This is a genomic window from Enterococcus sp. DIV0574, assembly GCF_051711125.1.
Lineage (GTDB): Bacteria > Bacillota > Bacilli > Lactobacillales > Enterococcaceae > Enterococcus_D > Enterococcus_D gallinarum.
The window spans coordinates 200,001-256,196 of sequence record NZ_JBIOMA010000001.1 but is presented as its reverse complement, the minus strand read 5'-3'; the positions used below and the strand labels follow the sequence as shown (position 1 = coordinate 256,196).

Genomic DNA, 56,196 nt, shown 5'->3' with positions numbered 1-56,196 from the left:
CTCAAGGAACTTACTATTGATTACGACCATCTTATCAATTGTTTGACCTTTCTATCGCCACTGACTAGTTTCAATAGCAAAATACCCGCTTCCTTATGGGAATATACGTTCTTATGATATACTAAAGAAAAAAGAAAGGAGCTTATTATGCAGCAACCACTTGCGTACCGCATGCGTCCCCGCAACCTTGATGAAGTCGTAGGTCAACAGCATTTAGTTGGACCCGGAAAGATCATTCGCCGGATGGTTGAGGCCAAGATGCTCTCTTCCATGATCCTGTATGGTCCACCAGGGACCGGAAAAACAAGTATCGCTAGTGCAATCGCCGGTTCGACACGTTACGCATTCCGCATGCTGAATGCTGCGACTGATACGAAAAAAGACCTTCAAATCGTCGCCGAAGAAGCCAAAATGAGCGGCACAGTCATTTTACTTTTGGATGAAGTCCATCGTCTGGATAAAACAAAGCAAGATTTCTTACTGCCTCATTTAGAAAGCGGAAAAATCATTATGATCGGGGCCACAACTGAAAATCCTTATATCACTATCAACCCAGCCATCCGTAGTCGTACACAGATTTTTGAAGTAAAACCATTGCAAGAATCAGATATTTTAGCCGCCATTGATGCGGCTTTAGCTGATAAAGAACGTGGCTTGGGAACAGAATCGATCCAGTTGACAGAAGAAGCTCGTCTCCATCTTTCACGAGCGACCAATGGGGATCTCCGCAGTGCACTCAATGGATTAGAACTCGCTGCTCGCTCCACGCCGCCAAGTTCTGATGGGAAAATCCATTTGACTTTGCCAATTATTGAAGAGTGTGTTCAGCGCAAAGCATTGACCCATGACAAAGATGGCGATGCCCATTATGATGTCATCTCTGCTTTTCAAAAATCGATCCGCGGCAGTGATGTTGATGCGGCACTCCATTATCTGGGTCGTCTGGTAGAAGCAGGAGACTTGGCAATCATCTGCCGGCGTTTGATGGTGATCGGTTATGAAGATATCGGGTTGGCCAATCCAGCGGCAGCTGCTCGAACAGTCAATGCTGTCTTAGCAGCGGAACGATTAGGCTTACCTGAGGCGAGGATCCCTTTAGCAGATACTGTGGTCGACCTTTGTCTATCCCCTAAGTCCAACTCGGCTTATATGGCACTAGACGCTGCCATCGCAGATATTCGTGCAGGCAATGCCGGGGATGTCCCTGATCATCTAAGAGACAGTCATTACAAAGGAGCTGAAGCCTTGAACCGAGGCGTCGGTTATCAATACCCGCACAACTTTGATGATGCGTGGGTCGATCAGCAATACTTACCCGATAAAATCAAGCAAGCTCACTATTATCAGCCAAAGGCTACCGGAAAATACGAGCAAGCTCTAGGTCAAAGATATCAACAATTGCAGCAACGAAAAAAACAGACCTAACCCTCAGCAGCCGCTTCATGGAAGCGAGAAAGGTTTTTGTCACCGTTTTCAATCTTCTTTATTGCTACTTTTGTTGTCCTATGCTACTATGAAGGTGGGAATTCTGTGATGTACGAGTTGTCCCATCTGTGTGTTGACCGAACATTTTTATTGATATATTGGGATCCGTCTTGTGTCAAAGCTGGTAACATGCCTTTTCATTTGGTAGTTCGATGCTTAGACCGTGGAACCCACCTGCTAGAATTTGCGGGATCAATACTACGGGAAAAAGAACGGCATCTACGGATATTACCCATTCTTTATTGAATGTGCCATCTGTTTTAGACAGGTGGCTTTTTTGTGCTTTTTGCTATTCCTTTAGCACTTCGCTATACTAAAACTATCTTATAAGAGAAGGACGGATTTCACGGATGATTTTTCTATTATTTTTGATTGCTGCTGTTTTGTTGTTTGGCGTCTGCTACTTACTGTTAACAAAACATGCCATTTTCTTTTCCCTTATTCCTGAAAATACTAAAAATCAAACTTTTTTGACCATTTATGGCTATCTTCATGGTATTTTAGGTATTCTTGCAATCATCGTGGCTTTTTTAGACAAAAAGTTGATTGCCCTCGTTTATTTAGCAGTGTTAATGATTACTTCTGCCTCATTCAGTTTGCTGTTTGCCCGTAAGATGAAAAAAACAGATAATTAGGTTTTTCTTTTTAGTCAAAAAGTTTTACAATAAAGATGAAGTTATCTGAGAGGAGTGTTTCATATGTTACAACAATATCAACGAATCATGGTTGCAGTAGATGGCTCAAGTGAGTCAGAATTAGCTTTTAAAAAAGCGGTCAATGTAGCCCAACGGAACAATTCTGAACTGGTACTAGCCCATGTAATCGATACCCGTGCCTTTCAAACTGTTTCTTCCTTTGATGGCATGTTGGCTGAGCAAGCGACTGAAATGGCTAAGCAAACATTGAAAGATTATGAAGACTATGCCCGTAAGAACCAAGTAACTGCAGTAAAGACTGTCATCGAATACGGTTCGCCAAAACCAATCATTGCGAAACAATTACCAGAAGATAATCAAATCGATTTAATCATGATCGGCGCTACTGGTCTCAATGCCGTCGAACGAATTTTTATTGGTTCAGTCTCTGAGTATGTAATCCGTCATGCCTCTTGTGACGTATTGGTCGTACGGACAGACCTTGACAATCATCTGCCAACAACCAACGAAAAAGAGGAAGCATAATCTCTGAATGAACCAACACATACTCAAATCAAAAACAAAAACACTCTGACAAAAAGGTTCTTGTCAGAGTGTTTTTTTCTATTTTTCACGATTTGTTAGTTTTAGCCATTAAAAAAACTGTACCATCCGTCTCAGCTCAAAATGACCTAGCTGTCTTTCTTGAAGAGGACACCTTCTGGTTCCTTCTGATCAGTATGACGTTTGGCACAGTCTCTTGCAACAAGCCTGTGGAGCAAGCTTGCCAGCAAAAAATGAAAGCAAAGTAATAGGTTATTTATTATCTAATCATGTTTCTGAATACTTGTAAAGTCTTTTTTCTGAATTTTCTGATTAAATCTATTTCTTTTTCAATGCGCTATTGATGGCGACTAGACTCAGTGAATCAACTGCCAAAATTTTCTTTGATAGTAGTTGTGCCATAGCACGCTACCAATCAACAGAACTAGCAAGACTGGACCATTCAAGAGCCAAAATGGAATCATCGTTGCTGCAAAACCGTAACCGACGAGTAACAGAATACTAAGGAGAAGTGCCACCATCATGCCGACGATCATTCCCACACTTCCGGCACCCCGGGTAAACAATTGACTGACATTGGTCCAATCAAGCAAAAGCAAGCGATAATCACGAGCAAAATATTTTAAGCATAGCAAGTAACAACCAAGTAACGTACCTAGAAAGAAAGTCGTTGCCAATAGGATCGGCATCTTAAAGAGCAAAATCGCCAATAAGGCAATCCCGCCAGTCAAAACCATTTGAAGCATTAAGCCAAATCGGAATTTTGCTTGTAAATATTTTTTCATAGACAACGGCAATGAACGAACAAACAGAAAATTTTGCTGATCCAATGAAATCAAGGTACTGATAAAAGAGGTTGGATTGACCATCATCACAGCTAATGCGATACCTGCCAAAAAGAACACTCCGCAAAAACGAGCATCCATTTGTCCTAGATCAAACGTACCGCTCAATGCAAATGTCACAATAAAAATGATCGGTGTCATCAGTGAAGTGGACAATACTTGCATAATCAAGTTGGGATCTCGAACCAGCTGGGAATTATAACTGAATAACATCTGCGACAATCCTTGCCCGGATTTCTGCTTCCGTCGCACGCTTCCATGGTCGGGCACAGCCATCGCCACCTGATCATAAAACTTCGGTAAAATAAAGAACCGAATCGCTCCTAGCAGCAACAAACAAACCACTAGAACAATAGCAAAGCTCCCGATTCCTGCAACTGCAAAGGGACTGTGCATGATATAGAAAAATGGCAGTAAAAAGGCAATGGCCCCGCGATCCATGATCTGTGTATCGTAGGAACTGGTTTGATTCATCATCAAGATCCCTACCACTACTACGATCATAGAAATTCCCAACAACAAGCTGGTCATCATTTTTTTATGTTCACGAAACAATTTTGTTCGAGCCAATCCAAAAACGATCAAACTACAAATACTAAAAACAATCACCAGAAATAATAAAAAGAGCACAATCGCTAACAAAAGCGTGAGCAGAATAAAGACCTGTGAACGCATTCCCGTTAAAAGAAATAAGACAAATAACGGAAAAACAAATGGTGCCACTGTTAAAAAGACAACAAGAATCTTGGCGGTGAAAATTTCTGCTTGCCGGAAAGGCAATGGCAAATATGCAGGCAAGTCTTGACTCTCAAAGAAGACATTAAAAATGGACGAGATTCCTTGAGAAAATCCTAGAACGCCAAAAAGAGCAACATAATAAGTGAAAAAACCTGGCAAACGGCTGAAATCCAGTGCGATCATTGTTAGGCCGTAAATCACTAAAAAAACGAAACCTGATAATACATATTGTTGGATCAAATAACGAGTCAATTGTGTCCCGCTTTTTCCTTTTTTACGGGCTTTGTCTGTGACTTGCGGATTGGCGTACCGAAGATTGACGCTTGTCAACGTCAATAACTGTCGCTTGTTCATCTGAACTCGCCTCCATTTTCTGTCAACGATGGCTCTTCCGCGCCTCTACCTGTCATTTTTAAATAGATCGCTTCCAAAGAAAGATCTGGATTTTGTGCAAGCAATTCATCGACAGAACCGTTATAAAGCAATTCGCCTTTTTTCAAAATAGCTAACTGATCACAAAGCTGTTGGGCAGTATCCAAGACATGCGTCGAGAAAATAACCGTTTTGCCTTTCGCAGCATGTGCTTTCATCATTTCTTTTAGATCAAACGCTGCCTGCGGGTCTAATCCCTGCAAAGGCTCATCTAAGATCCAAATATCCGGATCCGGCAGTAATGCTCCAATTAGAATGGTTTTTTGCCGCATACCATGGGAAAAACTGGCTAGCGTTTCTTCTGCATGCGTCGTCATATCAAATAACTGGCCCAGTTCATTTAAGCGTACCTTTTTTTGGGTTTCCGGTACTTCATAAGCAGCTGCGATCAAATCCCAATATTCTCCGGCGGTCAACTGCAAAAACATGTCCGGTGAATCCGGGACATAAGCAATCTGTTTTTTTATTTCTTCTCGGTATTGGGCTAATGCTTTGCCATCAAAAACGATTTCGCCACTCGTCGGCTGTAAAATACTAACTAGACTCTTGATGGTCGTTGATTTTCCCGCACCATTATGTCCTAAAAAACCAAAGATCTCACCTTGCTGAATCGTCAAAGAAAGGTCCTTCAATGCTTTTTTTGTTCCGTACGTTTTACTTACATGTTTCAATTCAATCATTTACTATCCCCCTTAGAAATAAGACTTAACGTAATTTTACGTGAATAAACAGAAAATTTAAAATGTTTATTTACATTTTAAATGAAAAAAGTTGACAGGAATCAGCAAAACAAAGATAATTATAGCAATTTAGGGGAGTAGCACATGGGTTTTTCCATGATCATAGATCAACAGCAAGCGGGAATCCGCTGGTCTATGATGTTTCTTGCAAGACCTAAGTGGCAAAGGGCCTCTTGGGTCTTTTTGCAGTTCAATTTGGAGGGAAAATCTATGAGTAAAATGAAAAAATTAACCGCGGGAGGCCTTTTGGTCGCCATGGGTGTGGTCTATGGAGATATCGGGACCAGCCCACTCTATGTGATGAAAGCAATCGTTGAAGACAACGGCGGGTTGAAAACACTCTCCCCGGACTTTGTATTGGGAAGTGTCTCCCTCGTTTTTTGGACTCTGACTCTGCTTACCACGATTAAGTACGTCTTAATCGCTTTGAACGCGGATAATCACGGTGAGGGCGGAATTTTTTCCTTATACACACTTGTTCGTAAGCAAAGCCGCTACTTGATCATTCCGGCAATCATTGGTGGCGCTGCGTTATTGGCAGATGGTGTACTAACCCCTGCCGTCACTGTCACGACAGCCATTGAAGGGTTGCGGGGCATTCCGATGTTTTATGATCATTTTGGGAATGATCAATCCATTATTGTTTGGATTACATTAACGATCCTTTTCGTTCTTTTTAGCCTGCAACGCTTTGGGACAGAATTCGTTGGGAAAGCATTTGGACCGATCATGCTTGGTTGGTTTACTTTTTTGGGGATCGTCGGTTTGATCAACTTTTCCGGTGATCTGTCTGTCATTCGTGCGTTGGATCCCCGTTATGCCATCGGGCTGCTGTTTAGCCCTGATAACACCTCAGGTCTGTTCATTCTCGGGAATATCTTTCTGGCAACCACTGGTGCTGAAGCACTATATTCCGATTTAGGACATGTGGGCAAAAAGAATATTTATGCCAGCTGGCCTTACATCAAAATCTGTTTGATGCTTAATTACTTAGGTCAAGCTGCTTGGTTATTAAAGGTTTATCAAGATCCTGCCTATCAACAGATTGAAAACCTAAACCCTTTTTTCCAGGCTTTGCCTCAAGGTTGGACCGTTTTTGGCGTCGGCTTTTCTGCGTTGGCTGCAATCATTGCCTCCCAAGCTTTACTTTCCGGATCTTTCACGTTAGTTTCGGAAGCAATCAAGTTGCGTTTGTTGCCGCGGATGCAGATCATGTATCCTGGTTCTTCCATCGGACAAATGTATATCCCCGCGCTTAACCTGATGCTGTGGATCGCTTGTTCCGGTGTCGTTCTCTTATTCCGGACATCCACGCGAATGGAGGCCGCTTATGGTTTAGCGATTACAGTAACTATGCTGATGACCACAGTCTTGTTATATTTCTTTTTGCGTCAATTCAAAAAAGCGCGATTTATCGCTCCATTTATTACCTTATTTTTTGCAGCTATCGAAGGCATCTTCTTCATCTCGAGTGCCGCAAAATTTTTCCACGGTGGGTTCGTTGCGGTTTTGATGGCCGCTTTGATTATCGCCATCATGCTCATTTGGGAATGGGGCAACCACATTCAAGAACAAGCTGCCGAAGAAGTTGACTTGACCGAATACATTCCCCAACTACAGGAATTGCGGAATGATGAGACATTGCCATTTTCTCAGACCAATGTCGTCTTTTTAGTTCCTAAACTGCAAGGAAATACGATTGGCCGTCAGTTTATTTATTCGATCCTTGATAAACGACCGAAACGCGCCAAAGTTTATTGGTTTGTGAATGTGGAAGTCACAGATGAACCTTATACAAAACAGTACGAAGTCTCGATGGCTGAGACAGATTTCATCGTAAAATTGAAACTCTACTTGGGCTTTCGGGTTTCTCAAGAAGTCAATGTCTACATCCGACAAATCATTCAAGAATTGATGAAGGATGGTCGCTTACCAAAACAGCCGCAAAAATACTCATTGACCCCGGGACGTCAAGTTGGCGACTTCCAGTTTGTTCTGATCGAAGAAGAGTTGTCGAATGTCACCTCATTAACCCGATGGGAGCGGCAAGTAATGTTAACCAAACTCTTTATCAAACGGCATACTACTTCTCCGGAACGTTGGTTTGGACTCACTTACAGTGACGTGGTCCATGAGACCGTTCCATTAGTGATTGGGCAACCGAAGGCAAGTAACCTTTCTGAAATTGTTCCAGTCAAGAAAAAACTAACTGACTAATTGCAAAGTAAGGTCACTTGCGGTACACTATTGGCAAATAAGCAAAAGGAGGAAACACCATGATGCGCATGACTAAAATAACATGTAACGTCAACTATCAGCGTTACCATATCGCATTTAGCCATGCAATTGGTTTTACAAAAACCGTTTTAGGGACGAGTCTGTCTAAAACAGTTGAATATTCGTAAAATCAATGGCCATCTCAAGGTGTTTATCTCGAACAACATCAGATAAAAATAACACAGGCCATGGATTTCCATGGCCTTTTTGAGTGGTCTCAAGGAGTGAGATCATGCTAATTCAAGCAAATAAAATCAGTAAAAATTTTGGCGGTACCCCGCTATTTGAACAATTAACTTTCCAAATTGATCCCGGTGAAAAGATTGGTTTAATCGGCATCAATGGCTCTGGTAAGACAACATTATTAGATTTATTACTCGGGACCGAGAAAAACGATACTGGAACGATCAGCCGACGTAAAAGTCTTTCTATTGGTCATTTGGCACAAGAATTTTCGCCCTCTTCAGAAACGGTGCTGACGTATTTACAAACCTCTTCCCCCCGACTGCAAGAGATAAGTCGCAAGATGCGACGTTGTGAACAACAGATGAGCGATCCTGACGCTGACTTATCGAAATTATTGGACCGCTATGGTCAATTACAGCTACAATTTGAAGAACTCGGTGGCTATCTGTTAGAAGACCGGATTCTTGCTAGCTTAAGAGGATTGGGAATAGCGCAGTTGCAAGAAACTTCTTTGCAGGCGTTAAGTGGTGGGGAGCGAGTCAAAGTAGAACTAGCAAGATTGCTGTTGACAGAGCATGACTTGCTTTTACTGGATGAGCCCACGAATCATCTTGATTTAGCTAGTCTTCATTGGCTGGAAAACTATCTTATCAATACGAAAAAAGCATATATCGTCATCTCTCATGACCGCGCTTTTCTGGACAAAGTGACGACTAGGATCTGTGAGATCGAAGATGGTCAATTGATTTCTTATCCGGGAAACTATAGCCAATATCGGTCATTGAAACAAGCTCGAATCGCAGAACTGACTAAGAACTATGAGCTGAAGCAAAAAGAATGCCAGCGGCTTAAAGCGATGATTCGCCGTTATCGCCAATGGGGGAATGAAGGGGACAATGAGGACTTTTTCCGTAAAGCCAAAGAAATTGAAAAGCGTTTAGCGAAGATCACTCTCGTCAAGCCCCCGCTGCCTCCTAAAAAAAGGATACGCACAGTCAATCAAAGTGATCGAACAGGCAGAGAAGTCTTTATCGCCCGAAATATCGGTAAAGTCATGGCTGATCGGCTACTCTTTGAAGACAGTAGTTTCTCGATTTACCGTGGTGATCGCTTAGCGATCATTGGTGAAAACGGCACCGGTAAGACGACCCTGATTCAGCTTTTGTTAGGTACTTTGGCGCTTGACGCGGGAACGATCAAATCCGGCAGTAATCTGCAGATCGGGTATCTGCCTCAAAAGCTCTCATTTTCTAATCCCGCTATGCGGGTCCTATCCTTTGCCTATCAGTTCATAGGCAATGAACAATCTGCACGACAACAACTGGCACAAATCGGTTTTTATCAGGATGATGTCTCAAAACGCATTCAGGATCTTTCTGGCGGTGAGAAGATTCGCCTTTATCTGCTGAAACTTTTTCATAAAAAAATCAACGTCCTGCTATTAGATGAGCCTACCAATCATTTGGATATCTATGCTCGTGAAGAAATTGAAGAATTGATTCAGCGCTTTGGTGGTACGTTAATTGCTGTGAGCCATGACCGCTATTTTCTAAAACAAACTTTCCAAGACATGCTGTTGATCCGCGACCAGCAGGTCATGCGGCAGCCCATCGACTGGCAGGCTCTTTAAGAAGATCACGTTCGTTTTTTTCACCATAAGGAATCGTATATCAGAAAAATCAAATAAAAATAGCCGCAGGATAAGAGAACTGGCAGACCTCGTGACAGGGTGACGAGGTGTTGTTCGTACACTGGAACACTCTCAGTCCCTGCGGCTATTTCATTTGTTTAAAAGACGCGAATTAAAAGAGTGTCAACTGCTGGTCTTCAAAACGATGGATATAGGCAAAGACTTCTTCTGGTCGATAAAGAATTTGATAGGTTTGGCAGAATGCACAAAAAATAGCCATTAGCTTTTGCTGATTCGGACTGTCGCAAACATACCGATCGCCAAAAGTTTGCTGATACTTTTCCTTCATACCAGGAAAATCACGGTCTAGTTGCTGATAAAAGTATGCGCGATTTCCTTCCCGCATCGTCACCCCAAATCCAAAACAGATGATGCCTTTCACTCCCGCTTGGCGACAGTAGTCCAAAACCCCCAACAGATTCTCCTCGCTGTCATTGATAAAAGGAAGAATAGGTGATAACCAAACAACAGTAGGAATCCCTGCTGCTTGAAACGTCTTAAGCGCCAAAAAACGATGATAAGTGGTAGCGACTTGTCGTTCTAATTTTTTACATAGTGCTTCATCATAAGTCGTTAGAGTCATTTGAACAACTGCTTTCGTTTGCTGGTTGATTTCTATCAGCAAATCCAAATCTTCCAACACACGCGTTGATTTGGTCAAAAGCGCGACACCAAAACCGTTATTTTTGATTACTTCCAGTGCTTGCCTCGTTTGTCTCAAACGCTGTTCTGCATGAACGTAAGGATCTGACATAGCACCGGTAACGATCATGCAAGGCTGTCGGCGCTTCTTTAATTGCTGGTCCAAAATCGTTATTGCTGCTTCTTTGATCTCGATATCCTCAAACCGATGCGCCATCTGATAGCAGCTGCTGCGACTATCACAATAAATACAGTCATGTGTACACCCTCGATAGAGATTCATTGTATTGTTTGGTGAAAGAATTGTTTTATAGCGTCGCGTGTGCATTTAACCCCTCCTACAGAACTTATGTTCCCATTTATTTTCTCATAACTTGACTAAAAGTGCAAAAAAAGACTTGATCTTTTTCAAGATCAAGTCCGTTGATTAGTGAATATTCCCAATCAGCTTACGAATCGGTTTTCTTGCCATGTAAAGAATAATCCCTACGACTACTGCAACACCACCGACAATGCCATAATAAGCCCCTTCTGTTTGCGGTGTATAGAAACGAGCAATCTGAGCATTGATCGCTTGCGAAGAAGCATCTGCTAATAGCCAAATAGCAAGAGTTTGGGCTTCGAAGGCTTTTGGTGCTAATTTGGTCGTTACAGACAATCCAACTGGTGACAGACACATTTCGCCAGCAATCATGATAAAGAAACTAAAGACTAGCCACAATGGGCTTACCCGTTGATTGACTCCGAACAGCATACTTGGGAACATCAACAAGACAAAAGACAAACCTGCTAAAATCAAACCAATTGCAAATTTCACTTCCGTTCTAGGTTGTTTATTGCCAAGTTTCGTCCACAACCAAACAAATACCGGTGTCAACAACACGACAAACAATGGATTTAGTGTTTGATACAGACTCGCCGGAATCGTGATCCCAAACAACGTATCTTGTGTCCGATCGGCCGCAAAAAGTGCCAATATTGATGACCCTTGTTCTTCTAGGGACCAAAAAACGATTGCAGATAAGAACAAAGGAATATACGCTAAAACTTTTTTCTTTTCATCCGGTGTCACATCACGAGAACGCAACATTTTAGTAAAGTAGTAGATCGGCAAAAATATTCCTAAGATACTGATGCAATTGATAAAGAAATCAACGGTCAGATAGCCCATCGCAGCTGCACCGCCGAAAACCACTGCTACAAGCACTAGTACGATGATAACGTTACGGAAAAAGATTTTTTTCTCTTGCGCAGATAATGGATTAGTTGGTGTCGTTGCAACATCTTTCAACGTTGTCTTCCCTTGAACATAATATTGCACCAAACCAATGAACATTCCGATAGCTGCTATTGAAAAACCTAAATGGTAATTGACGTTTTGTCCTAAAATACCCACAATGATCGGTGCTAAAAGTCCACCAATATTGATCCCCATATAAAAGATTGAAAATCCTGCATCTCGGCGCACATCTTCTTTCGAATATAAGTGGCCGACCATCCCTGACACATTGGACTTCAACAAACCTGTTCCAATAACGATCAACATCATAGAAACAAATAGTGCAGCAATACCAAGAGGCGCTGCCAGAACAATATGTCCAAACATAATAAGGATCCCGCCATAAAAAACGGATTTGTTCGATCCTAATAAGCGGTCAGAGATCCATCCGCCAACGATACTAGACATATAAACGAGTGAACCGTAGATTGACATGATCGCTACAGCCGTTGATTTAGGTAGGCCTAAGCCACCATTTGTTACAGCATCATACATAAAGTAAACTAAGATGGCCCGCATGCCATAGTAGCTGAATCGTTCCCACATCTCAGTGAAAAATAGTGTCGACAACCCTCGCGGCTGTCCTAGGAAAGTCTTTTCTTTTTCCATACTTACTGGCTCCTTATAAAAAACAAATTTAGAAATTTTTCTGAAAATTCACAAATGCCAGTTTATTCCCGTTTGGCTTCCTTTACAAGGTTATTTTGCTTAGATTATGTTTTGTAAAATGGCGATATGCTGAGTCGAAAATGAGAGTTTTTTACTAGATACTAGGAAATCACTGATCTAACAACCTAAAAAATTGTACGTTAATTAAATAACATTTTTTATCGATTAAAATTATTTTTACCGTTTTTTTATTCTAGATTCAAGAATTTGTTAATAAAAATAACCTGATTTATCACATTAATGTTTATTCATACACTTATATGCTGAATCAGACGATTTTTTATTCAATGTTCTTTGTTATTTAGCAGGACACAGCCTCTCTCAACATCTGGCAGAACATTTCCACCGACTGGGCATAAAGAGCAGCAATTGTGAGCTTTCCTCTTTTAGTCTAGGCTTGCTTACTGTCTCAGTCAAATCAAGTGCATTGGGCGCCTATGTATCAGCGGCATTCCCTAACGAAACAATCCTTAGTTTCATAACAGAGCCCAATAAATCTCGATTTTTTTTGCTCCCTTCTCAATTGATGTCTAACATTTCATGTCAATGATTCACACCATGATCGGTACCGAAGTCCTATTTATCTTTACTGAACACAATTCATCAAATCAGAGCCTATCTTGTTGAACTTGTTCTTAAGAGTGATAACAACGGCGAGCAACAGCTAATCACTGTCTTCGATGATTAGCTGCAAACTTAGATTCGAACGAAGAAGTTGCAGAGCAGCCCACAATAAAGCTCAGTTTAACAGGATCCAGTCTCCTGAGTACCATTCGCCACTAAGCGGGAAGCTTTTTTCAAGGTGTTACTTTTTTTTGCATCTTTGCTTAATGATACTTAGTAGTTGACAGTCCATCTACTAAGTATTATTATGTAGCAGTACTGAGTAATACTAGGTATTGAGACAAATGGTTTTTGAGAGGATGAGCGATGTGAAAGGAATGACTGAATTACTAAAAGGTGTGCTAGAAGGTGTCGTGCTTCAAGTCATCCATAACAGCAAAGAGACTTATGGCTATGAAATCACGAATACACTGATCGAATTAGGGTTTCAAGATATCGTCGAAGGCACCGTCTATACGGTCTTACTCCGTTTAGAAAAAAAAGAATTGGTAACTGTTGAAAAAAGGAAATCTGACCTTGGACCGGCAAGGAAGTTTTATCGTTTGAACGCAAATGGGGAAATTTACCTCCAAGATTTCTGGAGTAAATGGACGTTTCTTGTAGATCAGCTAGATAAAATCAAGCACGAGACACTTTTCAATCAGGAATGAGGGATAACTATGAAAGCCATCACTGTGGATCATCTTACAAAAACCTATGGTGATCTTGACGTATTAAAAGGAATTACTCTTGAAATCAAAAGAGGCGAAATCTTTACTTTACTTGGAGAAAATGGTGCTGGAAAGTCAACACTGATCAATATTCTAACTACACTCGCTAGCCCTACATCCGGCAATGCAACAATTTTAGGGTTAGACCTACGAAATGACTCCGATCAAGTGCGGGATGTCATCAGCTTGAATAGTCAATCGATCACACTAGATGATGAATTTACCGGTTTTGAAAATTTGAAACTAATTGGCACGCTGTTGGACATCCCTCATCTGCGCAGGAAAATAGATACCTTATCAGAACGACTTCATTTAGCAGATTTTCTCTATAAAAAAGTCGCTACCTATTCTGGAGGAATGAAGCGACGACTAGATATTGCAGTCTCTCTGCTCCCTGACAAAGAAATTTTGTTTCTTGATGAGCCAACTACTGGTGTGGATCCAAAAAACAGATTAGAGATTTGGCAACTAATCCTTCAGCTTAAAGCAGAAGGAAAGACGATCTTTCTGACAACTCAATACCTTGATGAAGCAGACCGTTTAGCTGATCGAATCGCTTTTATCAACGATGGGAAGATTTCATTGATTGGCACACCACAAGAATTGAAAAAGCAAGCAAGAGATCTGCACAAAGTCATCGTTCCAAAAAAAGTGATCGATCAAGCGACTTCTCTTCTAAACGAATCTGCGATTCACTATATGGTTGAAAATGACACCATTATTCTTGCTAGAAATGATTTAAAAGAGTCGATGATGAAACTCTTGCAAAATGATATTGACATTCTAACAACTGCTCCGATTGAACTTAGTTTGGAAGAAATATTCTTGGATGCTACTGGAAAGGAGGACTAAAAAATGAAGACAATCAAGCAACTTTTCACATTAACGAACCGCATCGTTAGACAAAATTTAACAAGTGTCGATACGATCATTACAAGTATCGTTATGCCTATTTTCATCTTACTTTTTTTCGTTTATGTCATTGGTGGCAATATTTTAGTCGGGGGCACTGCAGGAGAGCCTTCAGATTATCTTAGCTACGTTATGCCAGGATTTTTGCTGATGTCTATGGCAATGGGATCGGCTTACACTGCTTTGAGGATCAACAATGATAAAACAAAAGGATTCCTGACGCGATTATTATCTATGCCAATGAAACGTTGGGTGATTCTAGGATCGCACATTGTCGCCTCAACAATTTTTATGCTTGTTTCTGTACTTTCTGTACTGCTGATCGGACTAGTATTGGGTTATCGACCACAAGCAACGATTGGTGACTTCCTGCTTTTCACCCTTTTGATCGTACTTTTTGCCGTTAGTCTCACTGTGCTAGCTATCCCCTTCTCGTTAACAGCAAAAGATTATGCTGGAGCAGGAGCCTTTTCGTATATTTTGATCTTCCTGCTTTTTATCAGTCCAGCCTTTGTGCCGGTCGCTGGAATGGCAAAACCTGTGCGCCTATTTGCTGAGAACCAGCCAATGACGCCCATTATCGAAACGACAAAGAATTTGCTTGCTGGTACATTCTCTTTTGGTTCCCAAAGCAGCCTCTTGACCCTTTTATGGCTAGCCCTATTACTAAGTTTTTTCTCTTTTCTGTCAATGAAACGCTACAAACAACTATTTATTAATTAGGAGGCCCACCATGAACTTTTATGACAAAATAACAGGTAACGACATGAATAAGCAACAAAAAGAATTTCAACTTCGTATTGATAAGTTACCCGCTGGCTACCAAGATGCGTGGCGCGAACTCAATCAAAAGATCTGGAACTACAGTGATTTTTCTGGAAGAAATCTGTACCCTATCTTGGAAGGGATCGTCGGTCTTTTTGAAGAAAGTGCCGCAGAAAAACTGCCAATCAATAGCGTGATCGGTGAAAATATGACTACCTTCATCTCAGAAATCGCTGAAGCAGCTGGTGCCAAAAATGAGCGAGACAAATTGCGAGAACACTTGAATCAAGTGACCAAAAAACTAAAGTGAGGGATGAAGATGGGAATAAAAGAAGCATTAGAAGGTAAAAAAGAATGGCGTGCTCTGCAAAAACGGGCAAATCAGTTGCCGAATGATTATCGAATCGTCTATAAAGAAATCCAAAAGTACTTTATGAAAGTTGATCCAGTAAATCTTGCCAGCGATTTCCAACCACTCGTTGATCTGTTGGATTTGTTTGAAGACAGTGCGCAACAAGAAAAAAGTGTTCTTCAAGTAACTGGCGAAGACGTGGCCGCCTTTGCGGACGGATTGCTGGTAAACCAAGCAACCTCTGACAACGAAATGGAACCAAAGTCAAAAAAGCTATGAGAAAATGGCTAGATAAGTTTTGAGTTCCACCGTTGGATTTTCTGAAAATATAAAGAAAAATAAGAATAGCGCTAACTAAATTTGCAACTTTCAAGCATTATTCATTGGTATCCAGGTATCCAAGGTGTACAGCTGTTCAAAACAAAAAAGTGTTAAGCCGAGGCTTAACACTTTTTTTAATCAAATAATGAAACTCATTTGTTCCAATTGATCTCCGACAATTAACCGCGCAAACGTTCCACGTCGCGAGCAATCATTAATTCTTCATCTGTTGGAATCAACAAGACTTTCACTTTAGAATCTTCTGTAGAAATGACTAACTCTTCACCGCGTTTGGCATTTTGTTCTTCATCAAGTTCACAACCAAACCAAGTCATTCCTTTGATAACTTCACTGCGGACATGGGCATCGTTCTCACCGATACCAGCAGTAAAGACGATTGCATCAACACCGTTCATTGTTGTTACATAGCCACCGATATATTTACGAATGCGGTCAGTAAAGACATCATACGCAACTTTTACTTCTTCTTTGTCATAATTAGCTTCAAGATCCCGCATATCGCTAGAAATACCGGAAAGTCCTAACAAACCAGATTTTTTGTTTAAAACATCGATCATTTCATCGATTGATAGGTCTAATTTTTCCATTAAATAAGGCAATACAGCTGGGTCGATATCACCAGAACGAGTACCCATCGTCACTCCTGCAAGTGGTGTGAAGCCCATTGATGTATCAACAGATTTTCCACCATCAACTGCAGTGATCGATGCGCCATTTCCTAAATGACAAGTAATGATTTTCAAGTCTTCAATCGGTTTGCCTAACATTTCAGCCGCACGTTCTGACACATAACGGTGGCTTGTACCATGGAAACCATATTTACGAACTTTATAGTCGTTGTAGTAAGCCAATGGCAGACTGTACAAGTAGTTGTGTTTTGGCATGGTTGCGTGGAAAGAAGTATCGAAAACAGCAACACTAATAATATCTGGTAAGATCTTCTTGAAAGCAGTGATCCCCATCAAGTTGGCTGGATTATGCAATGGTGCAAACTCTGCCAATGCTTCAATGCGTTCCATCACTTCATCTGTGATCACAACAGAATCCGGGAAGTCTTCTCCTCCATGAACGACACGGTGACCAACACCAGTGATTTCATCATATGAACCTAAGATGTTCAATTCGATCAATTGATCCAAAAGCATTTTTACTGCGACTTCATGATCATTGATGTCGATGATTTGTTCGAATTTTTGATCTTCCCCATATTTGATGGTAAAAATCGAATCTTTTAATCCGATACGTTCAACGATCCCTTTAGCGACCACCGTTTCTTCTGGCATTTGATATAACTGCCATTTTAGACTTGAACTTCCAGCATTGATTGCAATTGTTTTAGACATAATTTTCTCCTTATCCGATTTATATTACAAATTTGATGCTTTCCAAGCTTCAAATTGTTCGAAAAATTTCTTGATGTTTTTTGGTTCCTTGAGAGATGCGAGTTTAGCAAGTAACACTGGTGCTTGCTTGCTCGTTGCACCATGATTTTGAATCAGCACAATACTTTTTCTTGATCGCTCATTTTTGAAAAGCTCGTCTGGCAATTGAATGATTCCTTGCAGATAAACTTTTTCATTGAGCCATTTCTTCAAATAATCGCTTTGTTCAGTTTCCATGAAATTAGCCGGAGCTAAGAATAGTCCATAGCCATCTTCTTTCACATAGTTCATTGCTTGTTCCATCAATAAATGGTGGGCAAAGCTATGTCCTTCGCCTTCGGGAGCTGAAGTAAGAAACGATGCTGCTTTTTCATCTTGTGGATAATAGCCGACTGGCAAATCACTGACAGCAATGTCCATTGGGTCGATTAACAATTCTTGCAACCCGTCTTGATGAAACAAATGCAGCGGGGCTTGAGTCCATTCGCTTGTAGCTGCAGCAACACTCAGTAATGTTTCATCAATGTCAACACCTGTTGCTTGCACATCTCTTTGCGCTAACTGCAAATTGAGCAAGAGCGTTAAGACAAGATTCCCCATTCCAACCGAAAGGTCCAGAATCTTGATTTGTTGCTTCGCTGGTGTCAATTGCTCGATCAAATACACAAACAAAAAACCGATACTATCTGGTGTCAGCTGATGATTAGGCTGCAGATGTTCGGTTTGTCCGCCCTTTAACAGAAGTAGTTGAGCAAGTTTACGCCGTTCTTCTGCTGTTAAGGGTATCTGCTCTAATTTTTTATAAATCGCTTCCAACCGTTGAGCATCCGCTTCACTAGGTACTCCGTCGATCACCCGTACGCGATACTGATCAATAAAATTCTCGATCGTCTCGATATATGCATCCAAATAAGATGTTTCTAATGCGTTTTGGAGCACTTGAATCGCTTCTAGCGATAAATGAAAAGACTCTTCCATTTTTTCTGGGGACATCTTGCACCTCTTTTCAAAACTATAACAACATACATACCTGTTTAATTTTAGCTGATTCAGCCAAAATAATCAATCGCTATCTTTCAGAATAATTTGTGAAGAGACAAACATACTTTTCAACTCTTTTATACAGAAAAAAGACACAGTATGTCTGTGCCTTTTTCTGTATTATAGTTACTCAAGATCTGTTGCTATTTTTTCTAAATCACCTGACAAAATTTCGGTAAAACGGAAAGTGCGCTGATTGACGACACATTGAATCAACAACAGCTCTTCTTTTTGTTCGTAAATGACCCTCCCTACATTGTAGTTGACACTGCCCTGCTCGGCATAGGTTAACCGCTGATAATCCACCAAAAAAAGTTCTTTCATGATTCGTGCCTCATACATGTGAAGAGTCTTAATATAGAAATCAGTAGTTGTCCGAGTATTTTCTAAAACCGTTAGCAACATAAGGCTCAGCAAATGAATCAGCATCATTGCTGACAAAAAGATACCGCCCTTATGCAGGAATCTGCCATTGACCAATTCTCACCTCTCCATTCTCGAAAGTCACTGTAAACTGGATCGAGGATGCCTTTTTTTCAAAGTAAATCAATGATACTTCCGTCAATAACGGATGGTAGCCATTATTGTCTCTTTTACGGACTTTCCCATTGATTCGATCGATCGTGACTACATTTTCTTTGCTGCTTTTTAAAAAAAGTGTATACGGACTCACTGAAACATACGTACACGTTTGAAGCTCCCTTTCTAACTGAATCAAAAATATCTGCCATTCTTGGTCTTTGCGAGCAAAAAGCTGTTGATTAACTTGAGGCATCTGGCGAATGATTCCGTTGATCAACAACACACTGAGTCCTAAGATCATTAAAGACAGCAAACATTCCAACAAAGTAAAACCCTTACTCTTCATAGTTGATCTCCATGATAAGAGGGCCTCTTACAATCCGTCCATAGCTTCGGTCACGCTTGAAACCGAAAGACAACTGATACGACTCTGTACGTTGTGTCGAATAAACGACTTCCTGTTCAAATGCTTGGCATTGGACTTCTTCATACAATACCCGAATAGCAGCCACCTTGGCCTGTAACTGTGCACTTTGCTGCAAAATATGGGTCTGGACAGTCAGAAAAAGGAAGACACTCGTCGTCAGCAAACCAAAGCCAATGATACTTTCTAGCATGATATATCCTTTATTCGATGATCTTATCATATCGTCCACTTCCAAAAAGAAATTTGTAGGTAATCTTTTTTTCTTGGTCCATCCATTCAAACCGTAATGTTTCCATCCGCGTATAATTGCCAGATTGACTGGTGAATGTAAGTACAGGAAAAACACGTACTGCGAGTTGCGAGGGTACTTCAAGTGGCTCCATTTTAATTTCACCTGTGATCGTCGAATGAAAATATATCGTAGGAACTGGTGAATCAGAATAAGCGACTTTCGTTTCGCGAGCATCAATAATCGCTGTTTGTTGTGCTACTGCCAATCCTTTTTCCAAACGAGCACAAAACCCCCACACTTCAAAATATGCTTGGTAACGGTCGATAGCTATTATCGGAAGAAAGATGAAAATCGAAACGACTAAGAGGACAATCAAACTCTCCACCATTGTAAATCCCCGCCAAGTAAAAAAACTGCTATTCGTTCCGATGGGCAAGATAAATCGCATACTGCTCCTCCGTTACATAATTTCCAGCTAGTAATTCTTGTCGAGTAGGTGTTCGATTCTCATTAAGCTGGAACAATTCAATCTGGGTTTCTACGACTTTGACGATTGCCGCATTTCCTTTCTCATCTATCACTGTACGTTGTGCAGATAAGTTTGGTACAAACAATAAAATCAAAATACTGATCACTAACAGTACAATCAGCATCTCCACCAATGTGAACCCTTGATGCTTCAATTTTCTCATTCGATCACTCCTTGAATATTGCCGTAAATCGGCAAAAACATTGCAGCATAAACACCTACGATCAGAAGGGCCACTAATAAAAAAATGACTGGTTGAATCCACTGGATTTTCTTCTCGATTTGTTGGAAAAGCCGATCTGTCAAAAGCTGACTATAAACAAACAATTCTTCTCCTAATTTCCCTCGCATTTCGCCCTGGAACACAATCAATGAAAACTCTGGCGTCAAAAATGCATAGTCCTTTAATTTGTCCGGCAACAATCCGCCACTTGCCAAGCACAGCTCTAATTGAACAGCTAGTTCTTGTACTAATGTTGCTGTACTTGTTTGTTGCATGCACATAATGATCTGACGAATTTCCAAGCCTTGCTGAAACAATTTCCCCCACTCTAATGCAAAATAACTAGTTTGATAGCAGCGATACAAGTCTCCCAAAAAAGGCAATCGACTCAAAAAAGCGGCTCGCTTCAACGCTGTCTGCTTGGCAAAGATTCCTCTTACAACAAGAACGAAACCTCCCAATCCGCCTACAATGACCGCACCGATCCATGGTGCTGCCGTAATAAAGAGAATGCCCCAATGATTCGCATCGATCATACCGGAGGCCAGAAGTTGAGGCAATAGAAACCGACGCATGGCAAAGAGAGCGGTAAAGACAAATACCAGCAATAGAAGGGGATACGCCAACACTTTTTGTAATGTCTGATTTTGTTTTTCCAAAAGGATCTGGTAAGCGACCATTCGCTGCAACGTATCCACCAGATTGCCATGGGTCTCTGCCAAGTCCAGCTGATTTTGTTCGGCTTCAGATAAATGCAGCAAAGAAAAGGCCTGTCTGAGTCGTTGACCTTGTTTCAGACGCTGATCAATATCTTTTACTGTATTCGGATCAAATTGGCCACTGCGAAGTAGAACAAGCAAACTCTCTTGTAATGAGAAACCACTCTCTAATAAAACCGTAAATGTGGCTAATAAGGCGTGGGTCTGTTTGCGGGAAAGCCGTTTACTTTTCCTTGTCAAAAACCTCATGGGTGATCTGCTCCTTTTCTCTGATCCTTGTTAGTGCTTGATCCCAAGTCATTGAGGATTTGTGGGGTTCATAAAAGGTGTAGGCCATCAATGCGTGAGGGACTCCGTGAAGATCTGGCAGTAAGCGCTGATAAATGATTCCTTGGAGGCATTGGTCGATCACAGCTGCTTCCTCTGTCAGCTCTTGCAATCGCGCAATTGTTTCCGTTAATCCCCGTGCATGGATCGTCGCAAAAACCCGATGTCCTGTCAGTGCCGCACGGATCGCAGCCTTGGCCGTTTCTTTGTTGCGGATCTCACCAATCAGCAATAGCTCAGGTCGATGCCGCAACGACAAACGAATCAGCTCATCATAATCCTGGCCGATCATTGGATTGGTCTGCAACTGTAAAAAACGAGGCTCAACGATCTCAACCGGGTCTTCGATCGTGATCACCTGACCTGCTGCAGCTGAAGCTAAGCGATACATCAGTGTGGATTTCCCCGATCCAGTAGGACCAGAAAAGAGATAGAGCCCTCGATAGCGGCATGCATCTGCGATCGTTTCATATTGTTCATTCATAAAGAATCGATGGAACTTACCTAAAGGGTGCAAAAAACGTAGAACTAAACTTTCTTGACCTTGGAAATCCCCAACAGTCGAAACCCGGATACGCTGCTCTCCATCTGCCAAAGGATAGCTGATAGCCCCTAATTGCGCTCTTCGTTTTTCTCCTACTTCCATACCGCCCAGAAATTTGAATCGAGTGATCAATTGTTGCGCGTCTTCTGTAGTAACTTTGCGATACATTTGCCGATAGTAACTTTTGCTGAAAATCAGAGTCATCCCTTCGACTGTTGGCAGTATGGATAGATCTTGCATTTTCTGCACCTTCGCATACTCCACCAACTCATCTGAAAATGTACAAATGTCCATTGTCACCCTCCTAAAAAGAGATACGCAGCTTTTACTTTTCTATACAAAAAAACTGTAGAACAAAGACATTTTCTGCCTTGTGCTACAGTCTGAACGCTAGGACTCGCTTATTTAACTTTTGGTCGTATCTTCTGGTGCCACAAATTGGGCTTCTACCCGGTAGATTCTTTGACCGCGGCTGGAAAACTTCTCTTCATACTCGGTCATGATATTTCCTTCATAGTCACTTTGATGAAGATCCAACCATACTTGTTTTAAAACCATACCATATTGTGAAAAGCTGGCGAGTGAATATTCAAATAAGCCTTGATTGTCCGTTTTGAAATGAATTTCACCATTCGGACGTAAAATTTGTTCATCGACTGCCAAAAAAGCTTTGGATGTTAGTCGGCGTTTCTCATGCTTCTTTTTTGGCCAAGGATCTGAAAAATTCAAATAGATTTGATCGACTTCATGATCCGCAAAATAATTCGTCAATGCGGAACCGTCAACGTGCAGCAGTTGCACATTAGGGATATCTTGTTCGATCAGTTTATCCAGTGCAATGGAAACCACACTGATTTGCATTTCGATGCCAATATAATTAATTTCCGGATGTGCTTTAGCCATTTCGGTAATGAAACGGCCTTTTCCCATACCGATTTCAATATGCAATGGGTGATCATTGCCAAATCGTTCCTTCCAACGGCCTCTCCACGCTGTCGGTTCAGCTACTACAAATTCGGGATGCGCTTGGACTAATTCTTCTGCTCCCGCACGTTTTCTTACTCTCATGTTGTTTCCTTTCCGAAAAAACAAGATGGAACTTGTTGCTTCGCTCCATCTTCTCATTCACTATAAATTCTTTTTAATTGCAGAATCTCTGCATTCATTGCTTTATAATCCCCGCGTTGGTAGTACTTCTTTACTTCCTGAAGCATACTTAATAAAGCATACCAATAAATTTTCTCGATCACTTCACTGCTGCCATGAATCCCGTAACGCACTAGCCAATGCGGCCAGCTGGATAATGGAACATAATGCCCTAAGATCGTACCGATATCCATTGCGGGATCCGCAAACATGATCGAATCCCAATCAACCAAATACAGATAGTTTTGGCAAACAAGCCAATTACGGTAATTGACATCCCCATGAACGACGGAGGCCTTTTGTTCCTGAAATTCTGGAATATTCTCTCTTAAATAACGATAAACAATAGCAATAAAGCGATTTTGAACAACCGCTTTAGGTAAGTTTTCTTCATATTCAACTAACATTTTTTCTGGTGTCATCACTTGACCACCGATTTTGCTCAGCATCTTCGCTAATGTTTTGGAATGGTGCAAATGATACAATACATCGATCACATCATTTCTTTGACCGATCTCTTCGGGGTCCAATACACGACCATCTAGCCACTCTTGAGCAGACAACGTATCGCCATTGCCGGTACGCTTGGTCCACACAAGTTTAGGAGTAATCCCCTCTTTGGAGAGTGCCGCAAGCATCGGGGTCGTATTTCGTTTGATAAAGACTTTATCATTGTCCTTCAAGCCAATGTAGGCTTTGCCGGTGTCGCCTTTGATTGGTCTCAGGCGCCAATCTTGATCCAAGCGAATATCCATCCTAGCTTCTCTCCTTATTTCACAGTATCTCTTATTCTAGCTTCCTAAAGAGTCAACGTCAAGCGCATATGCGTTCGGTTTTTTCGAGTAACGTCCAGCCATCTTTATTGACTTTGCATTTTTTTCAAGCGGGCAGGTACATAGAAAACCAAAAAGAGTCCTGTAAATAACAAAAAGCCCAACAGCACTAGCACTCCTTGCCAAAGAATTGCCGCTCGGAACAAGCCGACTACACCAAAAATGAAAGCAGCTCCGCCTAATAATCTAAGCAATAGCCAATTAATGGCTGTCTGTTTTTGCCCTTCCTCGATTGGATATAAATGAGTCAAAATCATGTACTGAAACTCATTATACATCGGCAGTAGCTGAAAACCGATCAAATAAAGAAACATACATCCTAACCCTAGACTAAGCCACCATTCTTGAACAAAGAAAAGCACTAATACGCCAATCAGTGTCAAACGGAAAAAAAGCCCGCTATATTGTTCCCCTCGCAAAAAGCGGCGAGCATATAGATAGCGATAAGTCTGTTCCTGTCCAAAAGGAATCCTATTCAACAGACCATCTAAATACTTGCGGCGTTTGGCTGCTGCTGTGATTTGAGGTACATCTGTGAATAAGTTGATAAACCGATAAATGCGATGAAGTCTCGTTTCTTCCATGTGGATCATGCGATCCCAATCTAATAGAAGACCTGTCGGACGACACTGAAGGTTGAACCAAGCAGCTTGTAGAACAGCTAAGAGCAATCCAACCCAAGGTGCAACATACAGACTAGCTAAAAGGCTGCTTAATGCAGCAATCACCCACAGAACACGCTGGTTGTTACGCTGTTCTTGTCCTTGATAAAGAGACAAACGCTGTAACCAGAGATCCGTAACTTTTAACAACCAAATCGTCCCTAAATAAAAGAAAAAGCTCGCAAACGTTTGTTCAGTAACTACTACGACTAAAGGCATCGTCGCACCAACGACTAAAAAGGAGACCCCAAAAGGCAGCCACATCGAATAGCGCAGTGCTTGAGCAAGATAGTCCGCCATCTGCTTTTCTTTAGCTAAAAGAAAAATCAAATCTGCTGGTTTCACCAATGTTGCCAACTTGCCGACTGACAAAAGTGCCAACCAGATCAATAGCAATACGATCCCCCCTTGAGGGAACGGCCGAGGGAGCGTTTTTAACAAATTCGAATAATATAGACCCAATCCACCCATTAGAAATGTGCTGAGGATCGCAAAATGATCATTGAAAACATAACGCAAATAGCGACTCATCTGTTTCTGGTGTCGTTGCAAGCGTTGTGAGAAGAACCCCTTCATAGCTGACTCTCCTTTGTCAATGCTAAGTACAACTCATCGAGGGAAGCACCTTCAGCCCCAAATTGGCTTTGTAATTGCGACAGCGTTCCTTGGGCTCGAATCTCGCCATTGTGAAGCAGGATAAACTTATCACAATATTTCTCAGCTGTAGCCAAGATATGGGTCGACATTAAAATCGATGCCCCGGTTTGTTTCTTCTCATTCATCAATTCAAGCAATGCATTGATTGCCAATGGATCTAAGCCCAAAAAAGGCTCATCGATGATGTACAAACTTGGTTCAATTAGAAAAGCACACAAAACCATGACTTTTTGTTTCATTCCCTTAGAAAAATTTGCTGGAAACCAGTCCAACTTATTTTCCAAGCGAAATGTTTTTAATAACCGCTCCGCCCGTTGCAGTGCGACATCTTTGGGGATGTCATAGGCCATTGCCGTTACTTCGATATGCTCTTTTAAAGTCAATTCTTCATAAAGCGAAGGCGTTTCAGGAATGTAGCCGATCTGCTTGCGATACGCTTGTGGATCTTCTTTCAGCGATAGTCCGTTGATAGTGATTTTTCCAGTGTGAGGTTGTAGCAGACCAATGATTTCTTTAATCGTGGTACTTTTACCAGCACCATTCAAACCGATCAACCCCACAAGTTCACCATCCGCGATCGAAAAATCAATATTTTTTAGAACAGGTAGCTGTGTATAACCGCCTGTTACATTTTCTACTTGTAATGTCATTTTCGTTCCTCCAATATCGACTATTATACCATGAAGCAGCGGTCAAAGAGCAGTCATCTACTTCTTGAAATCTGCTATTTTCCGTTATTAGTTATTTGAACAACATACTCGTGTCCAGCTACTTGCAATGGTTCTTTTGGCAGCTCACTGCTACCAAAACGCTCGACCCACATGTCTGCTTCGGACGCATCAAAAATGACGGCTTGAATTGCTCCGGCAGCTAAACGGGTCGTAAAGGCTTGGACAGCGGCTGGATCTTCATAGGAAACAAATGTAACTGTTATTTCGTGATCAGGCGCCACGTTTTGCTTCACCCAATCCGTTGCTGCTTTTTTAAATTCGGATTGGGTTGGTTGTTGCTCAGTCTCAGAAACAACAGCCACTGTATAAACAACTTCTTTTGGTCTTGTCATCGAATAGATCAGCGAACCTCCTACTAGAATGACTGCTAGTCCTGCAATCAGCCACTCCTTATACGCATAGGCAAGATAGCTGATTTTTTCTCGTTTGGTCTTTTTTTTCTGTAATGTTTCTTTAATGATTGGTTTCATCGTATCCGTCCTTTTCTATTTCTGCTTTTAAGTCTATTGGTGCAAGCGGACAAATGCAAGCGTTTCTCTCCACAAACATCCGTACTTTACATGGAAAAGAAGCGATGGCCTGCTTTTGAAGGAATTCAAGAACAAAAACTGCCGAAATCAGCAGAATATGGTAAAGTAGGACTAGAAGAACAAGGAGGTTTATGAAATGGAAAATTGTATTTTTTGTAAGATCAACAATCGTGACATCCCTAGTTACAAAGTATATGAGGATGATCAAGTCTATGCCTTTTTGGATATTTCCCAAGTAACACCTGGACATACATTAGTTATTCCGAAAGTCCACGTAACGGATATTTTTGAGTATGATGAAGCCCTTGCTGCAGAGGTCTTTGCTCGCGTTCCTAAAATCGCTCGGGCAATCGAAAAAGCCTTTCCTGAGATCAATGGACTCAACATAATCAATAACAATAAAGAATTGGCTTATCAATCTGTTTTTCATTCCCATATTCATTTGATTCCTCGTTACGATGAAAAAGATGATTTCTCGATGCATTTCGGTAATCATGCAGAGGATTACTCACAGGAACAGCTAACAGAGATCGCTGAAAAAATCGGAAAGCTGGTGGACTAAATGATCGGTAACTTTATCAAAGGTTTGTTATTCGGCTCTCTCGCCGGCGGCTTAGGCGGGCTGCTATTTGCACCAAAAAGCGGTAAAGAAACCCGTGAACAAATGATTCGTTATGTCGATGAGACCACGGAAGCGACTCTTGAGTTTAATGAAAGTGTCAAAAACTTAAAAGATGCTGTCACATTGACGCGTAAAACGGTTGACGAAACGATTCCTGTTGTCAAAGAGTCTTTCACAAAAGATTTTGAATCATTCAAATTCCAAGCACAGCCAAGAATCGAGCGGATAAAGACCCACGTGGAACGTTTGAACCAACATGTCACGACGATACAAGCCAAATCAGTTCCCCAAGAAGAAAATAAGTAGCAAATATTGGAGAATCTATGAATTTTGTTTGAAACATCATTTGTTTTCTTCCCAATTAAAAAAAGAGTGTGGTATAGTATTAGCTGTGATTCTTTGAAATATTTAGAAAATAGGAGTGCTTAAACGAATGAAGAAAAAATTGATTTTAGCAGCAGTCAGTGCACTGAGCGTTTTGACATTAGCTGCTTGTTCCGGAAGTTCAAGTAATGAGATTGCAACCATGAAAGGCGGTAAAATCACGGTTGAAGATTTTTACGAACAAGCAAAAACAGATCAGAATAACCAAAGTCTTATCCGCCAATTGATCGTCTTAAAAGTCTTCGATCAAAAATATGGGGATGATGTTACAGAGAAAATGATCGACAAGCAATACGATCAAACTGCGAAACAATATGGCGACAGCGATAAATTTGAGTCTGCATTGGAAGCTTCTGGGCTTACTAAAAAAAGCTATCGTGAACAAATCAGACAGCAATTAGCATTACAAGAAGGGCTAAAAGCGAACATGGATATTGGTGATGATGAGCTGAAAGCAGCTTGGGATTCTTTCCATCCAGAAGTTGAAGCACAATTGATCAAATTGACTAGTGAAGATGATGCAAAAGATGTATTAAAAGAAGCTCAAAAAGATGGTGCTGACTTTAGTAAATTAGCAAAAGAAAAATCAACAGACACAGCGACTGCAGAAGATGGCGGTACAGTCAAATTCGACTCAACCTCAACAACTGTGCCAGCTGAAGTACAAACAGCTGCCTTTGCATTAAAAGATGGTGAAATTTCAGAGGTCATTTCTGCTACGGATGCTTCTACTTATACAACAAGCTATTACATTGTCAAAATGGTCAAAAACCAAGACAAAGGCAACGACATGGATAAATACAAAGATCAAATCACAGAAATCGCACAAAACACGCTATTGAACGATTCTACATTCGTGGCAAAAACGATTGGTAAAGAATTGAAAGCTGCCAATGTGAAAATGAAAGATGAAGATCTAGCTGATATTCTTTCTGACTATGTTTCTGCAGCAGAAACAAAAAATTCAACTGATTCTTCTGCTACAGATGCATCAGATAACAAAGAAAATGCAACTGATTCTACAAAAGAATCAACTGAAACAACTAGTTCATCTGCTACAGATTCCTCTGAAAAATAACAGCAAAAAAAGATTGGCAAAAGCCAATCTTTTTTTATTTATACATCTTTCGGCACATAAAAACTACGATTATCCATCCCAAAAATCCGCTCAGTGTATTCTCCTGGTTCCGTTAAGCGAATAGATGACAACATCATTTGCATAGAAGCATCGATGTTATCGATTTGATGCAGGATCTCCGCCTCCATAATTCTTGGGCGAACTGGTGAGCCATATTCCAACAATCCATGATGAGCCAAAACCATGTGCCGCAGCACAACGATATCTTCTTGTTTATCATCAAATTTCAGAGCAATACACGCTTGGGTGATTTCTTCATCTACTAGCACTAAATGTCCAACCAGATTTCCAGCTAATGTATACTCTGTGGTCATTGGTCCCGTCAATTCAATCACTTTTCCTAAATCATGCAGGATAATTCCTGCATACAAAAGCGGTGCATTGATTTCCGGATACTCTTTGACCAAAGATTTTCCGATTCGCAACATGGTCGTTGTATGGTAAGCCAATCCACTAGCAAAGGCATGGTGATTCCGTTTAGCTGCTGGAAAATCAAAAAATTCTTTCTTGTATTTATTCAGCAAAAAACGAACGATACGATTCCAATGAGGATTGGTGATTTCAAACAATGTCTGATTAATTTCCTCTTCCATGTCTTCTTTTTTCAGAGGGGCTCTTTCCATGTACTGGCTCGGGTCATGAGGTTCTTCTGGTTTTGCCAGACGCAGATGCAAAATCTTGACTTGGGGATTTCCTTGATAAACTTCTCGCTTTCCATCTAATAAAACGACCTTACCAGCCTCGAAGCGATTGATTTCTTCCTCAGAAGCATCCCAAAACTTTCCGTCGATTGTTCCAGAAGTATCTTGAAAAGTAAACGCGATAAACTTTTTGCCATTTTTTGCGATACGAACATCCGCATTTTTAATCAGCAAAAACAGTTGAAACGTCTCATCTACGGTCAATTCTCGAATTTTTTTCATGTTAACATTTGGCGCATAGCCAAATTTCTCACATCCTTTGACTAAGTTCTTGTACGGATTGCTGGTATTTATGATAATAGCTTACCATTTCTTGGTCAGAAGACAAACAAATTACTTGGTAATATTGGCCAAACTCAGCGAATAATTCCGCTAACCGTTCTTTTCGTGCACTATCATAATGCAACCAGCCATCATCGATAATGATGGGACTAAGCGGATGATTTTGTTGCAACGCAAGATAACCGAAGCGGATCGCCATGATCAGCTGATCTTTTGTTCCTGTTGATAGATCGATGATCGAGTAACTATCGCTAGCATTGCTGGCAACTAATTGCCCCTCATGCAGTGTTACTTGGTGATAGCGGTCATTGGAAAGCAATCTGAAATATATCGAAGCTTTTTCTAGTAATTGCGGCAATTGTTGCTCAGACAATTCAGTCGTCAAATCGGACAATACCGAAGCAGCTAATTGTCGACTGCTCCAAGCAAGAGCCAATTCCTCGATTTTTGCCCGCAGTTCGCTTTCTTCCTGATAGAGCTGGCTCAACGTACCGCTTTTTTGGCTGGCGGCTACTTCTAGTTCAAGCCGTTGCCTTTGCTCTGCCTTTTGTCGACTAAGCTGGTGCAGCTCTTTTTGCTTTTGTGCCACTTGCGTTTTCTTTTCCAGCAATTCTTCTTGTGTGATTGGTTCCGGGAAAATCGGATCCAGCATGACTGCTAATTCGGCTTCCCGCTTTGCCGCCCGCTGATGCGTCTCCCATTGTTTGAGCCAAAGACTGATTTCTGCTGGCTGATCAATGCCAGCTTGTGAGAGAATCTCTTGAGAAGCCGCCAACAATGCAGCCCGCTCCGCCTTTTTGCGAGCAAGTTGCTGCGCCAACAACGTGCTGGGCTGCTGTAAACGCGACAATTTAACAGCCTGCATCTCTTCATTGAATTCATGCAATAGCTGAGCCTGCTCCAGTATTGTCTTATTTTGCAGGGGCAACCAATCAGCAAAAGGTGTAAACACCGCTTGATAAGGCTGAAGCTGTTCTGTGACCTCTTGCAGTTGTTCTTTGGCTTCGCGAAGCTGATGAGCATACAACTGATAATTAGTAACATCTTCTTGGTACTGCAGCAAGAAGACCGGCCATCTGTGATAAGGTTCCGTGCCAAAAAAAGGTTGCAGCGCCTGACGCCATCGTTCATTCTGCTGTTTTTGTAAATTATTGGCTTCTGTCAGATCTGCGATCTCTGAGGCAACCAGATCCGTTTGCAACAATAACTCTTGCCATTGTTTTTTGCTGTCACCTTGTTTATGAGGACGTTGTTTCATTGCCTCCCAAATTGCTAGTCCAATACCAACGGTGCCAGCCGCTATACACAACCAGCGCCATGGAGACGGTAAAAAGAATGCTGCAACACAAGCAACCAAACCACCTACTAATGGCACCATAGGAATAGCCATTTTTTGCTCTCCCATCAATCCTGGGTGCGCCTGTTCCAACCGTGATAAAGCATGTTGAAGATGATTTTCCTTCTCTTCTAACCACTCTAAGCGCTTGTTTGCTTCCTCTAACTGGTAGTCGCTTTGCTCCAGATTCATTAATTGTTCCTGGATTTGTTCTGTCTGCAGTGGTGGTGATTCTTTTGACCATTGCCGTCTATTGATCAGCTGGTTCAACGCCATTCGTGCTTGTTGTTCCTTTTCTAGCGCCTGTTCCTGCCGATCCATCAATCGGGCCATCTCAACTTGTTTCTGAAGGATCTGAGTGATCAAATGTTCGTTGTCCAGATAAAAGAAATATTTATCTGAAGCTTGCCCTTGTTCCAAACGATCAAGTTCTGCTTCTTTTTGATGAATATCTTCTGTTAAGTGCTGATAGGTCTGATAAAATCTGCTGATTTCCTGAGCGTCTTTTTCTGTTACTGCAGCTGGCTGGCTTGATAGCTGTTGCCATTCTTCATACAATGGCCAATGGCTGATCTGTTGTTGAACAGCTTGATAAGCATCGCTTTGCACTTGCTGCTGTTCTTCTAATTGCCGCAATTCTTTTTGAATCTGTGAAATCTGCTGATACTGCTGTTGCAAGCGATGTTCTTCGCTTTCTTTTTGGGCAATTTTCTCCTGTAGTTTCTCCAAACGTTTCAACGCTTGGTTCAAAGGGAGTTTTTGTCCCCGCGGTTTATAATTTTGTTGATTGATTGCTTCATAGCGAGCCACTTGTTGCAGCATCTTTTGACTCCCACTGATTCCCAAAGAAATCAGTGCTTGATGCAATTCATTTTCTTGCAGCTTGTCAATTTGGGCAAGTTGTTCTTGCTGAAAAGTAAATACATCGAAAAACAACGTCTGATTCAAGGGTTGCAGCAACTGTGCCAGCATTTCCTCGTCGCCGGTCTGCCCGTTGAAATGGACTTTGGCTCTTCCTCGATCGATTTGACGGTAACGTTCGATCATCACTTCCCCGTAAGGTTCGACAACTAGCCACAATCTGCCTCCATAAGCGGCCCCATTTTTGGGGGTATAATCCTTTTTCTTAGCTGTTCTTTTAGGAAAACCAAACAGCATAGCCGCAATAAACTGATACAATGTCGACTTGCCGATTTCATTGTTGCCAAAAAGCAATTGATTTCCTTGGGAAAATTCAATCACTTGATCATGGTAACGGCCAAACCCAGTGATCTCTGCTTTTAAGATTCTCATACTTCTTCCTCCCACTGGAAATCATTCTCCAGCAAGTGTTTCGTCTGCTGTAAGACCTCTTCTTGAAAGGCACCTTGATCAATCCCGCGATAAAGCAACGGATGACGAAGCAAATCATTCAGTCCCTCAGCAAAAATAGACGGGTCTTGATAAATAGTTAGTAATTGATCAACATAGGACGCCGGGATCGCTAATGGAATTTTGTCTGTCTCTGTTTTGTAGACTTCGATTGCATAAATTGTCTGTAATACGTCTCTTGACAGCTGCTCGTTCAAATAGGCGATCATTTCATTTTTTTCGGTTTCAGAAAACCAATCTGAAGATAACTGATCCGTATCTGTCAGCACTAATTTGATCAGTCGTGGCTGACTCGTGTTGACCTCCTTCAAGATCGTTTGCAAAATTGAACGCTGATCCTTACAAGCTGCTAATGAGACCTCTTGTTGTGCCCATGTGATTTCTGCTACGTCGACCGTCTGGATCTCGGTACCATGGGAACTCAAAGCGGCTAAAACAACGCCTGTATCTTGTTCTTTTTGCGTTTTGCCTTGTGGGGTCCCTGGATAAACGATCGCAGGCTCTTCTGAAAGGATCTTAGGAACATGAATATGACCTAGTGCCCAATAATCATAGCCTTTCTGCTTCATTTCACTCACAGAAAATGGTGCATAATGTTCCCCTGCACTATCCCCGTGGTACATACCGATATGGAAATCAACCGCTTGGCGATTAGGAAATTCCCTGATCTTGTTCTGTGTAATCCAAGGCTGCTGATAACTAAAGCCACTGATAGCATAGGTCTCACCATTTCTGGTTACGCCTTTGATCGTTTCAACCGTCTCACTGGGAAACAGCACAACATTCTCAGGAAAATCAAACCAATAACGCTGCGGATCATAGTAATCATGGTTACCAAAGATCATATAGACAGGGATCTCTGCTGACGCAAGTCGGGAAATCTCTTGAAAAAAGTCATGCTGGATCCGCAGACTTGGACGGGCTTGGTGGAAGGTATCCCCCGCCAAGAGAACAAAATCCACTTCATGCTCCAGTGCCGTATCAACCAGTTTTTTGATTATTTTTCGATTGATCAGCGGAAGCTGCTCTTTGACGTTATCCGATAACATGCGGATCCCTTCGAAAGAACGATCAATATGCAAGTCAGCACTATGTAAAAAACGCATGATACCTTTCCCCCTTTTGCTTCTATCATAACATTTCTTTGTTTTTTCGTCAGCAAAATACGAAAATTTGTTCGCCTTTTTGAACAAAAAATTCGAAGGGTCGAGGAAGTCCCCGATCCTTCGAATGTTGTCCGCTCAAATTAGCCTCTAACGCTATCTAAAGCACTGTAAATTGGCATAGAATTGGCACAAGTCCGAGGCCTCTGTTTGAGACCCCCTCTTGGACTCTTTTGTGCTGCGGTAAGTCAGCAGGCTAGCGCTTAGGCTTCGTATAAGTCCCGCACAGGGCCCATGATGATTCGATTCAAATCATTGGCCACCAGACTAAATGCTTGCTCTTTTTGCATCAATTCCGAAACGATTGGATCTTGCTGAATTTTTTGAGAGAGTTCTTGTGCTTGCTGTGCTTCTTCTTCTGTCATTTCTTGGCCTGCCATCATTTTTTGTTGCAAAGCTTGTTGCAAGCCTTGGAACTCCTTGAATAAGCTATACGCTTCTTGGTTTTCTTTCAAACGATCAAACGAGGCTTTTAAATCTTGAAACTGTTCGGATTCTCGTAATTCTCGTTCTAATTGATTCGCTGTGTCATAAATATTTGCCATACTGTTCCCTCACTTTGTTTTTTTCTTATTATAACATACTGTTCGGATGCACATGCAGTAGAAGCTAACATCAATTACCATTGATCGTATTCCATAGATTACCAAAAAGCTCTTTGGTTCCTTGTTTGACACGCTCACCAAAATCTTTTAATCCTTCTTTGGCATTTTCGGCAAACTCGTCAACTGATTTTTTCCAGTCATCGTTGTCCGTTGATTCATTTGGATCTGGCACTTCATCTGCTGCCATCAGTTTCCCACCAGTCATATAGGCATCTGCTACTTGGAACTGACTTCCTTGGCTGTAAGGCAACAGACTTTCGGCTTCCGCTTTAAATATCTTGCCGACGACTTGCCCGCTGGTTCCAGTCAAATAGTGTTCGGCACTCGTTTGTTCAAAGCCCAGCCAGGTGGAGATTACGAGATCAGGTGTATACCCAACGATCCACTGATCATTGACTTTTGATAAATCAAAGTTTGTTTCCGTTGTCCCGGTTTTTCCTGCGATCGTAAAGCCATAAGGGCTAGCGCTGACCCCAGTTCCATTAGAGAAGGTACCCAGCATCATGCTTGTCATCTTGTCTGCTGTTTCTTTGGAGATGACTTGTTTTCCTTTGACTGAAGTATTATCTACAATAACCGCGCCCGTTGAATCAACGATTTTGGTGATCAAATGCGGTTGGTAGTAATAGCCTCCGCTAGCAAAGACACCATACGCGGCAGCCATGGTCAACGGTGATTCGCCAGTTTCCAATCCGCCTAACGCCAATCCCCAATATTTGTCCGATTCTGACAATGTTAGCCCAAATTCCTGAGTCTTTTTGTATCCGCGGTCGAGACCAATTTCATGAAGTGTCCAAACAGCTGGCAGATTTAAACTTTGAGCCAATGCTTGATACATCGGCACTTCACCGGAATAGGTCCCATCGTAATTCTTTGCCTCATAATAACTTTGAGGTTTGTCTTCCAAAATACTATCTGGATTATAGCCCGCTTCGATTGCAGGTGCATAAACACTGATGGGTTTGATTGTCGAACCTGGCGAGCGTTTCATTTGGGTAGCAAAATTGAACCCGCGAAAAACATGTTCGCCTCGTCGCCCTACCAATGCTTGAACACCGCCAGTTGTCGGATCTAATGCCACCGAACCTGATTGGACCATCGTTCCATCAGACGCATTTTCTGGAAAGAGCGCATCGTTTTTATAGGCAGCTTCCATTTGTGCCTGATAGTTTTGATCCAGTGCTGTGTAGATTTTGTATCCACGATTCATCACATCATCCGCATCAAGTCCGTAAGACTCCGCTTCATCGATCACTGCATCGAAGTAATAAGGATATTTATAGCCAGATTCTGAATTACCATAGCCATCGTACAACAGGCTAGCTATTGAAACTTGCTCTTCTTGATCGGCCACAGATTGATCCAGCATTTTGTTGTCTACCATCAGTCCTAGAACAGTATCTCGGCGGTTCGTCGCATTTTCTGGATGATCGATAGGATTATAAATTGATGGGCCTTTAAGCATACCTACTAAGGTAGCTGCTTCTCCCACCGTCAAATCTGAAGCATTGACACCAAAATATTTGAGCGAAGCATCTTGAATCCCCCAGACTCCGTTACCGAAATAGGAACTGTTCAAATACATTTCCAATATTTCATCTTTTGAGTATTTTTTTTCGATTTCAATCGCTAGAAACAGTTCTTTGGCTTTTCGACTAAAGGTTTGATCGAGAGAAAGATAGGCATTCTTTGCTAGCTGTTGCGTAATTGTACTCCCACCGCCACCTTCTGCACTACGATTGACTACCATCCGCAAGGCCGCCCGAGCGATCCCTTTGATATCAAACCCATGGTGATTATAAAAATTGCGGTCTTCCGTTGAGATCAGTGCGTGAACGACTGCTGGGGAAATGCTTTTTAAATCAACATAGGTGCCCTTTTGAGAATAGAGCTGCCCAGCTTCTTCTCCTTTAGCATCGTAGATCACAGTGGACTCTTTCAATCCTGATTCTAATTCACTAACTTTGGTATTCTTGGCGATATAAAACAAGTAACCGCTCATCACTAAAATACCCACTAAAGTCAGTAAAATAACTATTTTATTCACATGATATTTCTTCCAAATGCGTTTGCGCCATTGATGGAATTGCTGTAGATAAGGCTTGATCCAACGCCAGAAAGTTTGGATCGATTCTTTTATCTTGTGAAGGATTTGTTTCAAATCCATTTCTCCACGCTCCTTTTAACAAAGTGTAGCATAAATCAAACCGTTTGGAATACGGCTCTAGCAGTAAATTTCATCCACAAAAGATTGCTCGTCAATTCTATCAGCGAAACTTCTGTTTTTTGTTGTTTTTTTTATAAGAAAATCTTAAAGATGCTATAATAGCAAATAGATCACAACTTAGAAAGGGATTTTTATGGAATATACCATTACATTACCTAATGACCATCCCCGAACAACGATTCGGGAATTATTAGAACAAGAATGGCTCGTCCCTCGCAAAGTACGCCATTTACTGCGAACCCGCAAAAATGTACGCGTCAACGGTGAAACAGCCCTTTTTCATCAGGAAGTAGCAGGTGGGGATCAGCTCACGCTTCTTCTAGAAGAAGCAGATTACACGTATCAGCCAGTGATTTCTGGGAACAAAGAGAAGATTACGGTGTTGTTTGAAGATGAACATCTGATCGTTGTCAATAAGCCCGCTGGTATCAAAACCCACCCCAACCAACCAAATGAAACCGACACACTTATGAATGATCTGGCTGCATATCTTGCACCAGAGACAAGACCCTATGTCGTTCACCGATTAGATAAAGAGACCAGCGGCGTCATTTTATTTGCTAAAAACCCCTTAGTCTTGCCCATTTTGGGACGAATGCTTGAAAGTAAGCAAATTTATCGTCGCTACCAAGCAACAGTCTGGGGACAATTGGATCAAAACCAAACCATTCGCAAAAAAATCGGACGCGATCGCCACGACCGTCGCAAACGAGTCATTGACCCACGCAATGGCTTATCTGCGGTGACACACGTTGAGATTGCCGCTCGCAATGCCCAAACGACTTCGATCTATTGTGTATTAGATACAGGACGTACGCATCAGATTCGTGTCCACCTTGCTAGCATTGGACATCCTATCGTCGGAGACCCTCTTTATCAGAAAAAAACTGCAGCTCGCCTTGAGCTGCATGCTTATGAACTTTATTTGACCCATCCATTCTCACAAGAGTCACTGCAGATCAAAGCGCTGCCTGGGCTCTGGTGATGGACAGAATGTTTCTGAAGCAGCAGAAACATTGCCTCTAGTCTCATTCAACATACCGGGCACAGCCGTCAGGCTTCATTCGCTGCAACAATTCAATCATCCGCTGGTTCAGCAGAAAGCTGTGCCAGCTCTTTTTCTGTCACTGAACGATACTCTCCTAATGCCAAATCTTTCGGCAGTTGTAAACCGCCCATTCGAGTACGCTTGAGATAAGTCACTTCTTTTCCCACTGCCTGCACCATTCGTTTTACTTGGTGAAACTTCCCTTCATGCAAAATCAAGGTAATCGTGGATGTCTCGGACTGCTCGTCTACCTTTAAAATCGTCAGCTGTGCCGGCAAGAGAGTTTCCCCATCCAGTTCGATTCCTTGGAGAAATTGGTGACGATCCTCTTCGGTCATGATCCCTCGAACTTCTGCATAATACTCTTTTTCGACGTGTTTTTTGGGTGACAATAACCGATGAGCTAGCTGGCCATCATTCGTAATTAGCAGTAGTCCTTCGGTGTCTTTATCCAAACGACCGACTGGAAAAAGATCCCGGCGATAATCTTCCGCCGCAAACAAATCCAAGACCGTCTTTTCCGGATCGGTCGTTGCAGAAATCACACCAGCCGGTTTGTTCAATAAATAATAGAAATCTTTCTGGTAACGTACCAGTTCTCCTGCAAACGAAACCTGATCCTCTTGTTCAGCTACTTGGAATTTATCACTTTTGACTTGTTGCCCATTGACCGCAACAAAGCCTTTCTTGATTGCTTGCTTCACTTCTTTTCGTGAGCCATACCCCATATCTGCTAAGAATTTATCTATTCGCATGTTTTCTCGCCTCTTTCTTTGCGATCTTTTTTACTGAAAAAACCGCCTGATCGATCCATGCGATCTCAGCGGCTAATCAGGTTTATTGGGTTATTTGATTCGCAATTTCTTACGCAAACGAATCATTGATGAGCCCAGTAGTTTTTCTGCTAAGCGGATTTTCAATGCCATATAAATATAGGCCCCGCCACCGACTGCTGCAACCAGTAGAGAAAGAATAAAGGCTTGGACTTTGCGATCCGAACTTAAGACCAGACCAAACAATTGCCGAGCAATCAGCGCGATCACTAACATAATGAGAGTCATCAGGAAAATCAAAACCGTTCTTCTAAAGGTCAACTTGGCATTGAAGTGGCCTTTAGTCAACATTTTTCTAATATTCAGCCAGCAAGTCACACCAAGTGCCAATGTTGTAGAGACTAAAGGACCATAAACTTGGAACAGCCAGATGGCCGGATACTGCAAAATAAATTTTAGCAACAAACCAATAAAGAAGAAGATAACCGCTTCTGTGTTATGGTACATCCCTTGCAGCATGCTAGAAGTCAGCATGAACAAGCCCAGGATTAAGCCAGAGATACAAGCAGCAACGAGGACGCTTGCCCCTAATGTATCCGGTCGATAAAACAATGTATACAATGGATACGCCAATACGATCATTCCAAACGTAGCAGGCAGCATGACAAAGGAATACAACTGGAGGTTATTACTGATCAATTTAGCTAAATTTCCTTGATTCTTTTTCGCTACTGCTTCACTGATTAAAGGTAACCCTGTAGATGCCATCGACGTTGCTAAGCCGATCACGACCATTGTCAGCTTGTCTGGATTGCTGCCAAAGATTGCCATCATGTCTAAGAGCTGATCATTTGAATATTGTGTAAATCCTTTCATAATTCGAACAAAGGTATACTGATCCACTAGTTTAAAAATTGTGATCCCAGAACCAACAATAATAAAAGGAATCGCTTCTTTGATGGTGGATAAAACCAATTCTTTGGTTTGGATCTCTGTTTCTTCTTTGCTCATGTCCAGCAAAACATCCATCCGAACCCGCTGCTTCTGGAAATAATAAACCAAAACCAGAACACTTGCTAAAACGCCGATAAAGGCAGCAAACGTTGATTGAGTCACAGCAGCTGTATAGTCGCCTTCTACCACCCGCATGATAATAAACGTTGCCAACAGCATATAGAAGACTCGCGCGATCTGTTCAACGATCTGAGAAATCGCGAATGGTTTCATGTCTTGATTTCCTTGGAAATATCCTCGCATCACACTCATACATGGAAAGACCAAAAGTGCCACGCTTAAGGAGCGCATCGTTGGAATCAATTCTTCTCCGCCACCAGATGCGGTTGCCAGCCAAGGAGCGGCTATGTACATGATACCAGCAGTTACTACCCCAAATCCTGCCATCAACTGTAAAGCTCTCAGGAACAAGCGCTGACTTGTACGATACTCTTCTCTTGAGTTGTAGTAGGAAATCTGTTTCGCAATCGCTGCTGGAATTCCTGCAGTAGAAATCATCAAAAACAAAGCATAGACATTGTAACCCATTCCAAACAATGCATTTGCTTTATCTCCGTTGGCTCCCATCCAGTAGTACCACGGCAAAATATAGATCGCACCGAGCAACCGAGAACCAATGTTTCCCAGTGTCATCCAAGCCGATCCTTGAGCCATTTTTTCTTGTGTCGTTAATTGTTTTGACGCAGATTGCGTATGATTATCCATGGCAGTTCTCTCCAACTTTCTACAAACATATCCCCTTCATTTTAATTCGAAAAAGGACTTCGAGCAATCTATTTTTGCAACATATTAAAGTTTCTTCACATTATTGAAGAAGAACAACCAATCGCATGCTGTCTTCCATTCGATTTGCCTGAATATGCTATAATAAACTAAACTTTTTGAAACGAGGAGAACCAAGATGTCACTACTTACCATTACCCCCCATCAGATCCGCGGGTTGTTGATCGAAGCAAATCTATTAAAAGAGTTTATCGGCCAAGAATGGCATTATACCGTTCCACAAGAAATGAACGACTTGATCTTTACCTCATTAAGTTATGATTCGCGTCAGACAGACGCAAATACGCTATTCTTCTGTAAAGGTGCCGCGTTCAAAGAAAGCTATTTGGAAAGTGCCGTTGCTCAGGGTCTTCAATGTTATGTTTCGGAACACCCTTATGAAAATTGTTCCGCCTATGGCATCATCGTTACAGATATCCGAGCAGCCATGGCTTGTATTGCCCAGGCTTTTTACAACAATCCGCAAGATCAGCTGTTTAAAATTGGAATCACAGGAACAAAAGGCAAAACGAGCTGTGCTTATTTTGTGCGGGAGATTTTAGCCAAAACAACCAATCAGAAAGTAGCTTTTTTCTCCTCTGAAGAAAATACTGTTGACGGAAAGAACTATCAGGAAGCAGTTTTGACGACTCCGGAAACGTTAGACTTGTATGCTATGATGGCCGAAGCAGTCGCTAATGGTATGACACATCTAGTAATGGAAGTCTCTTCCCAAGCTTATAAAACCAAACGTGTCTCTGGGATCACTTATGAAATTGGAATCTTTCTAAATATTTCGCCCGATCATATCGGTCCAGTAGAACATCCGGACTTTGATGATTATCTTTTCTGCAAACGCGAGTTGATCCACAATAGTAAACAAATGATCATTAACCGACAAAGCGATTATTTTGAACTATTAAAAGAAACTTGTGCTGCTCATCAAGTACCATTGATCACCTATGGCCAATGCGATGGAGATTATCAAGTATTACCAGCGGAATCGGGCGATCCTAAATCATTCCGCATCCATTCTGAAAAAGATATTCTTCTTGTGAATGGCGACTATCAGTTGGCTTTGCTAGGAGAATTCAATCACGACAATGCTACTGCTGCAATCGTTGCTGCTTGTCTTGCGGGAGCTACCCAAGAAGAAGCACAATCTGTCTTGCCTAATGTAACGATTCCAGGACGAATGATCGTTCTGGAAAAACAAAATGGCGCATTGATCATCGTTGATTATGCCCACAACTACTTAAGCTTTAAGTCATTGAGTGAGCTAGCCCATACATTGCGGCCAAAAGGACGGCTGATTTTTGTGACCGGCAGTGCCGGCGGCAAAGCAGAATCACGACGTCCTGACATGGGTCGAGCGCTTTCTGAGTATGCAGATAAAGTCTATTTAACTTCTGATGACCCTAACTTTGAGGATCCTCGTGCTATTGCTGCCGAGATAGCCGCTGCGATCACTGCACCTACTGTCATTATTGAAGAACAGATGGACCGCAGCCTTGCGGTCCAATCAGCGGTTGCTGAAGCCGCTAGTCAAGATATCGTGATTCTAGCTGGTAAAGGCGCTGAGCAATATTTGAAAGTCAATGGTCAAAAAGAACCTTATGAAGGTGATTTGCAGATCGCTCAGCGTTTGCTTTGATTTTTTCATTGCCTCACCTATCCGTTAACAACAAACACCCAAAGAATGACAGCATCAAGCGGGTCATCCTTTGGGTGTTTATTTTTGTGTCTATGCAAATGCCTCTTAAAAAGTTCTTGATTTAAATACCTTGCTGAAAATTATGGTTGTTCATCCTCATAGGTTTCATAGACATAAGGAGCACCATCATAGCGAAATTCTGTCGAGATTGCTGCGTCCAAATCTTCGGTATACATGAATTTGCTGAAAGGAAACAGAAAGACTTCGCCGTCTTTCGTTTTTTCCGCTTCCACTCGGTAAATTAGCTGGTCCGCAGTCAATTGCTGATTCAGCTGTTCCAGCACGTCATCGATCACTTCTTCTTCTTGGTAACCTGCTTTTGCTACTCGTTGATAATCATTGAAAAAAGCCTCTTGACCTTCAAAAGATTGATAGTCCATTTTTATTCCTTCTTTCTGCGCTTTCATTTGCGTTAATTCTATTATACGAGACCCCTCTTAGTTCAGCGAATGATTTGATTGCCGTTTCACTTAGAAAGAGTCAGCTGACTAGAAAAATATGTCAAATTCATTTCAAGTGTATTACGAATCAATGATTTGACAAAATCGCATTGAAGACTTTTTCATTTTTTGTATAATGGGACATAGAGAATATTAAAGGGGCAGACGCAATGAACAGCACAAAGAAAAAAATCTTCTTTGGAACAGGGGCAACAGTAGGTTTTCTAGCAATGATCGCATTGGTCGGACAATTTTTAGTAGCAAACCACTTGATCGGCACAAATGATACTTCCACAGAAATCTTCACTCGCGCAACATATCCAAATGGCTTTCTATTGGTGATCTTTATTCCATTAGTGGCTACAGCTGTATTGTTTTACGGCATTATTCGCAAAAAATAGTATGCAGCGGCAGTTGATGTTTGCATCAGCTGAACCGCTGCTTTTTTGTACAAAAAAAGCGAGGACAGAAGTGTTAAACTCCGAGAAATAAGAAGGACTACACAGAAATTGCTTTTCAAATTTTTGGGTATTTCGACTTATTTCTCGGAGTTGCATCTGCTCCGACCGTTTAGACATGTTTAGAGGGACTGTGCCATAAGTCATCATCCAACAAGTTAAACCGAATAATAGTCTATTGCTAGGATAGATTCCTCTGACTTTTGCGACGAGGAGTCCCTGCACCGCAGGAGCAATAATCATTAATGTTCGGATAGTTTTACTTGTAGGAGACTTATGGCACAGTCCCTCTTTTCAATTAATTAGCGACGATATTGACCAATTTATTTGGTACAACGATGATTTTGCGAATCGTTTTTCCATTCAATTGTTCTTTTACCAGTTCATTTGATTGAGCTAACTGTTCGAGCGTCGCTTTGTCTGCATCCGCAGGAACTTTAGCTTTTGCGCGAACTTTGCCGTTCACTTGGAATACCACTTCGATTTCATCTTCGACTAGCGCACTTTCATCATAAGTTGGCCATGGCACATAAGAGATGCCCTCTTTATTTCCGAGAATTGCCCATAGTTCTTCACCGATATGAGGGGCAATCGGTGCCAACAATTGGACAAATCCAGCAACATATTCATATGGTAGTGCATCGGACTTATATGCTTCGTTCACAAAGACCATCAGCTGTGAAATAGCCGTGTTGAAATGAAGCTGTTCAAAATCTTCGGTAACTTTTTTAACTGTTTGGTTGTAAACTTTACTTAGTTTGCCATCATTGAATGTAGTAATTCGATCACGCATTTTGCCATTTTCATCCACGATCAAACGCCAAACGCGGTCTAGGAATTTACGGCTACCTTCCAAGCCGTTTTCATTCCAAGCGATCGATGCATCTAATGGACCCATGAACATTTCATACATGCGCAGTGTATCTGCTCCGTATTGTTCGATGACATCATCCGGATTTACGACGTTTCCGCGAGACTTCGACATTTTTTCATTGTTTTCCCCAAGAATCATCCCTTGATTGAATAATTTCTGGAATGGTTCTTTTGTCGGTACGACACCAAGATCATAAAGGAACTTATGCCAGAAACGAGCATAAAGTAAATGAAGCACCGCATGTTCTGCCCCACCAATATAGATATCTACTGGTAACCAGCGTTTCAATTTGTCAAAATCGGCTAAGCGATTCTTATTGTGAGGGTCGATAAACCGCAAGAAATACCAAGAACTCCCCGCCCATTGCGGCATCGTATTCGTTTCACGACGTCCCTTCATGCCTGTTTCTGGATCAACGACATTGACCCACTCGCTGACATTCGCCAATGGCGATTCACCTGTACCACTTGGCTTGATATTATCGGTTTTTGGCAAGCGTAGTGGCAATTGCTCTTCCGGAAGAGTGGTTGTAGTACCGTCTTCCCAATGAATGATCGGGATAGGCTCACCCCAGTAACGCTGCCGAGAAAACAGCCAGTCTCGCAGACGGTAGCTGATTTCTTTTTTACCGACTCCTTGTTCTTCTAACCAGTGGTTCATTTTTTCAATTGCAGCTTCTTTATCTAGACCATCCAGAAACTCTGAATTGATATGAGGACCGTCTTCAGTATAAGCAGCTTCTTCAACGTCTCCCCCAGCCAGAACAGAAATGATTTCTAACCCAAAAGCTTTTGCAAATTCATGGTCACGTTCGTCATGAGCTGGCACAGCCATGATCGCACCAGTACCATATGAAGCCAACACATAGTCAGCAATCCAAATTGGCACTTCTTTCCCATTCGCTGGATTGACCGCATAGGCCCCTGTGAAGACACCCGTCTTTTCTTTAGACAAATCGGTCCGATTCAAATCGGACTTCTTCGCTGTTTCTGCTACATATGCCTCAACTGCTGCTTTTTGCTCCGGTGTAGTGATGGCTTGTACCAACTCATGTTCAGGAGCCAAAACCGTATAAGTGGCACCGAACAATGTATCTGGTCGTGTCGTAAAGACGGTGAATGCTGCATCGCTACCCGCTACTTTGAAGGTGACATTGGCACCCACAGAACGACCGATCCAATTCCGCTGCATTTCTTTGATGCTCTCAGGCCAATCAACTTCTTCTAGATCATCTAGCAAGCGATCCGCATAAGCCGTGATCTTCAACATCCACTGACGCATAGGTTTGCGAATAACATCGTAGCCGCCGCGTTCACTTTTGCCATCGATCACTTCTTCATTGGCGATAACCGTTCCTAACTCTGGAACCCAATTGACAGGAACCTCGGCTTCATAAGCCAATCCTTTTTCATAAAGTTTGGTAAAAATCCATTGCGTCCATTTATAGTACTCAGGATCTGTCGTGTTGATCTCACGATTCCAATCGTAACTAAACCCCAGTGAATTGATTTGACGACGGAATGTTTCAATATTTTTTTTCGTAAACTCGGCCGGATCATTCCCCGTGTCCAATGCATATTGTTCAGCAGGCAACCCAAAAGCATCCCAGCCCATGGGATGAAGAACGTTGAATCCTTGGCTGCGCTTGAAGCGGCTTAGAATATCCGTCGCTGTATATCCTTCTGGATGCCCTACGTGCAATCCTTGTCCAGAAGGATATGGGAACATGTCTAACGCATAAAACTTTGGTTTATCCGGTTGATCGTGGGTATTGAACTCATTTTTCTTAGCCCAATATTTTTGCCATTTTTTTTCAATTTCTTTGTGATTGTAGTTCACTATGGACGCCTCCTAAAAATTGGTGCTCTGACTTGATCAAAAATCAGCAGAACTTAAAAAAAAGTCCTATAAAAATCACTATTGATTTTTATAGGACGTTATAAACGTGGTACCACCTAATTTTATCTGTTATGAAACAGACCTCGATGTGTTAACGACCATCGCCGTATCTGCCTACTTTGAGCGGTTCTGAGAAACACTCATTTCAGTCAAATATCACTTGAAGGCGAGTTCGAAAGGTCTTCTGTGCATTTCCACCAGCCATGCACTCTCTTGATTCCAACACGTTTCTACTATTCCTTCTCAAATGTGAAAGATTCTTTGCACTTATCCTATCAAAAAAACAGCGGAATAGCAATCTATTTTACGCGAACGCTTTGGCCAGGATAAACAAAGTTGTCTTTAATGTTATTCCATTGAATAAATTGATCTCTGGAAATACCAAATTTATCCGCAATTCCCCAGACAGAATCGCCAGATACTACGGTATAGTTGCTCGTACTTGCCGTCTGATTCGCAGCCGTTGCCGTACCGCTGACCCGTACGCTTTGACCAGGATAGACGTAATCATTTTTGATATTGTTCCAACTGCGGAATTGGTCCATCGTGATACCAAATTTATTAGCAATCGACCAAACCGAGTCCCCTGACGCAACGGTATACTTTTGACTGCCAGCTGATGAAGAAATGCTCGTAGAAGCTGTGGTCGGGCTACTTGTCTGTTTATTTCCAGAATTTTTTACGACTAAGCGTTGACCAGGATAAATAAAGTCATTTTTGATATTGTTCCAGCTGCGCAATTGATCCATCGTGATGCCATGCTTATTCGCCACACTCCAAACCGAGTCCCCTGACGCAACGGTATAACTACCAGCATTGGTTACAGAACTTATTGCTGTAGTCTTGTTGGCCTGACTTTTTGACCCAGTACCATTTTTTACGACTAAGTGTTGACCAGGATAAATAAAGTCATTTTTGATATTGTTCCAGTTGCGCAATTGATCCATCGTGATGCCATGCTTATTCGCCACACTCCAAACCGAGTCCCCTGACGCAACGGTATAACTACCAGCATTGGTTACAGAACTTATTGCTGTAGTCTTGTTGGCCTGACTTTTTGACCCAGTACCATTTTTTACGACTAAGTGTTGACCAGGATAAATAAAGTCATTTTTGATATTGTTCCAGTTGCGCAATTGGTCCATCGTGATACTATGCTTGTTCGCCACACTCCAAACCGAGTCCCCTGAAGCAACAGTATAACTACCAGCACTTGCTGTCGTGGTAGATATGGTCCCTGTATTCGTCGTTTGTTTGGCAGTACCACCATTGATCGTCAGTTTTTGTCCTGGGTAGATAAAATTATTGCGAATATTGTTCCAGCTACATAGCTGATCCATTGTGATGCCGAATTTATTAGCGATTCCCCAGACAGAATCCCCTGACGCAACTGTATAGCCTTGACTACCAGAAGAAACTGACGATGTCGCTGCTGGCTTGCTGACAGGATTTGTAGCGGTATTAGGCGTACTGACCGTTGCTCCACCACCGGCATTGCCTGAAGCTGGTGTATCATATTTAGTCAAGCCATACTGCTGGATCACCGTATTCAATGAAGAAGCATAGTTGGGAGCTGTTGCGTAACGCCCCGTCAACCATTGGGTTGCATCACGGTAAGAAGACGTATTGCTCTTCCAAGCACCTGCATAATAATAATTACCGTTTCCTAGCGAAACATTTCTTAATGTTCGTGCGTTGTCTTCAAAAGATTCTTTGTAAGAAGGGTATTTTTTGAAGGGTTCTTTCATAGTCAACCATTGATTGTTTAAATACTCTGCTGTGTTCATATAGACTGTCTGACCATTATGACTGCCCTTGATTCCAAAAAGATTATGGTTAGGTGATTGGGACAGGGCACTTCTTCCCCAGCCGCTTTCAAGAATGGCTTGTGCGATCATGACTGAAGCATAAAGATCATTTGCTTGGGCAACAGGCTGTGCATAAGTTGCGATTTCTGTAATGAATGCTGCTGTATTAGGTGCAGCAAAGTTACTTCTCACCACAGTATTTTCTACGGCATCCGCTTGAACTGGAGTCAGCAAAGGCGCTACTACTGAGCAAGCGGTTATGGTTGTCCCTACAACAGCGGCACTTTTTCTCATCGTTTGATAAAATTCACTGGACTGTCCTTCTCTGCGACGCTCTTTGCGCGATAAACTCATGTTCATGAACGTTCCTCCGTCTTCTATTTTTTTCCTACGTTTAGTATACAATTTCTTAAGATTTTATAAAAGTTATTTCCTTCTTTTCGCCAAACTGTAAACTCTTTGTAATCTAACGTACATTATTCGAAAGAAGAAGTAAGCAACAATTTCTTGTTATACAATATTGTCCCTCAAGAAACACCCCTGCGCCACTGTCTTTTGTCCCTCCAAGATAAATGGTATAATAGACAATAGACTCACTATGTTTGCCTGTAGAAATGAGGATTTTTTTATGAACAAAAAACTGTATTATCAATTCGCCGGCAGCTGTTTTTTGCTGCTCTTTGCCTTTTTAGGCTATGTTGTCAAATTCTATCCAACTTGGCTGAATCCTTTCGATGAAAGTAGCACTCGTTTGATCCGTAGCGGTTACCCTTTTTTGACTGACTTTTTCCTATGGGTGACCAAGTTTGCTAATCCAGTAACGATTGGGCTGCTTTTCATTGTTGTATTGGTCGTGTTGCTTATCAATCGCTTCTATTCCGAAGCACTGTGGCTCAGTTTCGGTACGATTGGCATCTCAGCGGTCTTCAATCCGTTGATTAAATTATTCTTTATGCGAGAAAGACCAACACTGGAACATTTAGTGTTGGAGACAAGCTCTAGTTTTCCTAGCGGACACTCCACTGGCAGCATGGTATTTTATGGAACCTTACTTTTGCTGATTCCTGTCTTTTTCCAGTCACAAGCGTTACGCTGGGGTATGAGAATCTTGCTTGGCTTACTGATTTTTCTGATCGGTATCAGTCGGATCTATCTAGGTGTTCACTTTCCTAGCGACGTACTCGGCGGATTTTGTGTGGGACTCTCTTGGCTGTTACTGACCTATCCGTACTATTTAGAAAAGCGTTTTGTCTGGCGTTTCCAACAAAAACAATCTTAGAAAAAAGAAAAGAAGGTAAAATCCATGAATTCATTCCCCTATGCCGAAAATCAGCATAAACGTTACCATTCTTGGAATTATGCATTGCGTCAGGAATTTGGTGAAAAAATCTTTAAAGTACCGATCGATGCTGGCTTCGACTGTCCCAATCGAGATGGTACTGTTGCAAAAGGTGGTTGTACCTTTTGCAGCGTATCTGGTTCAGGCGACATGATCGTTGCACCTGAAGCCCCGCTGCCCGTTCAATTTCATAAAGAAATCGATATGATGCACAAAAAATGGCCCCATGTCGATAAGTACATCGTTTATTTCCAAAATTTCACCAATACCCATGCCCCAGCTGCAGTCATTCGAGAGCGGTTTGAACAAGTTTTGACCATGCCAGGTGTCGTTGGTGTTTCTATCGGTACACGTCCTGACTGTCTTCCAGACGATGTGGTAGACTATCTAGCTGAATTGAACCAACGCTTTTATTTGTGGGTGGAGTTAGGGTTACAAACAACCTTTGAAACCACCAGCAACGCAATCAACCGTGCGCATGATTATCAAACATATCTTGATGGTGTCGCTAAATTGAGAAAACATGGCATTCAGGTTTGTACCCATTTGATCAATGGACTCCCTGGTGAAACATTAGAAATGATGCGGGAAAATGTGCGGAAAACAATCTTGGACTCAGATATTCAAGGGATCAAACTCCATCTCTTGCATTTGATGCGAAATACCCGCATGCTCCGGGACTATCATGAAGGCAAGCTGCAATTGATGCAAAGAGAGACTTATGTCTCTTTGATTTGCGACCAACTAGAAATGATTCCTGCGGAGATCATCATTCATCGTCTGACAGGTGACGCTCCTTGGGATGCTTTGATTGGACCTATGTGGAGTCTCAAAAAATGGGAAGTCTTGAATGAGATCGATAAAGAAATGCTGCGCCGCGACTCCTATCAAGGAAAATTTGATGTTAGAAAAGAGGCTATCTATGCTACAAACAGCCATGCGTTATAGCCACACCCTTTTACAAGAAGTCGTCAAACCCGGACAGACCGTAGTTGATGCCACCATGGGAAATGGCCATGATACCGAGCTGTTGGCAACACTAGTCGGACCTGAAGGCAAAGTCTATGCCTTTGATATTCAGGAACAAGCAGTGACCACAACAAAAGAACGCTTGTTAGCAAAAGGACTCCTGCCGCAAGTTGAACTGATCCACCAAGGACATGAAACAGTAGCGGATTACGTCCCTGATGCCGTTCATGCAGCTATTTTCAATCTAGGTTACTTACCAAAGAGCGATAAAAAAATCATTACTTTACCTGAGACGACCGAACAGGCACTGCAAGCGTTGATCCAACGTATTGTTCCTTGCGGTCGGATCATCCTTGTATGCTATTATGGCCACGAAGGCGGACCTGAAGAGTTAGAAGCTGTTCATCGCTTTTGTCGTCAATTACCACAAGCGCAATTTAACGTGCTGTCCTATCAATTCATCAATCAGCGCAACCAACCACCAGTCCTGTTTTGTATCGAACGAAAAAAAACATCAGAGAACCGTTGACTATTCTTCGGTCTCTGATGTTTTTTATTTTCCTTCAACGAGCCAGTTTAATACCCGTTGGATCCACTGATCCCAAAATTGCCAATCGTGATCTCCGGAACCAGACTCAAATGTCACTGCCAAGTCACGTTCCTGCATTTTTGCAACTGCATATTCACTTGCAGGAAACAGTTGGTCTTCTGTTCCACAACTAATATAAAAGCGCGGTGCCTTTTGCGGATCAATCGTATCGATCAAATGGATCAAATCATTCTCTGAACCTTGAAACTGATCCAATGGGCCAAAAATCCCTTCCCAGTAAGAAGTATTTCGAATCTTTAAAAGAGAATCCATGCTTTCAGCAATCGCTAAAGCCCCGGACAAAGAGGCAACGGCAGCAAAACTCTCTGGTTTACGCAAACCCAACTTAACAGCACCATAGCCCCCCATAGATAGACCAGCAGCAAATGTCTTCTCCCGATCACTGCTCAATTGAGGAAACAGCTCTCGGCAGATTTGCGGTAACTCTTCTGCAACAAAGGTCCAGTACTTCATATCATAAGTTGTATCTGTATACCAAGCCAAATCAGTCGAAGGCATGATCACTGCCATTTGATAGTCGCTCACATAGCGCTCGATCGAAGTTCGTCTTTCCCAGACACTATGATTACCGCCCATTCCATGTAATAGATATAGAACTGGTAATTCTTTTTGATCATTTTTTGTAGTTGTACCTACCTTTTTGATGGTAGTTTGGGGGAGAATCACGTTTACCATTACTTCCATTTCAAGAACATTTGAATAGATATTTGCTTGTATAAAAGCCATCAAATCACCTGCGATTCTTTTTTTATCATTGTACCAGATTCTCGCCGAATTGTACGGGCAAACACCAAAGCAAGCACAATCAGCAACAATCCTAATCCATATACCCAATGTAATCCATCGTACAAAATTCCTCGTAATTGAAGCAGAATGTCTGTTGAAAGTTTCTTAGCAGCAGTTGGGTCCACTAAGCGATTCATGATTTCCTGATCTTGAATACCTGCTTCTTTCAATCCAAAATTATTGCTGATATTCAAGACGATCCCGAAAACAGAAACCATGATTGTCTGACCAATTGTTCTTAATAGCGTATTGAAGGAGGTCGCTACCCCAATTTGTGAATGAGGAACACTCGTTTGAGCAGTCACGGTACAAACGACCATCGTCGCTCCCAATCCGATTCCGGTAATTGAAGAGATTCCTAAAAACCAGAGAAAAGACGTTTTCATTGGGGTAATAAAAAGCCAGATTGCGCCAACAAGCGTAATTAATAGACTAGCCGTTAGGACCCATGAAACCGACCGCTTCAGCAACCAGCGGCTAGCTAGAAATGAGCCGACCATCCATAAAATCGATAACGGTGCTAGTACAAGACCACCGATACCTGCACTCATTCCTAAGACTCCTTGCATCCACATTGGGATATACACATCGATACCCATCAAAAAACCGCTAGCTAGTGCTGCAACAATATTTACTACCACAAAAGTTCTAGAATGGAATAACGCTAAATCAATTAATGGATCTGCTGCTTTTTTCTCTACTCGATAAAACAGCAGGAATGTTACAATAGCCAAAATCAGTAAGCTTACCACAGCAACACTTAACCCCTGATCGCCTAGTAACTGAAACCCTAAAAGCAGAGAAACTAATGTGACCATCATCAAAAAACTACCAAGTAAATCCATTTTCTCAGATTTCTTCGTCTTTTTGTTTTCATGAAAATAAAACCAAATCATGCCAAGAAGAAACACACCAATCGGCACATTAATAAAAAAGATCCAGTGCCAACCGACTGTATCAACAATCATACCACCAGCTAATGGACCGACGACACTAGCAATCCCCCAAGCAGTACTGTTCAAACCCAAGACTTTCGCTCTCTTTTCTACAGGGTACAAGTCGGCGATGATCGTCAATGCAACAGGCATCATCGCACCAGCCCCGATTCCTTGAACAGCTCTCGAAAGGATGAGTGTCAGCATGCTGTTTGACAAGCCACAGAGTGCGGAACCAATCATAAAGAGCAGTGTCCCAAATAAAAAAATCGGTTTACGACCAATGGTATCGGCAAGTTTACCGTAAATGGGTGTCAACATAGCACTAGTCAATAAGTAAATCGAAAAAACCCAATTCATGATCTCGATCCCGTGTAAAGAACCAACGATCGTCGGCATAGCAGTCGTAATGATCGTCCCTTCGATAGCCGTCATAAATGTTGCAACAAAAACAGCAATCGTCACACGTGTCACATTCGTTTTCATCATTCTCCCCCTCTTCTAAGTCAAAAAAAAGAACCTCTATTGATTTACATCAACAGAGGTCGCCTCTTTATTCCTTCACACTTGCCAATAAAGCATCCACTTTATCTGTTTGTTCCCATGGCAAGTCGATATCTGTACGACCAAAATGTCCATATGCCGCTGTCTGACGATAAATCGGACGACGTAGATTCAACATTTCTATAATTCCAGCTGGCCGCAGATCAAAATTCTCTCTTACAGCTTGGATCAATTTCTCTTGACTGACTTTTCCGGTTCCAAACGTATCAATTCGAATCGATACAGGTTGTGCTACACCAATCGCATAAGCTAGCTGAACCTCTACCTTTCGGGCAAGTTTCGCTGCAACGATATTTTTAGCAATATAGCGTGCAGCATAACTAGCAGAACGGTCAACTTTTGTTGCATCTTTCCCAGAAAATGCGCCACCGCCATGTCTTGCATATCCACCATAAGTATCTACGATGATTTTTCTACCAGTCAATCCGGCATCCCCTTGAGGCCCACCGATGACAAATCGTCCTGTCGGATTGATATAATATTTTGTTTCATCGTCTAAAAGAGAAGCTGGTATCACTTCTTTAATCACTTTTTCAATAACGTCATGACGAATCGTTTCATTGTCTACTGCATCATCATGCTGTGTGCTGATAACAACTGTATCCACTCGACGAGGCTGATCTTGATCATCATACTCGACAGTTACTTGGGATTTTGCGTCAGGACGCAAATAGGTCAATTCATTCGTTTTACGCAGTTCTGCTAATCGCCGAACAAGACGGTGACTCAATGCAATTGGTAATGGCATCAATTCTGGTGTTTCATCAACAGCAAAACCAAACATCAATCCTTGATCTCCGGCACCGATTTCTTCTTCATTCGCTTCATCGCGTACTTCTAATGCATTGTCAACGCCTTGAGCAATATCAGGTGATTGTTCATCAATGGCTACCAATACCGCCACAGTGTCACCATCAAAGCCGAATTTTGCCCGTGTATAACCGATTCCTTTGATGGTTTCGCGAACAATTTTTTGAATATCTACATAGGCACTTGTCGAGATTTCGCCAAAAACCAATACTAATCCGGTCGTCACCGAGGTTTCGCAGGCAACCCGTGCCATTGGATCTTCAGCAAGCAGCGCATCTAAAATAGCATCACTGATTTGATCAGCCACTTTATCTGGATGTCCTTCAGATACAGATTCTGAAGTAAATAAATGTTTCTCTGTCATTTTTTGTATTCCCCCTAAATTTCGATTCGGTTACAAGGCATCTTCGCAGCTGCGAATCCTTTCGGGAACTTGCAACGGACTGATTATAACAAATTTTGACCTACTGTGCCTAATTTATGGAAAAACTTTTAAAATTGCCTTTTTTAAAACATAAAAAAAAAGCATTCCAAAGGATGCTTTCATGATCCGTACGGGATTCGAACCCGTGTTACCGCCGTGAAAGGGCGGTGTCTTAACCACTTGACCAACGGACCAAGTAAAATTCAATGGGCCTAAATGGACTCGAACCATCGACCTCACGCTTATCAGGCGTGCGCTCTAACCAGCTGAGCTATAGGCCCAAAATAAAAAAACTAAAGCGGGTGACGAGAATCGAACTCGCGACAACAGCTTGGAAGGCTGTGGTTTTACCACTAAACTACACCCGCAAGATGGCGCGGGACAGAATCGAACTGCCGACACATGGAGCTTCAATCCATTGCTCTACCAACTGAGCTACCGAGCCATAACGGTTCCGACGGGAATCGAACCCGCGATCTCCTGCGTGACAGGCAGGCATGTTAACCCCTACACCACGGAACCATATTTAGTTTTTTTGATTGCGGGAGCAGGATTTGAACCTACGACCTTCGGGTTATGAGCCCGACGAGCTACCAGACTGCTCCATCCCGCGATAATAAATTACTAATTACAATAGCTGCTTTAAGTAATTAAAAGCTGGACTCATTGATCTACAATCCGATCAAGAGTTCAGTAAAGGAGGATAAGGGATTCGAACCCTTGCACGGTTTTACCCGCCTGACGGTTTTCAAGACCGTTCCCTTCAGCCGGACTTGGGTAATCCTCCAAAAAGTGTTGCAATGATCCGTACGGGACTCGAACCCGTGTTACCGCCGTGAAAGGGCGGTGTCTTAACCACTTGACCAACGGACCGCTAAAACGGAGAAGGAGGGATTTGAACCCTCGCGCCGGTTTCCCGACCTACACCCTTAGCAGGGGCGCCTCTTCAGCCACTTGAGTACTTCCCCAAATGTAACAAAATATATAGTTCAATGGGCCTAAATGGACTCGAACCATCGACCTCACGCTTATCAGGCGTGCGCTCTAACCAGCTGAGCTATAGGCCCAAAAAATAAAAACTAAAGCGGGTGACGAGAATCGAACTCGCGACAACAGCTTGGAAGGCTGTGGTTTTACCACTAAACTACACCCGCATGGCGGTCTGGACGGGACTCGAACCCGCGACCTCCTGCGTGACAGGCAGGCATTCTAACCAACTGAACTACCAAACCATATTTTAGTTTTTATTTGACGCTTCTATTGTATTAACAGAAGCAATTGCGGGAGCAGGATTTGAACCTACGACCTTCGGGTTATGAGCCCGACGAGCTACCAGACTGCTCCATCCCGCGATAATAAATTACTAATTAAGCAATAGCTGCTTTAAGTAATTAAAAGCTGTACTCATTGATCTACAATCCGATCAAGAATCCAGTAAAGGAGGATAAGGGATTCGAACCCTTGCACGGTTTTACCCGCCTGACGGTTTTCAAGACCGTTCCCTTCAGCCGGACTTGGGTAATCCTCCAACATATACAATGCCACAATGGACCTTGTAGGACTCGAACCTACGACCGGACGGTTATGAGCCGTCTGCTCTAACCAACTGAGCTAAAGGTCCAGGCTCTTAATAATCGCGGCGGAGGGGATCGAACCCCCGACCTCCCGGGTATGAACCGGACGCTCTAGCCAGCTGAGCTACACCGCGAAAAAATCATTTATTCAAATGATATGGAGCCTAGCGGGATCGAACCGCTGACCTCCTGCGTGCAAAGCAGGCGCTCTCCCAGCTGAGCTAAGGCCCCTTTTGAAAATATAATCGGGAAGACAGGATTCGAACCTGCGACCCCTTGGTCCCAAACCAAGTGCTCTACCAAGCTGAGCTACTTCCCGTTGCTAAAAACGCGCCCAAGAGGAGTCGAACCCCTAACCTTTTGATCCGTAGTCAAACACTCTATCCAATTGAGCTATGGGCGCATATTAAGAAATGCCGAGGACCGGAATCGAACCGGTACGGTGATCACTCACCGCAGGATTTTAAGTCCTGTGCGTCTGCCAGTTCCGCCACCCCGGCTGATTGCGATGGCAAAAGCGGAAAACGGGGTTCGAACCCGCGACCCCCACCTTGGCAAGGTGGTGCTCTACCACTGAGCTATTTCCGCGTATTCCTGATGCCGGCTAAAGGACTTGAACCCTCGACCCTCTGATTACAAATCAGATGCTCTACCAACTGAGCTAAGCCGGCAATGAAGTGCGGGTGAAGGGACTTGAACCCCCACGCCCGAAGGCGCTAGATCCTAAATCTAGTGCGTCTGCCAATTCCGCCACACCCGCATAGGTTATTACTATGAGCCGTACAGGGCTCGAACCTGTGACCCTCTGATTAAAAGTCAGATGCTCTACCAACTGAGCTAACGGCTCATATGGGGGTTAACGGGTTCGAACCGCTGACCCTCTGCTTGTAAGGCAGATGCTCTCCCAGCTGAGCTAAACCCCCATAATTTAAAAAAAACGCGTGGCGACGTCCTACTCTCACAAAGGGAAACCCTTCACTACAATCGGCGCTAAGAAGCTTAACTTCTGTGTTCGGCATGGTTACAGGTGTATCCTTCTCGCTATCGCCACCACACTATTCAATTGAGTAAGTATTGCTCACTCAAAACTGGATCGAAGAATCAAAACTCTTCCGAGTTTCCTTGCTTTTTTCAATTGTGGTTAAGTCCTCGATCGATTAGTATCAGTCCGCTC

Annotated in this window: 51 protein-coding genes, 25 tRNA genes, 2 rRNA genes, 1 other RNA gene, 1 riboswitch and 1 other annotated feature (1 of these 81 cut by a window edge); of the genes, 21 read left to right on the top strand and 58 right to left on the bottom strand. The window is 42.3% G+C overall.

The annotated features are described in order from the left end of the window. Positions 1-147: 147 nt before the first annotated feature. From IGJ45_RS01335 to IGJ45_RS01320, 4 genes are all read left to right on the top strand, one after another. Positions 148-1,425, top strand: a complete 1,278-nt coding sequence (locus IGJ45_RS01335) for a replication-associated recombination protein A (protein WP_005472852.1) — start codon at positions 148-150, stop codon at positions 1,423-1,425. A 97-nt stretch (positions 1,426-1,522) separates the two neighbouring features. Then, positions 1,523-1,717: non-coding RNA, 6S RNA (gene ssrS / locus IGJ45_RS01330), on the top strand. A 118-nt stretch (positions 1,718-1,835) separates the two neighbouring features. Next, a complete protein-coding gene (locus IGJ45_RS01325; RefSeq protein ID WP_003128458.1) occupies positions 1,836-2,120 on the top strand; it encodes a hypothetical protein in 285 nt (94 codons plus the stop codon). Between the two features lie 63 nt (positions 2,121-2,183). Next, positions 2,184-2,666, top strand: a complete 483-nt coding sequence (locus tag IGJ45_RS01320) for a universal stress protein (RefSeq protein WP_003128457.1) — start codon at positions 2,184-2,186, stop codon at positions 2,664-2,666. 374 nt (positions 2,667-3,040) lie between these two features. On the opposite strand, the gene IGJ45_RS01315 is transcribed toward IGJ45_RS01320, so the two are convergent. Both IGJ45_RS01315 and IGJ45_RS01310 read right to left on the bottom strand, forming a co-directional pair. Further along, entirely contained in the window at positions 3,041-4,621 is a 1,581-nt protein-coding gene (locus IGJ45_RS01315) for a hypothetical protein (RefSeq protein ID WP_003128454.1), read from the bottom strand. Then, entirely contained in the window at positions 4,618-5,379 is a 762-nt protein-coding gene (locus IGJ45_RS01310; RefSeq protein ID WP_003128453.1) for an ABC transporter ATP-binding protein, read from the bottom strand. The genes IGJ45_RS01315 and IGJ45_RS01310 overlap by 4 nt, the downstream gene beginning before the upstream one ends. Positions 5,380-5,649: 270 nt before the next feature. On the opposite strand from IGJ45_RS01310, the gene IGJ45_RS01305 reads away from it, so the two are divergent. From IGJ45_RS01305 to abc-f, 3 genes are all read left to right on the top strand, one after another. Continuing rightward, complete coding sequence (locus IGJ45_RS01305) at positions 5,650-7,656, top strand: KUP/HAK/KT family potassium transporter (RefSeq protein WP_409531533.1); 2,007 nt, start codon at positions 5,650-5,652, stop codon at positions 7,654-7,656. A 59-nt stretch (positions 7,657-7,715) separates the two neighbouring features. After that, positions 7,716-7,844 (top strand): hypothetical protein, encoded by a 129-nt coding sequence (locus IGJ45_RS01300; RefSeq protein ID WP_005472862.1) that lies wholly within the window; start codon positions 7,716-7,718, stop codon positions 7,842-7,844. 104 nt (positions 7,845-7,948) lie between these two features. Continuing rightward, positions 7,949-9,532 carry a ribosomal protection-like ABC-F family protein gene (gene abc-f, locus IGJ45_RS01295; RefSeq protein ID WP_138371448.1) on the top strand — a complete coding sequence of 528 codons (1,584 nt, stop codon included), beginning with the start codon at positions 7,949-7,951 and terminating at the stop codon, positions 9,530-9,532. Between the two features lie 172 nt (positions 9,533-9,704). On the opposite strand, the gene IGJ45_RS01290 is transcribed toward abc-f, so the two are convergent. Both IGJ45_RS01290 and IGJ45_RS01285 read right to left on the bottom strand, forming a co-directional pair. Further along, positions 9,705-10,562 carry an SPL family radical SAM protein gene (locus IGJ45_RS01290; protein ID WP_242387264.1) on the bottom strand — a complete coding sequence of 286 codons (858 nt, stop codon included), beginning with the start codon at positions 10,560-10,562 and terminating at the stop codon, positions 9,705-9,707. 99 nt (positions 10,563-10,661) lie between these two features. Continuing rightward, a complete protein-coding gene (locus IGJ45_RS01285; RefSeq protein WP_003128449.1) occupies positions 10,662-12,122 on the bottom strand; it encodes a peptide MFS transporter in 1,461 nt (486 codons plus the stop codon). Between the two features lie 992 nt (positions 12,123-13,114). Here IGJ45_RS01285 and IGJ45_RS01280 point away from each other — a divergent pair. From IGJ45_RS01280 to IGJ45_RS01260, 5 genes are read left to right on the top strand one after another with little or no spacing between them, the layout of a single operon-like run. Continuing rightward, on the top strand, positions 13,115-13,456 hold the full coding sequence (locus IGJ45_RS01280; protein ID WP_005472869.1) for a PadR family transcriptional regulator: 342 nt from the start codon (positions 13,115-13,117) through the stop codon (positions 13,454-13,456). A 9-nt stretch (positions 13,457-13,465) separates the two neighbouring features. Next, the gene (locus IGJ45_RS01275) at positions 13,466-14,368 is read left to right on the top strand and encodes an ABC transporter ATP-binding protein (RefSeq protein ID WP_252712263.1); all 903 of its coding nucleotides are present in this window, start codon (positions 13,466-13,468) and stop codon (positions 14,366-14,368) included. A 3-nt stretch (positions 14,369-14,371) separates the two neighbouring features. After that, positions 14,372-15,151 carry an ABC transporter permease gene (locus tag IGJ45_RS01270; RefSeq protein WP_311828400.1) on the top strand — a complete coding sequence of 260 codons (780 nt, stop codon included), beginning with the start codon at positions 14,372-14,374 and terminating at the stop codon, positions 15,149-15,151. A 10-nt stretch (positions 15,152-15,161) separates the two neighbouring features. Next, complete coding sequence (locus IGJ45_RS01265; protein WP_113850253.1) at positions 15,162-15,503, top strand: DUF1048 domain-containing protein; 342 nt, start codon at positions 15,162-15,164, stop codon at positions 15,501-15,503. 9 nt (positions 15,504-15,512) lie between these two features. Then, on the top strand, positions 15,513-15,824 hold the full coding sequence (locus IGJ45_RS01260; protein ID WP_081131434.1) for a DUF1048 domain-containing protein: 312 nt from the start codon (positions 15,513-15,515) through the stop codon (positions 15,822-15,824). Positions 15,825-16,045: 221 nt separating this feature from the next. On the opposite strand, the gene IGJ45_RS01255 is transcribed toward IGJ45_RS01260, so the two are convergent. From IGJ45_RS01255 to IGJ45_RS01190, 14 genes are all read right to left on the bottom strand, one after another. Beyond that, the gene (locus tag IGJ45_RS01255) at positions 16,046-17,230 is read right to left on the bottom strand and encodes an acetate/propionate family kinase (RefSeq protein WP_003128443.1); all 1,185 of its coding nucleotides are present in this window, start codon (positions 17,228-17,230) and stop codon (positions 16,046-16,048) included. A gap of 24 nt (positions 17,231-17,254) precedes the next feature. Further along, positions 17,255-18,262, bottom strand: a complete 1,008-nt coding sequence (locus IGJ45_RS01250; protein WP_311828401.1) for a class I SAM-dependent methyltransferase — start codon at positions 18,260-18,262, stop codon at positions 17,255-17,257. A 174-nt stretch (positions 18,263-18,436) separates the two neighbouring features. Then, entirely contained in the window at positions 18,437-18,715 is a 279-nt protein-coding gene (comGG, locus tag IGJ45_RS01245) for a competence type IV pilus minor pilin ComGG (RefSeq protein ID WP_409531947.1), read from the bottom strand. 49 nt (positions 18,716-18,764) lie between these two features. Further along, the gene (comGF, locus tag IGJ45_RS01240) at positions 18,765-19,178 is read right to left on the bottom strand and encodes a competence type IV pilus minor pilin ComGF (protein ID WP_003128440.1); all 414 of its coding nucleotides are present in this window, start codon (positions 19,176-19,178) and stop codon (positions 18,765-18,767) included. Beyond that, the gene (locus IGJ45_RS01235) at positions 19,168-19,479 is read right to left on the bottom strand and encodes a hypothetical protein (RefSeq protein ID WP_228074027.1); all 312 of its coding nucleotides are present in this window, start codon (positions 19,477-19,479) and stop codon (positions 19,168-19,170) included. The genes comGF and IGJ45_RS01235 overlap by 11 nt, the downstream gene beginning before the upstream one ends. After that, complete coding sequence (gene comGD, locus IGJ45_RS01230; protein ID WP_081131435.1) at positions 19,460-19,939, bottom strand: competence type IV pilus minor pilin ComGD; 480 nt, start codon at positions 19,937-19,939, stop codon at positions 19,460-19,462. The genes IGJ45_RS01235 and comGD overlap by 20 nt, the downstream gene beginning before the upstream one ends. Further along, complete coding sequence (comGC, locus tag IGJ45_RS01225; protein ID WP_029487321.1) at positions 19,908-20,183, bottom strand: competence type IV pilus major pilin ComGC; 276 nt, start codon at positions 20,181-20,183, stop codon at positions 19,908-19,910. Before comGC ends, comGD begins: the two co-directional genes overlap by 32 nt. Beyond that, positions 20,180-21,211, bottom strand: coding sequence for a competence type IV pilus assembly protein ComGB (gene comGB, locus IGJ45_RS01220; RefSeq protein ID WP_113850255.1), 1,032 nt, complete (start codon positions 21,209-21,211; stop codon positions 20,180-20,182). Before comGB ends, comGC begins: the two co-directional genes overlap by 4 nt. Beyond that, positions 21,186-22,127, bottom strand: a complete 942-nt coding sequence (comGA, locus tag IGJ45_RS01215; RefSeq protein ID WP_005472888.1) for a competence type IV pilus ATPase ComGA — start codon at positions 22,125-22,127, stop codon at positions 21,186-21,188. Before comGA ends, comGB begins: the two co-directional genes overlap by 26 nt. Positions 22,128-22,238: 111 nt before the next feature. Beyond that, positions 22,239-22,901 (bottom strand): tRNA (guanosine(46)-N7)-methyltransferase TrmB, encoded by a 663-nt coding sequence (trmB, locus tag IGJ45_RS01210; protein WP_138371442.1) that lies wholly within the window; start codon positions 22,899-22,901, stop codon positions 22,239-22,241. 53 nt (positions 22,902-22,954) lie between these two features. Then, on the bottom strand, positions 22,955-23,734 hold the full coding sequence (locus IGJ45_RS01205; RefSeq protein ID WP_003128432.1) for a phosphotransferase family protein: 780 nt from the start codon (positions 23,732-23,734) through the stop codon (positions 22,955-22,957). 104 nt (positions 23,735-23,838) lie between these two features. Next, entirely contained in the window at positions 23,839-25,050 is a 1,212-nt protein-coding gene (locus IGJ45_RS01200; RefSeq protein ID WP_138371441.1) for an ABC transporter permease, read from the bottom strand. Further along, the gene (locus IGJ45_RS01195) at positions 25,047-25,781 is read right to left on the bottom strand and encodes an ABC transporter ATP-binding protein (protein ID WP_409531532.1); all 735 of its coding nucleotides are present in this window, start codon (positions 25,779-25,781) and stop codon (positions 25,047-25,049) included. Before IGJ45_RS01195 ends, IGJ45_RS01200 begins: the two co-directional genes overlap by 4 nt. A 74-nt stretch (positions 25,782-25,855) precedes the next feature. After that, the gene (locus IGJ45_RS01190; protein WP_257602604.1) at positions 25,856-26,332 is read right to left on the bottom strand and encodes a hypothetical protein; all 477 of its coding nucleotides are present in this window, start codon (positions 26,330-26,332) and stop codon (positions 25,856-25,858) included. 196 nt (positions 26,333-26,528) lie between these two features. On the opposite strand from IGJ45_RS01190, the gene IGJ45_RS01185 reads away from it, so the two are divergent. From IGJ45_RS01185 to IGJ45_RS01175, 3 genes are all read left to right on the top strand, one after another. Then, complete coding sequence (locus IGJ45_RS01185) at positions 26,529-26,954, top strand: HIT family protein (RefSeq protein WP_005472896.1); 426 nt, start codon at positions 26,529-26,531, stop codon at positions 26,952-26,954. Continuing rightward, a complete protein-coding gene (locus IGJ45_RS01180) occupies positions 26,955-27,320 on the top strand; it encodes a YtxH domain-containing protein (protein WP_409531531.1) in 366 nt (121 codons plus the stop codon). A gap of 127 nt (positions 27,321-27,447) precedes the next feature. Further along, a complete protein-coding gene (locus IGJ45_RS01175) occupies positions 27,448-28,476 on the top strand; it encodes a peptidylprolyl isomerase (protein WP_113850257.1) in 1,029 nt (342 codons plus the stop codon). 38 nt (positions 28,477-28,514) lie between these two features. On the opposite strand, the gene IGJ45_RS01170 is transcribed toward IGJ45_RS01175, so the two are convergent. From IGJ45_RS01170 to IGJ45_RS01150, 5 genes are all read right to left on the bottom strand, one after another. Then, complete coding sequence (locus IGJ45_RS01170) at positions 28,515-29,459, bottom strand: 3'-5' exoribonuclease YhaM family protein (RefSeq protein WP_060815081.1); 945 nt, start codon at positions 29,457-29,459, stop codon at positions 28,515-28,517. 28 nt (positions 29,460-29,487) lie between these two features. Further along, positions 29,488-32,148 (bottom strand): ATP-binding protein, encoded by a 2,661-nt coding sequence (locus tag IGJ45_RS01165; protein ID WP_409531530.1) that lies wholly within the window; start codon positions 32,146-32,148, stop codon positions 29,488-29,490. Beyond that, positions 32,145-33,332: a metallophosphoesterase family protein gene (locus IGJ45_RS01160; RefSeq protein ID WP_156248016.1), complete on the bottom strand. Its 1,188-nt coding sequence runs from the start codon at positions 33,330-33,332 to the stop codon at positions 32,145-32,147. The genes IGJ45_RS01165 and IGJ45_RS01160 overlap by 4 nt, the downstream gene beginning before the upstream one ends. Before the next feature lie 260 nt (positions 33,333-33,592). Next, positions 33,593-33,934, bottom strand: coding sequence for a YlbF family regulator (locus tag IGJ45_RS01155; RefSeq protein ID WP_003128420.1), 342 nt, complete (start codon positions 33,932-33,934; stop codon positions 33,593-33,595). Between the two features lie 70 nt (positions 33,935-34,004). Further along, on the bottom strand, positions 34,005-36,161 hold the full coding sequence (locus IGJ45_RS01150) for a PBP1A family penicillin-binding protein (RefSeq protein WP_003128419.1): 2,157 nt from the start codon (positions 36,159-36,161) through the stop codon (positions 34,005-34,007). Positions 36,162-36,354: 193 nt separating this feature from the next. Between IGJ45_RS01150 and IGJ45_RS01145 the strand changes: the two genes are divergently transcribed. Next, on the top strand, positions 36,355-37,206 hold the full coding sequence (locus IGJ45_RS01145; protein WP_081131440.1) for an RluA family pseudouridine synthase: 852 nt from the start codon (positions 36,355-36,357) through the stop codon (positions 37,204-37,206). A 92-nt stretch (positions 37,207-37,298) separates the two neighbouring features. On the opposite strand, the gene IGJ45_RS01140 is transcribed toward IGJ45_RS01145, so the two are convergent. Both IGJ45_RS01140 and IGJ45_RS01135 read right to left on the bottom strand, forming a co-directional pair. Continuing rightward, positions 37,299-38,024, bottom strand: coding sequence for a pseudouridine synthase (locus IGJ45_RS01140; RefSeq protein WP_409531529.1), 726 nt, complete (start codon positions 38,022-38,024; stop codon positions 37,299-37,301). Positions 38,025-38,114: 90 nt separating this feature from the next. After that, positions 38,115-39,761: a putative polysaccharide biosynthesis protein gene (locus IGJ45_RS01135; RefSeq protein WP_003128416.1), complete on the bottom strand. Its 1,647-nt coding sequence runs from the start codon at positions 39,759-39,761 to the stop codon at positions 38,115-38,117. A gap of 196 nt (positions 39,762-39,957) precedes the next feature. On the opposite strand from IGJ45_RS01135, the gene murE reads away from it, so the two are divergent. Continuing rightward, the gene (gene murE, locus IGJ45_RS01130; protein WP_003128415.1) at positions 39,958-41,472 is read left to right on the top strand and encodes a UDP-N-acetylmuramyl-tripeptide synthetase; all 1,515 of its coding nucleotides are present in this window, start codon (positions 39,958-39,960) and stop codon (positions 41,470-41,472) included. 140 nt (positions 41,473-41,612) lie between these two features. Here the strand turns inward: murE and IGJ45_RS01125 are convergent, their stop codons facing one another. Next, positions 41,613-41,912 (bottom strand): DUF5960 family protein, encoded by a 300-nt coding sequence (locus tag IGJ45_RS01125; protein ID WP_005472910.1) that lies wholly within the window; start codon positions 41,910-41,912, stop codon positions 41,613-41,615. A 230-nt stretch (positions 41,913-42,142) separates the two neighbouring features. Between IGJ45_RS01125 and IGJ45_RS01120 the strand changes: the two genes are divergently transcribed. Then, positions 42,143-42,373, top strand: coding sequence for a hypothetical protein (locus tag IGJ45_RS01120; protein ID WP_003128412.1), 231 nt, complete (start codon positions 42,143-42,145; stop codon positions 42,371-42,373). Positions 42,374-42,728: 355 nt separating this feature from the next. Here the strand turns inward: IGJ45_RS01120 and leuS are convergent, their stop codons facing one another. Together leuS and IGJ45_RS01110 are read right to left on the bottom strand one after the other, a co-directional pair. Then, the gene (leuS, locus tag IGJ45_RS01115) at positions 42,729-45,143 is read right to left on the bottom strand and encodes a leucine--tRNA ligase (RefSeq protein ID WP_409531528.1); all 2,415 of its coding nucleotides are present in this window, start codon (positions 45,141-45,143) and stop codon (positions 42,729-42,731) included. An 88-nt stretch (positions 45,144-45,231) separates the two neighbouring features. Then, positions 45,232-45,459, bottom strand: a binding site (T-box leader). Positions 45,460-45,502: 43 nt separating this feature from the next. Next, entirely contained in the window at positions 45,503-47,371 is a 1,869-nt protein-coding gene (locus IGJ45_RS01110; RefSeq protein ID WP_423121556.1) for a LysM peptidoglycan-binding domain-containing protein, read from the bottom strand. Between the two features lie 268 nt (positions 47,372-47,639). On the opposite strand from IGJ45_RS01110, the gene IGJ45_RS01105 reads away from it, so the two are divergent. Genes IGJ45_RS01105 through IGJ45_RS01095 form a run of 3 tightly spaced genes read left to right on the top strand, consistent with a single transcriptional unit; the run spans position 47,640 to position 49,848 of the window. Next, positions 47,640-48,290 (top strand): phosphatase PAP2 family protein, encoded by a 651-nt coding sequence (locus IGJ45_RS01105; protein ID WP_003128409.1) that lies wholly within the window; start codon positions 47,640-47,642, stop codon positions 48,288-48,290. A gap of 24 nt (positions 48,291-48,314) precedes the next feature. Beyond that, positions 48,315-49,298: a TIGR01212 family radical SAM protein gene (locus tag IGJ45_RS01100; protein ID WP_029487327.1), complete on the top strand. Its 984-nt coding sequence runs from the start codon at positions 48,315-48,317 to the stop codon at positions 49,296-49,298. Then, positions 49,273-49,848 carry a tRNA (mnm(5)s(2)U34)-methyltransferase gene (locus IGJ45_RS01095; RefSeq protein ID WP_005472914.1) on the top strand — a complete coding sequence of 192 codons (576 nt, stop codon included), beginning with the start codon at positions 49,273-49,275 and terminating at the stop codon, positions 49,846-49,848. The genes IGJ45_RS01100 and IGJ45_RS01095 overlap by 26 nt, the downstream gene beginning before the upstream one ends. 24 nt (positions 49,849-49,872) lie before the next feature. Here the strand turns inward: IGJ45_RS01095 and IGJ45_RS01090 are convergent, their stop codons facing one another. The 30 genes from IGJ45_RS01090 to IGJ45_RS00945 form a co-directional block, all read right to left on the bottom strand. Continuing rightward, on the bottom strand, positions 49,873-50,655 hold the full coding sequence (locus IGJ45_RS01090; protein WP_021149016.1) for an alpha/beta hydrolase: 783 nt from the start codon (positions 50,653-50,655) through the stop codon (positions 49,873-49,875). Then, complete coding sequence (locus tag IGJ45_RS01085) at positions 50,655-52,136, bottom strand: MDR family MFS transporter (protein WP_409531577.1); 1,482 nt, start codon at positions 52,134-52,136, stop codon at positions 50,655-50,657. Before IGJ45_RS01085 ends, IGJ45_RS01090 begins: the two co-directional genes overlap by 1 nt. Before the next feature lie 67 nt (positions 52,137-52,203). Further along, on the bottom strand, positions 52,204-53,388 hold the full coding sequence (gene metK, locus IGJ45_RS01080; RefSeq protein WP_003128403.1) for a methionine adenosyltransferase: 1,185 nt from the start codon (positions 53,386-53,388) through the stop codon (positions 52,204-52,206). Then, a riboswitch (SMK box riboswitch) is annotated at positions 53,386-53,468 on the bottom strand. It overlaps the preceding gene by 3 nt. 102 nt (positions 53,469-53,570) lie before the next feature. Further along, positions 53,571-53,642 (bottom strand) — tRNA-Glu (locus tag IGJ45_RS01075). A gap of 13 nt (positions 53,643-53,655) precedes the next feature. Then, a tRNA-Ile gene (locus IGJ45_RS01070) sits at positions 53,656-53,729 on the bottom strand. A 16-nt stretch (positions 53,730-53,745) separates the two neighbouring features. Next, positions 53,746-53,816 (bottom strand) — tRNA-Gly (locus IGJ45_RS01065). A 4-nt stretch (positions 53,817-53,820) separates the two neighbouring features. Then, positions 53,821-53,893, bottom strand: a tRNA-Phe gene (locus IGJ45_RS01060). A gap of 4 nt (positions 53,894-53,897) precedes the next feature. Further along, positions 53,898-53,970: transfer RNA gene (locus IGJ45_RS01055), tRNA-Asp, on the bottom strand. A 17-nt stretch (positions 53,971-53,987) separates the two neighbouring features. Continuing rightward, positions 53,988-54,061: transfer RNA gene (locus tag IGJ45_RS01050), tRNA-Met, on the bottom strand. An 84-nt stretch (positions 54,062-54,145) separates the two neighbouring features. After that, positions 54,146-54,235: transfer RNA gene (locus IGJ45_RS01045), tRNA-Ser, on the bottom strand. Positions 54,236-54,249: 14 nt separating this feature from the next. Continuing rightward, positions 54,250-54,321, bottom strand: a tRNA-Glu gene (locus IGJ45_RS01040). A gap of 7 nt (positions 54,322-54,328) precedes the next feature. Next, a tRNA-Ser gene (locus tag IGJ45_RS01035) sits at positions 54,329-54,416 on the bottom strand. Positions 54,417-54,441: 25 nt separating this feature from the next. Further along, positions 54,442-54,515: transfer RNA gene (locus tag IGJ45_RS01030), tRNA-Ile, on the bottom strand. Positions 54,516-54,531: 16 nt separating this feature from the next. Then, positions 54,532-54,602, bottom strand: a tRNA-Gly gene (locus tag IGJ45_RS01025). Between the two features lies 1 nt (position 54,603). Beyond that, positions 54,604-54,680: transfer RNA gene (locus tag IGJ45_RS01020), tRNA-Asp, on the bottom strand. 46 nt (positions 54,681-54,726) lie between these two features. Continuing rightward, a tRNA-Met gene (locus tag IGJ45_RS01015) sits at positions 54,727-54,800 on the bottom strand. Between the two features lie 86 nt (positions 54,801-54,886). After that, positions 54,887-54,976, bottom strand: a tRNA-Ser gene (locus tag IGJ45_RS01010). A 19-nt stretch (positions 54,977-54,995) separates the two neighbouring features. After that, positions 54,996-55,069 (bottom strand) — tRNA-Ile (locus IGJ45_RS01005). 13 nt (positions 55,070-55,082) lie between these two features. Beyond that, positions 55,083-55,156 (bottom strand) — tRNA-Met (locus IGJ45_RS01000). A gap of 24 nt (positions 55,157-55,180) precedes the next feature. Beyond that, positions 55,181-55,253, bottom strand: a tRNA-Ala gene (locus IGJ45_RS00995). Positions 55,254-55,267: 14 nt separating this feature from the next. Further along, a tRNA-Pro gene (locus IGJ45_RS00990) sits at positions 55,268-55,341 on the bottom strand. Between the two features lie 10 nt (positions 55,342-55,351). Further along, positions 55,352-55,425, bottom strand: a tRNA-Arg gene (locus IGJ45_RS00985). An 11-nt stretch (positions 55,426-55,436) separates the two neighbouring features. Beyond that, a tRNA-Leu gene (locus IGJ45_RS00980) sits at positions 55,437-55,522 on the bottom strand. 16 nt (positions 55,523-55,538) lie between these two features. Next, a tRNA-Gly gene (locus IGJ45_RS00975) sits at positions 55,539-55,610 on the bottom strand. 10 nt (positions 55,611-55,620) lie between these two features. After that, a tRNA-Thr gene (locus tag IGJ45_RS00970) sits at positions 55,621-55,693 on the bottom strand. Positions 55,694-55,700: 7 nt separating this feature from the next. Next, positions 55,701-55,782, bottom strand: a tRNA-Leu gene (locus IGJ45_RS00965). Positions 55,783-55,796: 14 nt separating this feature from the next. Beyond that, positions 55,797-55,869: transfer RNA gene (locus IGJ45_RS00960), tRNA-Lys, on the bottom strand. A gap of 3 nt (positions 55,870-55,872) precedes the next feature. After that, positions 55,873-55,945 (bottom strand) — tRNA-Val (locus tag IGJ45_RS00955). Positions 55,946-55,961: 16 nt separating this feature from the next. Next, positions 55,962-56,077, bottom strand: a 5S ribosomal RNA gene (gene rrf / locus IGJ45_RS00950). A gap of 82 nt (positions 56,078-56,159) precedes the next feature. Next, positions 56,160-56,196: ribosomal RNA gene (locus IGJ45_RS00945) — 23S ribosomal RNA — on the bottom strand (it continues 2,878 nt past the right edge of the window).

Coding starts and splice junctions, on each gene's coding strand:
- IGJ45_RS01335 (WP_005472852.1), top strand. CDS start 148: ATGCAGCAACCACTTGCGTACCGCATGCGTCCCCGCAACCTTGATGAA.
- IGJ45_RS01325 (WP_003128458.1), top strand. CDS start 1,836: ATGATTTTTCTATTATTTTTGATTGCTGCTGTTTTGTTGTTTGGCGTC.
- IGJ45_RS01320 (WP_003128457.1), top strand. CDS start 2,184: ATGTTACAACAATATCAACGAATCATGGTTGCAGTAGATGGCTCAAGT.
- IGJ45_RS01315 (WP_003128454.1), bottom strand. CDS start 4,621: ATGAACAAGCGACAGTTATTGACGTTGACAAGCGTCAATCTTCGGTAC.
- IGJ45_RS01310 (WP_003128453.1), bottom strand. CDS start 5,379: ATGATTGAATTGAAACATGTAAGTAAAACGTACGGAACAAAAAAAGCA.
- IGJ45_RS01305 (WP_409531533.1), top strand. CDS start 5,650: ATGAGTAAAATGAAAAAATTAACCGCGGGAGGCCTTTTGGTCGCCATG.
- IGJ45_RS01300 (WP_005472862.1), top strand. CDS start 7,716: ATGATGCGCATGACTAAAATAACATGTAACGTCAACTATCAGCGTTAC.
- abc-f (WP_138371448.1), top strand. CDS start 7,949: ATGCTAATTCAAGCAAATAAAATCAGTAAAAATTTTGGCGGTACCCCG.
- IGJ45_RS01290 (WP_242387264.1), bottom strand. CDS start 10,562: ATGCACACGCGACGCTATAAAACAATTCTTTCACCAAACAATACAATG.
- IGJ45_RS01285 (WP_003128449.1), bottom strand. CDS start 12,122: ATGGAAAAAGAAAAGACTTTCCTAGGACAGCCGCGAGGGTTGTCGACA.
- IGJ45_RS01275 (WP_252712263.1), top strand. CDS start 13,466: ATGAAAGCCATCACTGTGGATCATCTTACAAAAACCTATGGTGATCTT.
- IGJ45_RS01270 (WP_311828400.1), top strand. CDS start 14,372: ATGAAGACAATCAAGCAACTTTTCACATTAACGAACCGCATCGTTAGA.
- IGJ45_RS01265 (WP_113850253.1), top strand. CDS start 15,162: ATGAACTTTTATGACAAAATAACAGGTAACGACATGAATAAGCAACAA.
- IGJ45_RS01260 (WP_081131434.1), top strand. CDS start 15,513: ATGGGAATAAAAGAAGCATTAGAAGGTAAAAAAGAATGGCGTGCTCTG.
- IGJ45_RS01255 (WP_003128443.1), bottom strand. CDS start 17,230: ATGTCTAAAACAATTGCAATCAATGCTGGAAGTTCAAGTCTAAAATGG.
- IGJ45_RS01250 (WP_311828401.1), bottom strand. CDS start 18,262: ATGTCCCCAGAAAAAATGGAAGAGTCTTTTCATTTATCGCTAGAAGCG.
- comGG (WP_409531947.1), bottom strand. CDS start 18,715: ATGTTGCTAACGGTTTTAGAAAATACTCGGACAACTACTGATTTCTAT.
- comGF (WP_003128440.1), bottom strand. CDS start 19,178: ATGAAGAGTAAGGGTTTTACTTTGTTGGAATGTTTGCTGTCTTTAATG.
- IGJ45_RS01235 (WP_228074027.1), bottom strand. CDS start 19,479: ATGATAAGATCATCGAATAAAGGATATATCATGCTAGAAAGTATCATT.
- comGD (WP_081131435.1), bottom strand. CDS start 19,939: ATGCGATTTATCTTGCCCATCGGAACGAATAGCAGTTTTTTTACTTGG.
- comGC (WP_029487321.1), bottom strand. CDS start 20,183: ATGAGAAAATTGAAGCATCAAGGGTTCACATTGGTGGAGATGCTGATT.
- comGB (WP_113850255.1), bottom strand. CDS start 21,211: ATGAGGTTTTTGACAAGGAAAAGTAAACGGCTTTCCCGCAAACAGACC.
- comGA (WP_005472888.1), bottom strand. CDS start 22,127: ATGGACATTTGTACATTTTCAGATGAGTTGGTGGAGTATGCGAAGGTG.
- trmB (WP_138371442.1), bottom strand. CDS start 22,901: ATGAGAGTAAGAAAACGTGCGGGAGCAGAAGAATTAGTCCAAGCGCAT.
- IGJ45_RS01205 (WP_003128432.1), bottom strand. CDS start 23,734: ATGGATATTCGCTTGGATCAAGATTGGCGCCTGAGACCAATCAAAGGC.
- IGJ45_RS01200 (WP_138371441.1), bottom strand. CDS start 25,050: ATGAAGGGGTTCTTCTCACAACGCTTGCAACGACACCAGAAACAGATG.
- IGJ45_RS01195 (WP_409531532.1), bottom strand. CDS start 25,781: ATGACATTACAAGTAGAAAATGTAACAGGCGGTTATACACAGCTACCT.
- IGJ45_RS01190 (WP_257602604.1), bottom strand. CDS start 26,332: ATGAAACCAATCATTAAAGAAACATTACAGAAAAAAAAGACCAAACGA.
- IGJ45_RS01185 (WP_005472896.1), top strand. CDS start 26,529: ATGGAAAATTGTATTTTTTGTAAGATCAACAATCGTGACATCCCTAGT.
- IGJ45_RS01180 (WP_409531531.1), top strand. CDS start 26,955: ATGATCGGTAACTTTATCAAAGGTTTGTTATTCGGCTCTCTCGCCGGC.
- IGJ45_RS01175 (WP_113850257.1), top strand. CDS start 27,448: ATGAAGAAAAAATTGATTTTAGCAGCAGTCAGTGCACTGAGCGTTTTG.
- IGJ45_RS01170 (WP_060815081.1), bottom strand. CDS start 29,459: ATGAAAAAAATTCGAGAATTGACCGTAGATGAGACGTTTCAACTGTTT.
- IGJ45_RS01165 (WP_409531530.1), bottom strand. CDS start 32,148: ATGAGAATCTTAAAAGCAGAGATCACTGGGTTTGGCCGTTACCATGAT.
- IGJ45_RS01160 (WP_156248016.1), bottom strand. CDS start 33,332: ATGCGTTTTTTACATAGTGCTGACTTGCATATTGATCGTTCTTTCGAA.
- IGJ45_RS01155 (WP_003128420.1), bottom strand. CDS start 33,934: ATGGCAAATATTTATGACACAGCGAATCAATTAGAACGAGAATTACGA.
- IGJ45_RS01150 (WP_003128419.1), bottom strand. CDS start 36,161: ATGGATTTGAAACAAATCCTTCACAAGATAAAAGAATCGATCCAAACT.
- IGJ45_RS01145 (WP_081131440.1), top strand. CDS start 36,355: ATGGAATATACCATTACATTACCTAATGACCATCCCCGAACAACGATT.
- IGJ45_RS01140 (WP_409531529.1), bottom strand. CDS start 38,024: ATGCGAATAGATAAATTCTTAGCAGATATGGGGTATGGCTCACGAAAA.
- IGJ45_RS01135 (WP_003128416.1), bottom strand. CDS start 39,761: ATGGATAATCATACGCAATCTGCGTCAAAACAATTAACGACACAAGAA.
- murE (WP_003128415.1), top strand. CDS start 39,958: ATGTCACTACTTACCATTACCCCCCATCAGATCCGCGGGTTGTTGATC.
- IGJ45_RS01125 (WP_005472910.1), bottom strand. CDS start 41,912: ATGGACTATCAATCTTTTGAAGGTCAAGAGGCTTTTTTCAATGATTAT.
- IGJ45_RS01120 (WP_003128412.1), top strand. CDS start 42,143: ATGAACAGCACAAAGAAAAAAATCTTCTTTGGAACAGGGGCAACAGTA.
- IGJ45_RS01110 (WP_423121556.1), bottom strand. CDS start 47,371: ATGAACATGAGTTTATCGCGCAAAGAGCGTCGCAGAGAAGGACAGTCC.
- IGJ45_RS01105 (WP_003128409.1), top strand. CDS start 47,640: ATGAACAAAAAACTGTATTATCAATTCGCCGGCAGCTGTTTTTTGCTG.
- IGJ45_RS01100 (WP_029487327.1), top strand. CDS start 48,315: ATGAATTCATTCCCCTATGCCGAAAATCAGCATAAACGTTACCATTCT.
- IGJ45_RS01095 (WP_005472914.1), top strand. CDS start 49,273: ATGCTACAAACAGCCATGCGTTATAGCCACACCCTTTTACAAGAAGTC.
- IGJ45_RS01090 (WP_021149016.1), bottom strand. CDS start 50,655: ATGGCTTTTATACAAGCAAATATCTATTCAAATGTTCTTGAAATGGAA.
- IGJ45_RS01085 (WP_409531577.1), bottom strand. CDS start 52,136: ATGAAAACGAATGTGACACGTGTGACGATTGCTGTTTTTGTTGCAACA.
- metK (WP_003128403.1), bottom strand. CDS start 53,388: ATGACAGAGAAACATTTATTTACTTCAGAATCTGTATCTGAAGGACAT.